We start from the raw sequence: 57671 nt of genomic DNA on the forward strand, positions 1-57671 counted from the left end.
GGCGCCACACTCGGCGGAAATCTGACGACTCGGCGTCTAATTTTGTCCTTTACGATTAGGGAACGATAGTCAGCTTTCCGCATTCATTCTAAGCTGCGCAGGAGATCAATCGGCGTCGGCTGGAATTTCGAGAGGAGACGCAGAATGCGGTTGCTTGGTCGCTGTGGATATTGGGCGCGCTCGAAGACAGCGGGCGCAGCGGTCGTCGTCCTGGCGCTCGGAGCCTCGCCGGCTCCGGCCTCCGCCGAGGGGCTCTTCTCCTGGTTGTTTGGCGGAGGACAGCAGCGTTTCCAGCCATCCCCGAGCGCGCCGGCGCGCTCGCTACGCTATCGAGCCGCGCATAAGTCCTGGACGCGCAACCCGGCAACATCCCCTGACGTCGAGGCGCCCCAGAAGTCCGCCGCGGCTAAGTCGTCGTCCGCCTCGGCGAGGTCCGAGGCTATCGATCCCGCTCACCCCTTGTTCGTCGTCGTCTCGCTCAACGACGAACATATCAGGATCTACGACGATCACGGACTCGTCACCAGCTCCGTCGTCTCCACTGGCGTGCCTGGCCATCCCACGCCGAAGGGCGTCTTTACGATCCTGGGTCGCGAGCGATTTCACGCCTCCAATCTCTATTCCGGCGCGCCGATGCCTTACATGCAGCGCGTGACTTGGTCGGGAGTCGCCATGCATGTCGGCGTCGTGACGGGTCACCCGGCGTCGCACGGCTGCATCCGGCTGCCCGCCGCCTTCGCCGTGAAGCTCTGGGGCATGACCAAGATCGGTGAGCGCGTCGTCATTTCGCCTTATGACGTGGCCCCCGAGGGATTCTCCAGCCCGCTGCTTCCGGTCGCGAAAATGTATCAGCGCCCCGAGCCGGCGCCGGCTCCCGCCGTCTCGGTCCAGGCGTCGGCGTCCGGGACCGACGAAGCGAAGGCCAGCGCGGCTGCGCCGACCACGAGCGCTTCCGCCGCTGCGCCGACCACGAGCGCTTCCGGGGCTGCGCCGACCACGAGCGCTTCCGCCGCTGCGCCGACCACGAGCGCTTCCGCGGCGAACGAGGGGGCCGCGGCGAGCGACGGAGCCAAAGCCATTACGACGAGCGAAGCAGGCAAGCCTGCCGCCCCCGTTTCCGCCCCCGTCGTCCAAGCCTCTGCCGAGGCGAGCCGGCCTCTCAACCCGAAGGAATGGGCTGTTCGCATGAAGGCGCAGGCCGTGGCTGACCAAGCCGCGGCGGTGAAGGCCGCCAAGCAAGCCTCGGCCGCGCTTGCGGCGCAGGGCGGCGAGTCGCAGCGACTCGCCAATGCGGTCAGGGCTGCCGAATGGGGCTTGACTGCGGCGCAGTCCAAGTCCGACGAGGCGGCCAGGGTTTTGGAGGCCGCCGCCGCCGCAGTCGTCGCAAAACAGCGTGAGTCTGCGGTCGCGATGGACGAGCCGACGAAGTCCGAAGCCGATCCGCTCAGCAACGCGAAGACCGCCATGCTCGCCAAGGCCATGGAAACCGCGGTCGCGGCCAAGGCCGCCGCGGCGCAGGCGAAAGCCAAGGCCGACGCTGATCTTGAAACGGCTACCTCAACCCTGGAGCAGGCGCGCGCCGCTGTAGAGACGCACGCCGCATTGCACGACGAGACCTCCGAGCGTTTGAGGGCGGCGACCGAATCGCGCTCCGCCGCCGCACGCGCGGAAAAAGAGGCGATCCAGCGGCTCGCGCCCATCTCCGTGCTGATCAGCAAGCGGGACCACAAGATCTATGTCCGGCAGGGGCTCGCGCCGCTCTTTGACGCGCCGGCGAAGATCCGCGACCCCGAGAGGCCGCTGGGCACGCATCTCTTCATTGCGACTGGCGTCAAGGAAGCCGGCGGCGAATTGCATTGGACCGTGCTCACTGTGCCCGACGCAGGCGGCGTGGATCCGCAAGACCAACCGCGGCGCAAGAAAAACTGGGCGCAACAGGTGGAGCCGAGCGTGACGTCCCACCTCTCGCCGTCGACCCCGGCCGAGGCGCTGGAGCGCGTCGAGATCGCGCAGGACGTTCGCGACCGCATCGCCGAGCGCCTGTGGGCAGGGGGATCAATCATCGTTTCCGATCGCCCGGTCAGCAACGAGACGAGCGCCGTTGGCACGGACCTCACCGTGAAGGTCCGCTAGATCACGCTGCGTTTGAGCGCAGTCGCCCAAACGCAGATGAGGTGATTGCCAAAGCGCTAGAGTGCGCGTCCCGATCGCGTGCAATCACGCGATCGAAAGTGAGATGCTCCGAGTCAAAAACTTGGAGCATGTCCAGGTCGGAAGACCGCTTGACGCCTTTCCGTGACATGCTCTTTCCGCGCGACGCGCGCCTTCTCCGAAGGCGCGCGTTCTGTCGGCAAAAATGCTTACGAAAGCGGCGTCGAGGGCCTTTTCGTCAAAACGAGAGGCGGGGCTTCAACTCAGTCATTTTCTACGAAGTTCACATCGACCACATCAACGAAATTGGTGATGATTTTCATCGCCGTCGCACATTCTGCTTCGCTCAGATCGCGAGCCGGATAGACGGCGTCGCAGATGACTGTAAACGGTATGTTGAACCAGTAGGCGTCTATCGCGGAAGCGAGGATTGTCGATTCGAGGCTCCCTCCCATCATGAGAATCGGCGGCGCCCCGATGTCGTCGTAGAAATTGCGAAATTTTTGATTGCGCAGGATGGAGGATCGAACACTATCGAAAACAAGCTCTCCCGCAGAAAAAGCATCAGAACTCGCTAGACACTCAAAATCATTGCTTTCTAAATCGGAGCGCACCGCCGTGAAGGGGGCCTCCCTTGCTTCCCAAAGAGCAATGAGTTTGCGTACATTCGTCTCAGCCCGCGTCGGAAAGGCGGATGCTGCGCCGCCTTCAGATGCAGGTCGTGACACGCAGACTAACAAGGGTTGCTGTCTCAATCCGCGGACAGCTCGAAAACTTATTGTCATGCCGAACTCTTCGCTCTGATTGTGGCCCTGGTATGATGCATGTTTCTCTGGCCTCCTGGAGACTTCAACTGGTTGAATCCTTGCAATTCAAGGCCGGCTCCTCAGACGTCTTGCGGATAGGGCTCGGCGAGGGCAACTGAGCAGGAAGCCCTAAAGCCAAGGGACTCGAGATGGTTTGCAGCCTGGATCGTCAGATCGGATTCGGCAGCGTCCCTGTGACCGTAATAAAATTCAATTGCTGTTTGCAATGTGCTCTTCGGGAGATCACTGAAGTAGGAAATCGTTCTCTGCAGTCCATTCTCAAGGTGTGTTGTATAAGCTGCGTGACGTGTGTTGATGCCGAGGATGTATGTGCTGTCATCCTCGCCGCGTCGCATGGGCAAGTTTCTCAACTTTGATTTTGAATTCGTCAGTCTCATGATTGTATGCGCTAGCTCTCTAACAGAGACGTGGCATGCTGCGTTGACATCAGAATATCTCTGTTGTCCCGAGCTCGCCAGCGTAATGATAGACCGCATCCACGCCTTCCATGGCCTCACTCAGTGAAAATAGATCGTTTATATCCCCGGCGATATGCCGGGAGCCCCCAATTTTATTCTCGATTAACTTGTCAAATACAATTACGTCATAACCCCTCTTCAAGAGTTCGCGCGCGACGTCGCCTCCGAGGAAACCGCACCCGCCAATAACAATCGCGCGCATCAAACATGCCTTACGCTATCTCTATTTGTGCAGTCACAAGAAGCATTGATTATCGGGAAAAGCCGGTGACGAACATCGGTAAATATACGTAGTAGATCGCAATCAATCGGACTCATGCGCAAGCCGCCAGGACGCGTCGGGAATGATCATTCTTTCGAAGAAATCTTGTTAGTCTTAGAGCATGTCACGTAAGTCAAGACATGCTCCAAGCTTTTTGAGTTGGAGCTTAGTCCCTTTCGATCGCGTGGTTCCACGCGAGCGGGAAACGCGCTAAGCCTCGGCTTTGCCTGGCCAGCGTGCGAAAACGACCTGCGTGTCGCCGTAGCGACGGGTGTCTTCCTCGCGAAAGCCCTGGGGAAGTTCGACCGTGGCGCTGGCCGCCTCCTCGACGACCGCGAGGGCGCCCGGCAGCAGCCAATCGCCCCGCGACAGCTCCATTAGGGCTCCCCCCGCGAGTCCTTGGTTGTAGGGAGGATCGAGGAAGGCTAAGCCGAAGCGCTCGCCCTTCGGCGCGAGGCCGAGACGAGTCGCGTCACGACGAAAGACGCGCGTGACGCCGCCGAGGCCGAGCGCATCGATATTTTGGCGCAGGAGCGCCCGCGCTTCGGCGCCGTGATCGACAAACAACGCGCGCGCCGCCCCACGCGAGAGCGCCTCGAGTCCCAGCGCGCCGGCGCCGGCGAAGACGTCGATCACCGCTACATCCTCGATCGTTCCCGGATAAGCGTGCTCGAGTATGTCGAAGATCGTCTCGCGCAGGCGGTCCGAGGTCGGGCGGATCGAGAAAGACTTCGGTCCGGCGAGCCTCCGGCCGCGCAGCGCGCCTGCGACGATGCGCATGGATCAGCGCGGCTTTTTGGGGCCGCGAGGCGAAGGCTTCCGCGACCCGCTCTTCGTTCCCGGCGAATTTGTCTTCGTTTCGCCTTTCGTTTCGTTTCGCTGTGCGGCGAAGCGCCGGGCGTTGCGCGACGAAGCGACAGGCTGTTTCTCGCCCTTGACGACGACGCGCTCGACCGCGACGGCGCGGCCCTTGCGGTCGGCTGTCACCGCGCGTTCGATGCGCGTTCGCGGCTCGTCGACCTCGCGCGCCGCGCGCTCGCTGCGCAGCACCGAGACGTGCTTGCGCGGCCGCGCGGCCGCGGCAGCGCGCGCTTCTTCCTGCTTTGCGGGCGACTTCGGCTCGCGCAAGGGCGAGGCGAAATCGACCCCGGCGAATTCTGCGATCGACTTGCCGAGCTGCTCGCGCAGCACTTTGAGGCGCACCTCCTCGATCGCGCCTTCGTCCAGTTCGCCGAGCTGGAAGGGTCCGAAGGAAACCCGGATGAGCCGCGTCACCTCGAGCCCGAGATGCCCCAGAACCCGCTTGACCTCGCGATTCTTGCCTTCGACCAGAGTCATGGAGATCCAGGTGTTCGATCCCTGCTGGCGATCGAGCTTCGCTTCGATCGGCGCATAGGCGACCCCCTCGATCTCGACGCCCTGGGCGAGTTGATCGAGCGCGGCCTGGCTCGTCTCGCCATGCGCGCGCACGCGGTATCGCCGTCGCCATCCCGTCGCCGGCAATTCGAGCGCGCGCGCGAGTCCCCCGTCGTTGCTGAGCAGCAGCAGGCCCTGCGTGTTGATGTCGAGTCTGCCGACGCTGATAAGACGCGGCAGATCCGGGTTTTGCTCCTTGATGTGCTCGAAGACTGTCCTGCGTCCTTCCGGATCCCTGGCGCTCGTGACGAGGCCCGGCGGCTTGTGAAAAAGAAAGAGCCGCGTGCGCTCGCGCTCCGCAAGCGGCCGGCCGTCGACCTCGATCGAATCGCTTTCCGTGACGTTGAACGCCGGGTTCGCGAGCCGGCGCCCATTCACCGAGACGCGGCCCTCAGAGATCCATAGCTCGGCGTCGCGCCGCGAGCAGGCGCCGGCGCGCGCCATCGCCTTGGCAATGCGCTCGCCTTCGAAGGCGCTCTCTTTCGCAGGCGCGTCGTATTTTCTCGCGCCGCCGACGCCGGGCTTGCGTGCGCTCCTCTCGGCCCCGCGCGTTTCTCCCTGCGCCCTCGGCCTTTTGAAAGCCGGACGCTCGGAGGAGCCGGCGACAAAGTCTCGCTTGCGCTCGAAGCCGTCGCGCCCCGCTTCCCCCCGCGACTCGGCGCGCCGCGGCGGTCTCTCCTCGCTTCGAGGCGCGGAGGCGAACCGCTCCCGCCGCTCGGGGCTCTCGGCGCTGGCGTGCGGCGCCCGCGCGCGCCCCGCGCCCGGCGCCCTCGATCCTGCAAAAGTCGAGCGTTTTTCTGAGGCTGTGAAGTCTCGCTTGCGCTCAAGGCCGTCACGCTCGCCGCGCCCGCCGCCACGGACGGCGCGCTCCTCGCCAGAAGCTCTTGGCTTTCTGAAGGGGGGGCGCTCGCCCGCACCGCGGCCGGAGAAGCCGCCCTCGCGCGAGCCGGCGCCTCTTCGCGTCTCGCCTCGCGGCTCGTTACGACTCGGTCTTTCGTCGCGGCGCGGTCTTTCGTCGCGGCGCGGCAGTTCCTCACGACGCGGTCTTTCCTCACGACGCGGTCTTTCCTCACGACGCGGTCTTTCCTCGCGGCGCGGCCGTTCCTCGCGGCGCGGCGCCGAAGCCTCTCGCTCGCGTCGATGTCCGGCGCTCTCGAAGCCCTCGCGCGGCGCGCGAGGGCTTCTGGGGGCGCGCTCGTCGCCGGGGGCTCTCGGCTTTCTGGGGGAGGGACGTTCTCCCGATCTGTCGACGGCAGAGGCGCGTGCGCGTTTTGCAGCGCCGGCCCGCGCTTCGCGCGGGTCTTTCGCCTGCCATTCCTCGCGGCGCGGCGGTTTTCCGGCGCGCTTGGGCGGAGCCTTGCCGTCCTCGCGTCCACGACGACCGCCGCCGTCGCGTGGACCGCGCGGCCCGCGTGGGGGTTTGCCTTTTTTCTCGCTCATGCGGACTGATAGCAGGCATGATGGCGCGAATGAAAGGGCGCGGCGCGGCATTTTGCGCCGGCGTGACCAACCCCATGCACGGCGAGGGGTCCAAATCGCCGCGCTTCGCGCGGGAAACGCTCTAGGCGCTCTTGAGCCAGTTGAGAGCGCCGGCGCGGTCGCCGCTGGCGAAAACGCGGAATTCGGGGTGCGCGAAATGCGCGGCAATCTCCGGCGCGATTTTCAATAGCGAATTATCGGTGAGCACGGCGACGCGCGCGACGCGCTCATGATGGTTGCTCACGAACGTCACGTGCTGAATGAGCGCCGCGAAACTCTCCCATCCCGGAACATGCTCGATCTTGAGCACAAGACCGGCCAGGGTGAGATGGCTGGCGAGGTAGCCGTCGACGTCCGCCGTGAGCGCTTTGAAATCGTCCACCGTCAGTGGCCCCTTGGGCTCGAGGGTGAGAACGCCTGACGTTTTGTCGAGATGATAGTCGAGCATCGCTTTCTCCTCGGAGCGCTTCGTCTCACGGGCCGCGCGGACTGATAGCAGGCATGATGGCGCGAATGAAAGGGCGTAGCCGCGCCTTCGATCTGAAAGCATCGCTTGGAGCGCGGGCAGGACTGCGAAGGCGCAAGCGGCCAACAGGCCGAGTCAGGAAGCCGAAGCGCGCGCCTGGCGGCGCAGGCTCTGCGGAGGCGCGCCGAAGCTTTGGATGAAGGCGCGGCGCATGCGGTGGGTATCTCCGAATCCCGCCTTGACGGCGACGATCTCGATTGGCTCGACGCCCGCCTCGATCCGCTCGCGCGCGCTCTCGAGCCGCAGCCGCTCCACCGCCTTGGCCGGGCTCATGCCGGTGGCGGCGGCGAAGGCGCGGCTCAAATGGCGCGGGGTCATATGCGCCTCCTCCGCGAGCGCTTCGACGGTCCAGCGATGATCGAGGCGTCCCCGAACCTTGTCGAGGAGATCGGAAAAGCGATTGTCGGGAGAGGAAAGCTCGAGCAGCGCCGAAAATTGCGACTGTCCGCCCGGCCGCCGATGGTAGACGACCATTCCACGCGCCGTGCGCTTGGCGATCTCCTCGCCGAGATCTTCCGCGATCAGCGCCAAGGCCAGATCGATTCCGGCGCTCACGCCCGCCGCGGTCCAAATCCTTTCTTGGCGAACGTAAATTCGATCCGCCTGCATCCGCACTTTCGGAAACCTTCGGACGAACTCCGAGGCGGCCTCCCAATGGGTCGTGGCGGCAAGGCCGTCAAGCAAACCCGCAGCAGCAAGAATGAACGAGCCGGTGCAAACGCTGCAAAGCCTGTGGGCGCGCTTGTTCGCCTCCCGAATGGATTGAAGGGTCTCCTCGCAGGCCATCGCGCGACTCGTCCCCACGCCGCCCGCCACGATCAATGTATCGATGGTTTCGACGCTGGAAAGCGCTTCTATGTCGAGCGTCACTCCCACGGACGCGCGTGCGCGGCCCGAAGCCTTTCCTGCGAGAACGATGCGATAGGCTCCGTCGCCCGCGCTCTGGGACGCAATCTCAAAGGCGGCGATGGGGCCGGTCGCGTCGAGTAGCTGGAAGTCGTCGAAGAGGAAGAAGGCGATCGTTCGGGTCATGTCCCAAAATGAACGAACTATGTCATTTTGGCAAGAACGCGGAATTGCGACAATGAGCGCGATGGGACGAGCCCCATGTGTTGTCAGCGCACGCCTGCATAGCGGCGAATATTGTTTCGCGCGGTGGCTGAGGGAGACCAAATATGATCGACATCGACCGACGCACCGCCGCAATGTTCGCGCTTCTCGCCCCTTTCGCCGTTGGTTCCGCTGGCGCGCAGACGCCGAAGCCGCAGGCCCCAACGCCCGATGTCGGTCATGACATGAGCATGACGGAAGACGAGTCGGGCAAGGTGCATTGGATGGGGAACGAGCAGATCGCGATGCTGATGTACCCCGGGATGACTGTGCTCGACCTGATTGGGCCGCAATTCATGTTCGCGGGCCTCATGGGGGCGAAAGTGTTGCTCGTCGCCAAATCGCTCGATCCGGTGACGAGCGACGCGGGGATCACATTACTACCGACCGCGACCTTCGAAACCTGCCCGCGCGACCTCACGGTGTTGTTCACGCCCGGCGGCGTCGACGGCACGCTCGCCGCGGCTGCGGACCCTGAGACGCGCGCCTTCATGGCGGATCGGGGAGCGAGGGCGAAATATGTCACGAGCGTCTGCTCGGGCTCGCTCATCCTTGGGGCTGCGGGATTGTTGAAGGGCTACAAGGCGACCTCGCATTGGTCGGTGCGCGACGCGTTGGCCGGGTTCGGCGCGATCCCCACCGATGCTCGCGTCGTGCGCGACCGCAATCGCATCACCGGCGCGGGAGTGACCGCCGGGCTCGACTTCGGCCTGACCATGGTCGCGGAGCTGCGAGACCGCACCTATGCCGAATGTATCCAACTCATGAGCGAATACGACCCCGCCCCGCCTTTCAATGCAGGCTCGATGAAGACCGCTTCGGCAGAGGTCAAGGACCCCATGATCAAGATGCTTGCCGGATTCAAGAGGGACGCCGAAGAGCTGGCGAGAGCGACGAGGATTTAGCGAGCAAGCCCGATTACGTGGCGCGACGATCGCTGACGTCGTGCGAGGCAGCCTCAGACGCGACAATGAACCAGGCCGCAGGCTGCAACTCGTCGAAGGGGAAAGCGGCGATAATTCGCCGGATGTCCTGAAATGAACGAACTTTGTCGTTTCGGCGATTTCGCTTTATTGCAATAATGCATCCCTGTAGAAATTCTCCAGGATGATTCGGTATGTTTTGTGAACTTTTATAGTATGCAGCAGCATATTGCTTGTATACATGTGAATGTATAACTAGTATACACGATGTGCTGGAGGCATATTACGGTGCAATGTGGCGATATAAACTGTTATATTCAAGAAACGTTGTGACATATATGCAACACAGTGATTATTTTGTTATATACATATATCGCTGATTGAAATTATACTTTACCATGCCCTCCATGGGCGCTGAAGCTCGATAAGGAAAGTGCAAAGCGGAACGGAGCTGACTCCCTGGCGGGGGAGTCGGTGAGATGCGACTCAAGGAGGCCAAGATGTCGATGAAAAAGCTCAGGAGCGGCGCTGTCGCGCGCCTGCTTGTCATTCTCTCGCCGATCTCGGCGGCGCAGGCTCAACAAAATCTTCCGACGCTCGACATCGGCAAGCAGAAGCCGGTGGCGCATAGCGCCGCGAAAGCCAAGCCCGGCCCCCGGACGGGCGCGAGCCGTCTTGCGCAAAGCGGGCGCGGCAATGGCGTGCCGGTTCCTGGCGTGGGCTTCGACGCGGGCCAAGCTGCAGCGGCGGGGCAGGGCGGAGTGGGGCAAGGCGCAGGCGGCTATGGCGGCGCCGGCGCAGGGCAGGACCCTTACAACAAGAGCTACGTGCTCGAGAAATCCTCGACCGGAACCAAGACCAACACGCCGGTCATGGACACGCCGCTGAACGTGCAGACGGTCACCCAGAAGGTGCTTCAGGATCAGCAAGCCACCAATCTCGCGACGGCCTTGCAAAATTTCAGCGGCGTCACCGTCACGGACGGCACGTTCAATTTGGGCTGCTGCGGGAGCAGCGGCATCCTCTTGCGCGGCTTTCTGACGAACACCTATTATCGCGACGGCTTTCGCGTCGACTCCACCTATAACCAATTGGATTATGTCAGCACCCGCCAGCTCGCCAATGTCCAAAGCGTGGACGTGCTGAAGGGTCCGGGCGCCATTCTCTATGGGATCGTCGATCCGGGCGGCGTTATCAACATCACCACCAAGGAGCCGCTGGACGCGCCCTTCTACGCCGCGCAGCAGCAAATGAGCTCGCTCGCCTTGTACCGAACGACCGTCGACGCCACGGGCCCGCTCAATACGGACAAGTCGCTGCTCTATCGGGCGAACGTGTCCTATGAGAACAATGGCGCGCCGCTCGGCTCCTTCGTCGACCTCACCCACGCTCAGAGCCTCTTCGTGGCGCCGGTCGTCAAATGGAAGCCGGATGACGCGACCTGGGTGAAGCTCGAGGCCGAGTATAATCACTGGCGACAGGACAGCGCCTTCTGGTATGACCCGGTTGTCAATGGAGTCTTCGTAAACGCCCCGCGCAACACCAACTTCGGCGCGAGCTCACCTTTTTTGCAGACGAGTCTCTTCGCCGCGCTCACTTGGTCGCACCAATTCGACAAGGACTGGTCGATCAAGCAGCAGATCGCCTACAACTATTTAGATTTCAATGCGAACTTCTCCACGCCCACATCCATCGTAGCTTCACCTAGCAACCTCCCGCTAGCTCAGGGCTTTCAGTATCAATGGCAGAGCCCGCAGACGGTCTATTCTACTAATGTTGACATTACCGGTCACGTCAACACGTTGGGAATAGAGCACACCGTCCTTCTCGGCGGAGATGTTTATTGGAGCACAGGTAGCCAATATGGGAATTACTTTTCTCAATCTTTCTTCCCAAGTCCGTGGAGCAATCTCCTTCTCAGCCCGCTCCCGCTCGGCGTCCAACCGCCGCAGTGCCCTTGCTTCCCATACGAATGGGCTTTCACCCAGGATACCGCCGGCCTCTACCTGCAGGACCAGATCAAGCTGCCGTTCAACTTCTTCCTGCTGGCGGGCGCGCGGTACCAGTACATCCACCAGAATGTTTCAACGGGGCAAGGGCCGGTCGAGTTGCAGCCCTCCGCGCCGCTGACCGGACAGGCGCTGACGCCGCGCTTTGGCCTGCTGTGGCGGCCGCAGGAATGGCTGAGCCTCTATGGCAATTACACGGAGGGTTTTGGTCCCAACCAAGCCTTCGTTTACCCAAACGAGCTTGCGCCGCCTACGAGCGCGAAAAGCTGGGAAGCCGGCGCAAAGGTTGAGCTTTTCGGCGGGAAGATCCGCATCACCGCGGATTACTTCGATCTCATAAAGACGAATGTGCCCTATCCTGACGCCAACCCGGCTCACTTCTGCGCCGGCGGCGCCGGGGTGCCCGGAGGATGCTCTCTCCTCGCCGGCGCGGCGCGGAGCACGGGTCCGGAACTCGATATTCAGGGCGAGATCCTTCCCGGCTGGAGTGTGATCGCGGCCTACACCAATGACGACGTCCGCCTCACGAAGGGAACGACGACCCCGAATTTCACGGGAACGGCCATAGGGCAATCGGGGGCGCTCGTCGTTGGCCAACGCTTCCCTGGCGTGCCGCGCAATCAGGCGAGCCTCTGGACAACGTACGAATTCCAGAACGACTCGGCTCTGAAAGGCTTCAAGATCGGGGCAGGCTACCACTACTTGGGCTCACGGCCGGTCAACGACACCTTGAATTACGCCCCTTACGTCTGGCGGCTCAATCCATCCTATGGAACGGTCGATTTGATGGCCGCCTATAGCTTCCTCTACACCGGCTCGAAAGTGACGGCGCAGGTGAACGTCACCAACCTCTTCGACAGGACCTACTATCCGAGCGAGACCAACTACTCTCCGCTCGGCGCCGCCGGGCTAGGCGCGAACTACGGTTCTCGCTCCTATGGCGCGCCCTTCGCAGTCATGGGCTCGCTGCGCGCCGAGCTGGCGGAGGGGTCGACGCCGCCGCCCTGGCTACTGCCGGTCCCGACAGTCGCGCCATCGCTGCCCTCCTTCACCTGGACCGGACTCTATATCGGCGGTCAGATGGGCTACGGGGTCGGCGCCAACAACGGTTCGTTGAGCTGGAGCACGGCTCAGAAGCAGTCCGGCCAAAGCAATCTCGGCAGAGGCGCGCAAGGCGTGATCGGCGGCGCCCATATCGGCTACAATCAGCAATTCGACCGCTGGGTCTTGGGTCTCGAGGGCTCCGTCGACGCGGCGAGCTTGAATCGAAACTCGCTCATCCTCGAGCCGAGCATTGTGGGGCAGGCGCTTAACTACGGGCTTCCCTGGATTGGCGGCACGGTGAACAGCAACGTGCAGTCCGACATACAGGGCTCTGTTCGCGCCCGAGCAGGCTACGCCTTCGGGCGCTTCCTGCCCTACGCCACGGCCGGCGTCGCCCTCGGATCCTTCTTCTCCGACGCGCAGCTCTTCGGGACCGATCTCGACGCCGTGAAAAACTTCGCTGCGAGCGGCGCCAAATCCGCGACGCGCGTCGGGTGGACCGCCGGCGCCGGCCTCGACTATGCGATCAACAATCGTTGGTCGGCGCGCGCGGAATATCGCTATTCGGATTTTGGCCGGCTCGCGATAGCGACCGATCCTTCGGCGGTCGGCGCGGTCTTTGCGGTCGATCGCCAGCTCGATCAGCATCAGCTGCAGGTCGGCTTCAGCTACAAATTATTCGCCGGCCCTGAGCCCGAGGCCCCGCCGGCCTCGATGATCGTCAAGGGTCCGGCGCTCGCGACCAACGACCTGCCACATGGGACTGGAGCAGCCACGCCCGCAGCGTCGTCCCTCCCGATTGATTGGACCGGATTCTATCTCGGCGCGCAGATCGGCTACGGCTATGGCCTCAACGACGGCTCGATCACCTATGCGACGCCCGGCGGTCTCCTGGGCCAAAGCGCTCTCGGCAGCAGCGCGATCGTCTTTGGCGGCGGCAACAGCGTCAACGGCGACGCCATAGGCGTGATCGGCGGCGCCCATGTCGGCTACAACAAGCAGGTCGACCGTTGGGTGGTCGGCGTCGAGGGCTCCGTCGATCCGACGCTCATGAGCCGGGGCCTGTCGATCTCTGCTCCCGTTCCGGTCGCCGGCGTCGCCGTTACCGGCTCTGGCGCGATCTGGTCGCCTCTCCAGGCCTCGCTTCGCGCCCGCGCTGGCTTCACGCTTGACCGCATGCTGCTCTTCGCCTCGGCTGGCGTCGCTTTCGGCGAATTCGGCTCCAACCTCCAGCTCTTCGGCACAGACCAGACGCTCGCGCTGTTCTACGCCGCTGACCAGCGCACATCGACACGCGCGGGCTGGACCGTCGGCGGCGGCGTCGAATACGCCGTCAATCCGCATTGGTCGGTCAGAGGCGAATATCGCTACGCTGACTTCGGGCGCCTGAGCGAATCCCCCGCCGCGACGTCGCTGGGCGCCTTCTACGCCGCCGATCGCCATCTCGATCAGAACCAGGTGCAGGTGGGCTTGAGCTACAAATTCGGGGAGCCCATCGCAGCTGCCGAGGCCGCGAAATATTGATCTGCGCCTTTTCCCGCGGAGAACACGCGCAGATCAAGTCTCTCGCAAAAGGCGTTCAAAGGGGGGCGAAGGCCGCCGGTCCGGGAGGAGACTTCAACGCTCGCTTGCCTTCCCGTGGATCATAGCGAAAGAGAGGGGCGCATGAAGGTCGATCCTCTCTCCGCCGCTTTTGAAGCCGCGCGCGACGCCGCGGCGGCCGGCGAGTCGCCGATCGGTGCGGCGATCGTCTGTGGCGCGGAGATCCTCGCGGTCGCCGGCAATCGCGTGGTGCGCGACCACGATCCGACGGCGCACGCCGAAATGCTGGCGCTGCGCGCCGCCGCGCGCATCCTGCGCAACGAGCGGCTCGTGGGCTGCGATCTCTATGTCACGCTCGAGCCCTGCGCGATGTGCGCTGGGGCGATCTCGCTCGCGCGCATCCGCAGGCTCTATTTCGCGGCGGCCGATGAGAAGGGCGGGGCGGTCGAGCACGGGCCGCGCTTCTTCTCGCAGCCGACCTGCCACCACCGGCCGGAGGTCTATGGAGGATTGCGCGAGGCGGAAGCCGCGGGCTTGCTGCGGGAGTTTTTCGCCGCGCGGCGGTGATCGGGGATCCCGCGAGTTCCCTCACCCTGGAGCAGGAGAGGGGGCGCGCGCCGCGCTCCCGAAAGAAACCGGCAAGGGCCGGGCGGAAGTTTCAGCCTCTTGGGAAGACGCGATTGAGCACGTCCTGCAGCTCCGCGTGCTGGGGGCCGGCGGGGGAGCCGCCGCGCGCCGCGTCCGGCGCCGGGGCGCCCTGCGCCAAAGTCTTTTTGATCATTTCGATCGCCGATTGAATCGCGGCCGGGTCGAGGCCGCCGGGGAGGCCGCTTGGCGCGCCGGGGGAGGGCGGGGCGCCCGCGGGGCCTTTAGCGCCGCCGCCGAGCAGCGCCCCTAGCAGCGCGCCGAGCAGTCCGCCGAACCCGCCGCCAGGCTGAGCTTGCGGAGCCTGGGGTCGCGGCGTCGGCGCGCCGCCGCCCGCGAGCTGGCCGAGGATCGCCTCCAGGCCGCCGCTGCCGGCGATCTGTCCGAGAACCGGTCCGAGGCCCTTGTCACCGAGCGACTTCGACAAGCCGCCGAGCACGACCGAGGCCAGCACGGGCAGCAATTGGGTGAGTATGTCGGGGCGCAGGCCCGAGTCGCGAGCGGCGATCTGAGCCACCTGGCCGGCGGCGGAGTTCGATCCGAAGAGCTGATTGATCGCGCCTTGCCCGAGCGTCGCCGTCTCCTCGCAGCAGGCCACCGAGTGATCCATGAAGGCCGCCGCGTGGGTGGGATGGGAGAGCCCGTCGACAATCTTGTTCAGCGCCTCGGGGTTCGACGCCGCATTGCGCAGGCCGAGCGCGAGCGCGGGGGAGAGCTCCGTGATCGCCGAGCGAATCTGCTCCGACGTCAAGCCGAAGGACTGCGCGAGGTTGTCGACGAGCTTGCCGCCCTGGGCGGAAACCAGAATATCCTCGATCATGGACATTGATTTTCTCTCCCTGAAGCCTCTGCGGGCGCGGCGCCATCTTGCTGATCGCCTTGTTCACCTTAACTGATAGCGTGAGACTCTGCGAGAGCCTATGTCGCTTAGATCACGCTGCGTTCAGGAGGAGTCGCCTGAACGCAGAAAACCTGATCGATTCTAGAAGTTTAGAGCGCGATTTGTGCGAAAAGCCGGTCTGTGCTTTTTCGCGTCGCGCTCTAGCCTCGCCTGGACGCGAGAGGGGATTTACGCAGAACTTGAAGGACGTTTGCGATCGGAATTCGCTCCCGTTTTTGATTCTGGCGCGATTTCTCATCGCTCGCGCGGTGGCGCTCGGGTGGAGAACGCGCTGGGTTTGACAAGAAGGAGCGCGAGTTGCGAAGATGAAGGTTCTTATTCCCGCTTGCGCTTTCGACAGGCGGCGAGCAGGCGACGGATACCGGACGGAGCCGGCGGAAGCCTACAGGGCTTGGAGTTGAGAGGGATGGAGCGTTACGCCTACCAGATGTACGAGATGCTGCATCTCGCCTTCGCGCCGGCCCGCGCGATGTCGGAGGTGACCGTTCACATGCTGAACAGCTCGCTGCACCCCTTCGGCGAGAACTCGATCACGCGCAGCATCACCGCGACTGCCGAATTGTTCGAGCGCATGACGCGCCGATACGGCAAGCCGGCCTTCGGTTTTCACAAGACCGTCGTGGACGGCGTCGAGGTCCCGATCGTCGAGGAGGAGGTCTGGCGCAAGCCCTTTTGCCGTCTGCTTCGCTTCCGACGCGAGTTCGACGGGCACAAGCCTCGGCAATCGAAGCTGCTGCTGGTCGCGCCCATGTCGGGCCATTACGCGACGCTGCTGCGCGGCACTGTCGAGGCTTTTTTGCCGTCGCATGACGTCTATATCACCGACTGGGCGGACGCCCGCGCGATGGCGGTCGGCGAGGGCCGTTTCGATCTCGACGAGTATATCGATTATCTGATTGAGATCTCCGCTTTCCTGTCGCAGTTCGACGACGATGCGCCCGTGCACACGCTGGGCGTCTGTCAGGCGAGCGTTCCGCTCATCTGTGCGGTCGCCGCGATGGAGGCGGCGGAGGATCCGCACATCCCGGCCTCCATGGTGCTGATGGGCGGCCCCATCGACCCGAGGGTCAACCCGACGGCCGTGAATCGGCTCGCGCAGAAGCGCGGCATTCGCTGGTTCAAGCAGCACTGCATCCATACGGTGCCTTTTCCTCACGCGGGCTGGGGGCGCTCCGTCTATCCGGGCTTCCTTCAGCTCTCCGGGTTCATGGCCATGAACATCGAGCGCCACGTCTCGGCCCATCTCGAAATGTTCGAGCATCTCGTCGAGGGCGACGGCGACAGCGCGGAGAAGCATCGCGATTTCTATGATGAATATCTCGCGGTGATGGATCTGACGGCCGAGTTTTACCTCCAGACCGTGGAGCAGGTGTTCATTCGGCACGCCATTCCGCTCGGGCTCTTCCACCACCGCGCCGCCCGGATCAACCTCGCCGGCATCCGCCGGACCGCCCTTCTCACCGTCGAGGGCGAGAAGGACGATATTTCCGGCGTGGGGCAGACCTACGCGGCGCAGGAGCTGTGCGCGAATATCCCGCAACAGCGTCGTGAGCACTATCTACAGGAGGGCGTCGGCCATTACGGCGTCTTCAACGGCTCGCGCTTTCGCCGGGAGATCGCGCCGCGCATCCAGGCGTTCACCGCCCGCATCGAAAAGGTCAAAGCGGCGGCGGCTTAAAGGGCGCGCGCGACAACCGGAGTTCTCGCGCCTCTTCCGCGTCGAGGCGATCGCGCTCTAGATTTTTAGAATCGATCACGTTTTCTGCGCTCGGGCGACAGCGCCTGAACGCAGTATGATCTTGCGCGACTCAAAGCGTCGGCGTCGCGCCTTTGGCGAGATTTTCTTTGGCGAGCTCGACGAGCCGGCCGGTCAGCGCCTGATCCGAGAGCCAGGCGTCAATGCGCTGATGCGCAATCTGCTCGGGGCGCGCGCGCTTGTAGACGGCGTAGCTCGCCGCGAGGAACTGCGGCAGCGTCATGAACTCGCCGACGCCATGGGATATGTGGAAATTCCCGCGCTTGAAGAGATAACCGCCGCGCACGCCGAGCCGGGCCGCGATCTCCGGGTAAACGGGGAAAATCTCCGAGCGCGCCAGATCGTCGATCGCGTAGTCGTCGAAATTCTCGTTCTCGATGGGGATTTGCGTCGCCTCGAGCAGCCGGCGCGCGACGGTCGCGAGCACGAAGGGCTTGGGGTGCACAATCGAATACATGAAAATCCCACGCCGCGACCAGTTCATGAGATCGCTCGAGAAATCGAAGCCGAAATAGCTTTTGTTCTCCTCGACGAACTCTCGCGCCGAGGCGTTCCAAATGTCGTAGTAGCCGACGGTCGCGAAGACGTTGTCATTGAAAAGCGCATTGGCTTCGCGCACCGATAGGCCGACGCGAAAGGCGAAGGTCGCGAGCGCCGAGTGATAGGCCCGTAAGGGGCCGTTCAGCGGCTTGTCTCCGCGCGTCGCGTCCAGGAGATAGACGAGATCCGGCTGAAAGGCCGCGAACACCATCGACGGCATGCGCGTCACTTTTGTCAGGCGCGCGAGAAGATGCTCATAGTCGCCGCCTTTCACGATGCCTGCCGGGAAATTCTGCATGAAGACGCGGTCATAGCCCTGAAGCGTCTTGCCGAGCAGGTCTATGTTCGCGATCGTCTTGCCGATCGCGGAATAATGGTCGACCTCCGCGGAGGGCGCGAGCACCTTCATCGCATAGGCGATTCCATAGCTCTGGCAGTTTCCGACCACCGCGAGCCGGGCGCCCGGGAGGGGCGCACGTCCGAGGACCTTATTGATCTTGGGGAGCAGATGCGCGCGGAGGATTTGCTTGTCGATTTGAGAGAGCATGATGCAACACGTCGATGCGCGCCTCGCGGACGCTGCGGGGCCGGACCGAACCTCAAGTCGGTTCTAAGCAGGCGCGCGGTTTCGCCGCCAGTTTAGAGGTGACGAGCGGCCGGGTGGGGAGCTATGGTTCTCCGGGAAAAGCGCCGTTACGTCTGATCAACTTGTTCGCCAATCTAGAGGAGAGCGACGCGTGGCAGAGAACCCATATTCAAGCCTACCCGACCATCGGTTCTGGCGCAAGGCGGTGACCGGCCTGCCGCCTTTTGCGCTCGATCCGCTGCTGCGCACGCCGTTCAAGATCTCGCGCGAGGACAAGGTCGCGACCGGAGGCAGCTGCTTCGCGCAGGAGATCGCGCAGCGCCTGCAACACAGCGGGTTTCATTATTATTTAGCGGAACAGCCGCCGGAGGGCCTGTCGGCGCAGGAGGCCGAGCGACGCAATTATTCGATGTACTCGTGCCGCTACGGCAATGTCTACACCACCGCGCAATTCCTGCAGCTGCTCGACCGCGCCTATGGCCGATTCACGCCCGATCTCGATGTTTGGACGCGGCCCGAAGACGGCCGATTCGTCGATCCTTTCCGCCCGCGCATCGAGCCCGACGGCTTCGCCACCCCGGAGGCGCTGCGCGCCGACCGTGAACGGCACTTGGCCGCCGTGCGTCACATGGTCGAGACGATGGACGTGTTCGTCTTCACCTTCGGGCACACGGAGACCTGGCGTCATAAGAAGGATGGGGCGATCCTGCAGCTCGCGCCGGGTGTCGCTGGCGGCGAGTGGGATCCGAACGTCTATGAATTTTACAATATGACCGTGAGCGAGGTGATCCGTGACTTTCTCGCCGCCCTGGATCGCATAAGAGAAGTCAATCCGCAGGCGCGGGTGGTGTTGAGCGTGTCGCCGGTTGGCATTATCGCCACCTATGAAGACCGCCACGTGATCGAATCGAACTCCGCCGTCAAGGCGATCCTGCGCGCGGCTGCGGATGAAATCAGGCGGGCGCGACCGGGCGTCGCCTACTTCCCGTCCTACGATCTCGCAACCGTCTCCCCGAACGTCTCACGCTTCTATCGCGAGGACACAAGACGCATCACGAGCACGGGCATCGATCAGACCATGCGGGTCTTCTTCGAGCATTTCACGGCGCGCGAGGAGAGCGGGGCGCCGCTCGCCAAGACGGTTCGCCTCGATGTGGCCGCAGAGGCGCAAGCCAATTGCAAGGTGATTTGCGACGAGGAGGCGATCGAGGGGGTGTAAGACCGAGAAAAACCGGCTCTCGCGGCCGGAGACGCACGACTCCGGCAACTCCGCAGACAAAGCTTGGACACGACAAAAGTCAAGCCCGAGGTTATGGTCCGGGCGGAAAGATGACATTTGGTCCCTGCCCAGGAGCTTATCTGTGGCCGAAAGCCCGTACGCGTCTTTGCCCGATCATCGCTTCTGGCGCAAAGCGGTGGCGTCCATGCCGCCCTTCGCGCTCGACCCGATCGTTGCGACGCCCTTCAAGATCGCTAAGGAGGACAAGGTCGCGACGGCCGGCAGCTGCTTCGCGCAGGAGATCGCGCATCAACTGCAAAAAAGCGGCTACAACTACTATCTTTGCGAAGAACCGCCGGCGGGACTGTCTCCCGCTGAGGCGCGGGCGCGCAACTACGCCATGTATTCCTGCCGCTACGGCAATCTCTACACGACGACCCAGCTGCTGCAGCTCTTGCGCCGCGCCTATGGAGAGTATCAGCCGCAGCTCGACATATGGCGAGACGACGACGGCCGCTACGTCGATCCATTCCGGCCGCGCATCGAGCCTCAGGGCTATGAGACCGTGGAGGAGATGCGAGCCGATCGCGAGCGTCACCTCGCCGCCGTCCGCAAGATGGTGGAGACGATGGACGTGTTCGTCTTCACCTTCGGGCTGACGGAATGCTGGCGCCACCGGCCGGACGGCGCCGTGCTGCAGCTCGCGCCGGGCGTCGCCGGCGGCGTGTTCGATCCCGAGCTCTACGAGTTTTGGAACATGGGCGTCGCCGAGGTCGTGCGCGACTTCCTCGCTTCGGTCGACATTATCCAGTCGCGCAATCCCGGCGTGCGAATCATCTTGAGCGTGTCCCCGGTCTCGATCATCGCGACCGGCGAGGACCGGCATGTGCTCGTCTCGAATTCGGCCTCGAAGGCCATTCTGCGCGCCGCCGCGGACGAGGTGGTGCGCGCCCGCGCCAATATCGCCTATTTTCCCTCCTACGACCTCGTCACCGCCGCTCCCAACGCGGCGCGCTTCTATGGGGACGACACCCGTCGCATCAATCATCTCGGGGTCGAGCGCACGATGCAGATCTTCTTCCAGCACTTCATGGAGCCCTCCGAGGCGCCCTCTCGGGCGGTCGCGGTGGCGAAGCTTGATCTCGCTGCGGAAGCCCGAAGCGCTTCCCGCATCATCTGCGACGAGGAGGCGATTGACGCGGCCTAGCGCGGCGGCGCATAGCTCGATGCTGACGGTCGCGCATGTGAAGGGAAGCAAGCCATGATTACCGGCTCACTCGCGCTCGCCGCCGCCGGCGGTCTCGTTGGCGCGGCTTTTTATGTCAATTACGTCGAGCAGCCGGCGCGCCTTGCGCTCGACGACGAGGCGCTGGCCAAGGAATGGGAGCCTTCCGACCATCGGGGCTTCGTGGTCCTGGCGGGGCTCGCGCTGCTCTCGGCGCTTTTCGGATTCGCCACCTATCGCGAGCTCGACGACATACGCTGGCTGTTCGGCGCCCTCGTCGTTATCGCGAGCTGGCCTTACACTTATGTCGCGATCGTGCCGCTCAACAATCGGATACTCGCGCTTATCGAGAGCGGCGCCGTGCATGAAGCGCGCGCCGTCATCAAGCTTTGGGGCCTGTTGGAGCTTGGATTGATCGGCATCGGGCTCGTGGGGGTGCTGATCTACGCCTGGGCTGCCGGCTAAAGAGAAGGGCCTGCGCGATGACTTATGATCTCGTCGTCATTGGCTCTGGCCCCGGCGGCTATGTTTGCGCGATTCGCGCCGCGCAGCTCGGTCTCAAGACCGCGGTCGTCGAGAAGCGGCCGACCTTTGGCGGCACCTGTCTCAATATTGGATGCATCCCTTCCAAGGCGCTGCTGCACGCCTCGCAGATGTTCGCCGAGGCCGGAAAGCTCGCCCCGTTCGGCGTCCTGGTCGAAAAGCCGCGGCTCGATCTCGCGGCGATGATGAAGCACAAGGACGACACCGTCGCGGCGAATGTGAACGGCGTCGCCTTCCTGTTCAAAAAGAACAAGGTCGCAAGCTTCATCGGCTCGGGACGGCTCATCGTCTCCAGGGAGGGCGCGCTCGCGGTCGAGGTTCAGGCCGCGGACGGAGCGAGGCAGACGCTCGAGACGAAAAACGTCGCGCTTGCGACGGGCTCGACGATTGCGCCGCTGCGCGACGCCTCCGGCGCTGAAATCAAGATTGACGAAGAGCGCGTGCTCTCCTCCACTGGCGCGCTCTCGATTCCCGAGGTTCCGCAAAGTCTCGTCATCGTCGGCGCGGGTGTGATCGGGCTGGAGATGGGATCGGTCTGGCGCAGGCTCGGCGCGCAAGTGACGGTCATCGAATATCTCGAACGGATCTTGCCGGGCTTCGACGCGGAGATCGCTCAGCGCTTCCAGAAAATCCTCGAGAAGCAAGGCTTCGTCTTCCGTCTCAAAACCAAGGTGACGAATGTGGCGCGGCAGGAGAAGGGTGTCGCCGTCTCCTATGCGGCGCTCGACGGCTCGGGCGAAGGAGGCATAACAGCCGACGCCGTGCTGATCGCGACCGGCCGGATTCCTTATTCGGAGGGACTGGGTCTCGAGGAGGCGGGCGTCGCGCTGGAGCGCGGGCGCGTCAAGATTGACGAAGGCTTCGCGACCAATGTCGCCGGGGTCTATGCGATCGGCGATCTCGTGCGGGGACCGATGCTCGCGCACAAGGCGGAAGAGGAGGGCGTGGCGCTCGCCGAAATCCTCGCGGGCCAGCATGGGCACGTCGATTATGGCGTGATCCCGAGCGTCGTCTACACGCATCCCGAGGTCGCCAGCGTCGGCATGACCGAGGAAGAGGCGCATGCCGCGGGGCGCGCCGTCAAGATCGGCAAGTTCCCCTTCAGCGCGAATGGGCGCGCGCGCGCCATGCGCGAGACGGACGGCTTCGTGAAGATCATCGCCGACGCGGCGACCGACCGCGTGCTCGGCGTTCATATGCTCGGCGCCATTACCGGCGAGCTCATCGCGGAGGCCGCCGTGCTGATGGGCTTCGGTGGATCGTCCGAGGACCTGGCGCGCATCTGCCACGCCCATCCGACGCTCTCGGAAGCGGTCAAGGAGGCGGCGCTCGCCGTCGACGGACGGGCGATCCATATCTGACGTGGCGGCGGCTTGGAGTTGCGCCGTTTGGCGCTCAAGCCGGCATATCCTGGTAATTCCCGTCCTTATCGATCAGCAAGGTGGGCGTTGTTCCAGGGCGCGCGATTTTCGCTAAATCCGGGATCTCGGTGAACGCGGCAACGATGTCGGCCAGTCGTTGGGGATCTTCGGGGTGTCCTTCCCGTATCCGAGGGTCGAGCGTGATGAACATTCCCTTCTCATTTTCGATGATCGAGTAGCTGACGTCCCATCCGCCGAGACCTCCGGCATAAACGGCCCGACCGGCGATCTCCCAGAATTGAGCGGGATGGAGACATTTTCCTCTGAGGAGTTCCCCATAGTTTTGATCGTACCACCATTCCAGGAAGCCGAAATCCTCGAACCCGACGATCAGCCCGACCGAGCCCATTTGCAAGGCGAGCGTCGTGGGCCACGAGATCGAGTCCCTATAGCCGTAATTTGGCGACGTTCGTCGTGAGTTTTTCAAATGGAATTTCAGTATCGAAAACGGTCTCTTTTCACTTGATACGACAACCCTTTTTCTAAATCCTTTCATGAGGAGCGATGTTAGTTTCAGATGCTCGAGCGCTTCGGATTTTAACCAGCCAGATGAAGCTTCCTTAGTAGAAAAATCCCATGTGTTGACGCCAATATAAATCAAACCATAAATTATTTTAGATGACCATAGGAAAATATCGGAATCGCTTATCTTCATAAAGCGCGCATACCCGCCTTTCACGCCGCATGATATCCTGTTCTCGACCTGTGACATAAGAACGTTGTTGCAATTCCGGCAGCAAGGCACGAGATCTTCTGTGGAGTCTATGTTTTTGGAAAGGAGTATGAATTCTCCGTTTGATTTTTCAATCTTGTCTCCCGGCCCCATGAAGTTTTTCTTGAGCCATTTCGGAAAGAGATCCTCTCTTGTAATCCTTGTTGTGTCAGAGTTGTCGCTCGTCAGAGGCTTTTCGCAGACGAAGCAATGCGTTCCTACTAGTGAAAGTACTGCATTTGAGCTTAATTGCCCGACTGTGCCGCCCACTTCAAGATCAACCTGACCATCGAAATCTTGGATCATGAAGACGCCAAGTTCCGGTTTCTCTGCAACTCTGGCCACTGCAGTGTCCTATCGACCGAATGCGTTACAAAAAGCGCCTGGCGCCCTGGCGGGCTAGATTTGAACTGTCGCCTCAACGCCCGGATGAGGTCAATGGTTCCCATCGGGTCTGGGGACGCTCCTGCTTCGCGAGCCCGAGGCGACATGAGGCGCCGTTTTTCTAGGCGCTTTTTCGTGAATTACAGGGGTAGGATGATCGTGCGCGGGCCGACGACGTGGGGGTATTCAGCGTCGGCTGCCTCAACCGGGCCGACATCGGGGCTGCGTTCCCAGGAAAGGAGCACTTGCCGAGCGTTGAAGCCTTCTTGCACCACCTCGACCAGCTTTTTTGTGTGAACGGCCGCGCCGCGGTCGCCATTGAGCAGGGAGACGATCGTTTGGTAGCGGGCGGCGGCGCCGTTCGCATCCCCTTGTTGCAAGCGCACGCGCTGGATGAGCCAGCGCCGGCCGGCGGCGGCCCCGCCAAACGGCAATACGAGCATGAGTTGGGCGGCGGCGTCGTCCCCGTTCGGATCTCGCTGAACGGCCGTCAACCAGAAATCGGCGCCGTGACGTTTCAGCTTGCACAGGACATCGATCGGCTTGTCGGCGGGATCGGGGCTGGCCTTCCACCACTGGATGAATTTCAACAGAGCGCCGGCGATCATCCCGCCGCCTCCGCCGACCGCGACGGAGCCCACCCAAACATTGATGACGTCCTGCAGTTGATAAGCTTTAAGATAATCATGCCGATCCCCGCGCCATTGTGTCACCACGGGGTAGATCTCGGCTGCCACGAAGGACAGTATCACCGAGACGACGAGTAGGAACGGATTTTTCCAATCGACAGGAGCGCGTCCAGAATACCAGGAAAATGACGCGATAAACGTTAGAATTATCAGTGCTCCTGGCAGAAGCAAGAGCGAGCCGACGTTGAGGAATTGCAACGCATCCGAGACGCCGCGAACTTCAACGTTGATTTTGGCTTGCGCCGTTGCCGGAGCCCACTGCGGCGATTGGTTCGAGAAACCAGCGTTGAAGCCGATCACCAAGGTATACGTCCCAGGGACGACGCCCTCCTTTTTGGTCGTAATATGCAGCGGCGTCGCAAGTCTGCCGCCGGGCGGAATTTCGCTCATCGAGGGAGGCGGTTGCTTGGGATCGAACTCGACATAATTGGCAGGCGCGAGCAGCGCGATGTTCTTGATGTGGGCTGTCTGCCGAGTCGGGTTGTCGATCTCCAGCACCACATCGAGCGGGGTTTTTTCTTCCACCGATCCGTCCGGCGGCGCCACGGCTGCCTTCAACGCGGTCACGGAGGCGGGTGAAGGCGCCGAAATCGTGGTGGTCGTTGCGGTCACGATCGGCGTATTCGTGGCGCCTGCAGTGGCGTATGTGAGCTGTATCACCAATTTTGCCGGAACCGGCGCGGTCTCGCCGCCGGTCACCTCGAGAATCCAAAACAGGTCTCCGGCAGAAGGCAGCGGTGGATTCTGGATGATTTTCGCGGTTAAGCCCGTCACCGGAATGAAGCTGAGAGAGGCCGAGGCGATGGTTGACCTCTTGGAGTTCTTGGCGAGCACGAGCAATCGTCCATGCGCCGGCTGTCCAGCATCCAGCGCAAGCTCGCTCGGCTGAACCTCGAGCTCGAGCGGCGACCCATCCGCGGCCGATGCGCCCTGCGGTCGTTTTCCTTCGGCGATTGAAACGCCGATTGTGATCAGTAATGTGAAACCTATGAGGAGCACGACCGCGCGCAGACGGAGGACAACCGCGCTGGCGCGGCGCATCATTGAATTCCCCCAACTCCGATGGCCGCCGCCAGGCGGTTGACCGTTCCCTTCGCAGGCTCGATCTGCCTGTGTAAGCAAAGTTGGTCGTAGGTGTCCCTGCCCATCGCATGGATTTGCTTGATTTTTTCGACCAACCGCCTCGCATAGGGTTCGACGCGCGGCGCCATCGCGCCCTTGGCCTCTTCCAGCGCGGCGAGCGTAGCGTCGACGCCGCTCAACAGACTGGCGACCTGCATCGTCGCCAGCGTGATATTGCGGTGCAGGCAACCCAATGTATGCGTGGTTCCGCGATCCGCTCGCGCCTTGTCCGGGCGCCAAATGAGTCGCCCTTTCGGAAGCGAGATCACGGCGCTGTCTTTCGCGGGGCCGCTAGCCGCGGCGTTTCCGCCGACAGCGGAGATCGCGGCTTCCAGCATCAGACGGTCCGAGGCGGCTGCATTCCGGGGCTGCTCTGGTCGCGCGCTGACGACGGTCAAAACGCAAAACGGATCGGGCTGGAAGCCCGACTCGATGTCGCCGAATGCTTCGTTGCGAAGGAGATCCAGGCAAGCCCGTGACATCCCGGCAAGCTTGATATGCTGCGAGTGTCCGTCCGACCAAACGACGTCGGAGGCCTGGGCCAGAAAATCGCTCGCCGCAGCCTTCAGCCCGGTTGGGTCGTAATCACCGCGAAACCACACCGTAGCGGTCAGAGCGACCCCATGCGGAAAGTACCAGGCTTCGACGAAACTACGTTCGGGCCGTTCGAAGCTTAGAAGCGATTCCCTCCGTCGCAGCGGTACAATCGCTCTCCAGGCCTTTTGCCCTCTCTGGTCGCGCGGCGTGTTGATGAGTTCGGCGACCACGTATTTGGTCCAGTAACTGTTCTTGTCCGGAAACAATTTCCCTCGGCGCCTTGGCCAGGGCACAACAAACCCGGAGTGGCTGTCGGACTCGAGCAGCTGATCGAAAAGCGTCGCGTAGGGACCGGCCTGGATACAGGAACCCATCGTCCCTTGATCTTGCCTCCCCAGCGCCTGCCGAGCGCCCTCAACCCAAATGCAGCTCAAACGAAAGTCTGACACTCTCATTGGCGGTTCCAATGCCCGTGGATATCGACTATAATGTAAGCTTCTGGGTATGTGTAGCTCGATAGAGCTCCCGCAAGGGGATGCCGTACCTTGGGGATGGATCGGGTCCTTCCCCGCTCAAATCGTGAAGTTGCTTGCGGTCCGCGCCGGTTGGGAAATGGGATTCTTACCGGAAAGCGACGTCGATTGGGCTGAAGGCGCATCGCGCAGCGCAAGACCCGGCGCCTCTGTAGAAGCGCCGGCGCCGTTAGGCGGCGGGCCAATCCCGTCGACGGGGTTGGCCTAAACCTTCCCGCGCTCCGTCTTGTTGAAATTGGAGAGATCGCCTTCGCGCGCCGCCCTTTGCCGCCAGGAGCGGGCGATCGCCGGATATTTGATCTCGTTGCAGATCTTGGCGATCTGCTGCGTCAGCCGCGCGCTCCCGCAGGAAGGACATTGCGGCGTTTCGCTGGCGCGGACCAAGAGCTCGCTCTCGGCCTGGCAGTCTTCGCAGACGTAAGAATAAAGCGGCATTGCAGTCCTGATCTCTGGTTGTGACGCTGGCTGCGCGCTCGACCGCTCGCAAAATTTGCGCCACCGCGCCCATTTTAAGTCACCATCTTCGGGCAGGGATAGGGGAAATGCTGCAGCCTCGAGGCGCCGGAACCGGCTTCTCGCCCGCAGCGCGTTCCAACCTTGTGGAATCGATCATCTTGTCCGCGTTTGAGCGAAATCGCTTCAAGCGCGGCGTGATCTAAAGGAGATCCCGTGACCGACATGGCGAGCCTACAACCCGGCCTGCGCGAAGGCCAGCCAGACGCGGCCGCGCCTGCGCGAACGAGCGTCGTCGCCGCCGTGGCCACGACCATTCGCCGCGCGGCCGGCATTTTCGAGCCGCTGCGCATCGTGGTCGTCAACGCGCTGGTGATCCTCGCCGTCTTTGTTGGCGGCTATACGATCTACAAGCTCGCCGCGAAGACAAGCTTCGTCGTGAAAGATATCTCCGTTCCCGCCGCCTTGCAGGAGCAGGGCATCACCGGAAACGTGATCGCGCAGCAGATTCTCGATCACATCTCTGAGATCGATGCGGCCGCGGGCTCGCGCAAGCAGAAGGCTCAGATCTCGGGACTCGACTTCCAGAGCACGATGCCGACCATCAATCTGCCTGTGGGCGGCTTCAACATGGGCACGATCGTATCCGAGGTGCGTCGTCTTCTTGGCTACACCGAGACCGTTATCACGGGCGAAGTCTTCATCGAGGAGCCGAAGGACAAGGACCAGCCCGCCAAATACGGGCTGCGGCTGCGCATCGCCGGCGAGGGGCCGATCTACAAATCCGAGACGCCGGAGCCGGACGTCCAGCGTCTCATCGCGGCGGCGGCCGAACGGATCATGCACAAGTTCGATCCGATCAACCTCGGCTATTTCTATTATCGCCAGAAGGACTACGACAAGGCCGGAGAGACCGCCGATTTCGCGCTCGCGAGCGCGAACGCCGACAATTATCCCTGGGCCTACACAATGCGTGGTCTCATCGCCCGCGACCGCGGCAAAGTGAGCGAAGCGGCGCGCGACTTCCACCAGGTGGTCTCGCTCGACCCCAATTTCGGGATGGGTCACGTCAATCTTTCCGGGATCCTGCGTCTCGATGGCCAGTTGGACGCGGCCGAAACCGCCGCGCGCAGGGCAATCGATCTCATGCCCAAGCAGCACGAAGGCTATGCGGCTCTCGCGCTCGTTCTGCTCGATCGCGGGGATCGCGACAAGGCGCTCGCCGAGATGGACAAGGGCGTCGAGGTCGATTCCCAGGAGGCGCAGAGCCATCTGGCGCAAGGCGCGCTGCGCCAGAGCGTGGAGCATTACGAGGAGGCCATCGCCTCCTATCAAACTTCCGCCAAGCTTCGACCTGCGGCCGCACCGCTCATCGGCGCGGCGAACGCCTCCACGCATCTCAACCGACAGGAGGAAGCGCTGAGTTTCCTGCAGCGCGCGACCCAGGCCGAGCCCAAGAGCGTCGACGCCTGGCTCGCGCTTGGCGCTGCGACGCGACAACTCCACGACTGGAAGACCGCCGAAGCCGCGTTTGAAAAAGCGCAGGCGTTGGCGCCGGCGTCACCCACTCCGGTCGTGGAGCTCGCGGGTCTCTACGCCGCACAGAAGCGCTACGCCGCCGCCGAGGCGCTTTATACGAAACGCGAACGGTTCTTCCGCCACAACGCGGAGTTCCTCATCGGCTGGTCGCGTCTTTATTTTGAGCAAGGCAAAAAAGACGAGGCGAAGGACAAATTGCTGGACGCCGAGATCGAGGCGATGTTCGACGCAAAGGCGCTAGAGGGCGTGGCGCGCGAGCTCGAGGCGCGCGGAGAAATCGCTGAGGCCGTCGCCACATATCAGAAGATCGTCGGCCTTGATCTGCGCATGGGACCGATATTGGCGCCTCAGATCGAGAAGCTCACGGCGCGGCTCGAGCCCAAGACGCCCGAGCCCGTCGCCGCGCCGGCGTCGCCCGCCAAGGCCGAGCGCGCGCCGCCCGGCGCGGCAGCTCCGTCGAAGACTCGGCAGGCGCAGCACGCGCCGCAAGGCGACGCCCTCAAACGAGGCAATCCCTGAGCAGAAAGTGCGTCGCAAGCCGCCGCCGCTTTCGAGCGGGCCTGCGTTTGGGTATATGCGAGCTTGAGACCACGATAATTCACACAGGAGAATGCTCCGATGACCGCTGCCGCCTCTACGACCTCCTCAAAGCTCATCCGGGGCGCGACCGGCGACTGGGAGGTCGTTATCGGCATGGAGATCCACGCTCAGGTGACGAGCCGCGCCAAGCTCTTCTCGGGGGCGAGCGCGGAATATGGCGGCGAGCCCAATGATCATGTCTCGCTCGTCGATGCGGCGATGCCGGGCATGCTGCCGGTCATTAACGAGGAGTGCGTCGCGCAGGCGGTTCGCACCGGGCTCGGGCTGAAAGCCAAGATCAACCTGCGCTCGGTCTTCGACCGCAAGAATTACTTCTATCCAGACCTGCCGCAGGGCTATCAGATCTCGCAGTACAAGAATCCGGTCGTGGGCGAGGGCGAGGTCGTCGTCGACGTGTCTCCGAGCGAGCGCATCACCGTGGGCGTCGAGCGTCTTCACCTCGAGCAGGACGCGGGGAAGTCTTTGCACGAGCTCTCTGCGAGCGAGAGCCACGTCGACCTGAACCGCGCCGGGGTCGCCCTGATGGAGATCGTCTCCAAGCCGGACATGCGCTCCGCGGAGGAGGCGAGGGCCTATGTCTCGAAGCTCAGGACGATCCTGCGCTACATCGGCTCTTGCGACGGCAACATGGAAGAGGGCTCGCTCAGGGCGGATGTGAACGTCTCGGTGCGGCGGCCGGGCGAGCCGCTCGGCACGCGGTGCGAGATCAAGAACGTCAATTCGATCCGTTTCATCGGGCAGGCGATCGACGTCGAGGCGCGCCGGCAGATCGGCGTTCTCGAGGATGGGGGCTCGATCCGCCAGGAGACGCGGCTGTTCGATCCTGGCAAGGGCGAGACTCGCGCCATGCGCTCGAAAGAGGAAGCGCACGACTACCGCTATTTCCCCGATCCCGACTTGCTGCCGCTCGAGTTCGATCAGGCCTATGTCGACGCCTTGGCCGAGGGATTGCCCGAGCTCCCCGATGCGAAGCGCGCGCGCTTCATCTCGGATTACGGTCTCACGCCTTATGACGCCGGCGTGCTGGTCATGGAGCGCGCCAGCGCCGATTTTTTCGAGGCGGCGGCGAAGGGTCGCGACGCCAAGCTCGTCGCCAATTGGGTCATCAACGAGCTCTTCGGGCGCCTCAACAAGGAGGGGCTCGACGTCCAGCAGTCGCCCGTCTCCGCGCCGGCGCTCGGCAAGATCGTCGATCTCATCTCCAACGAGACGATCTCCGGCAAGATCGCCAAGGATCTCTTCGAGATCGTCTGGACGGAAGGCGGCGATCCGGAAGCGATCGTCGAGGCGCGCGGCTTGCGCCAGGTCACGGATACGGGCGCGATCGAAGCAGCGATCGACGCGGTGATCGCCGCGCATCCCGACAAGGTGGCGCAGGCGCTGGCCAAGCCGACGATGCTCGGATGGTTCGTCGGCCAGGTGATGAAAGCCACTGGCGGCAAGGCCAATCCTCAGTCCGTGAACGAGCTGCTAAAAGCCAAGCTCGGCCTCTGAGCCGAGCGTTTCTCCCGCCGAAACGAATCAGTTTTCGACGCGCGTTGCGCGATTCCAACCGCGCACGCGAACGTCGCGTCCAGTTTTTTTTACGTCTCGATGCGTCGTCGACAGATTTTTTTTGCGTTCTACGCGCGTCTCGGACGCCCGCTTGCCGACAGCGTCGCTGCGCGCTTCATCGAGACGATCGAGGCCGTCGTTGAAAGGCTCGAACGACACTGACATCGTGGTGAGGCGGCGTGCAGGATGCGTCGACGAGTCTAGCCCGCGCGTCGGCGATGCGCGCGCCGTGCGATTTCATAGACGAGAAGAATCAAAGCATTGAGTTGCGTCGCGATCGGTCGCGCGCGCTGCGGAAGCTCCGGCTCGTCGCAACGTCGACGCTCTCTTCGATGCGTCGCGATGCGCGCGCTCAGCGATTTCATCGGTCTGCGTGACGCCTTCGTCGGCCCGCTTGCTGCGCCTTTCGCGCCTCCTTTGATCGCGTCATTGAGAGCGTCGCGAGCGCTCTCAATGCGCATTGCGATGATGAATCGCGTGGTTCGCCTCTTGCACGCGTGCTTAAGCACGCTACGCTAGCAACACCAGTTGTCGGTCGATTGTGTTCCGGCAATTTGGATGAAGGGGACCCATTATGGCGAGAGCAACCACCAAGCGTAGGCCGGCCAAGAAAGCGGCCGCCAAGAAGGGTGCGCGGAAGGGTGCGCGTAAGTCGGCGACCAAGAAGGCCGGCGCGAAGAAGGCTGGCGCGAAGAAGGCTGGCGCGAAGAAGGCCGGCGCAAAGAAGGGCGCACGCAAAGGCGTTCGCAAGGCCGGCGCGCGCAAGGTCGCTCGCAAGACGACGACTCGCAAGACCGCCACCAAGAAGCGCGGCGTCCGCAAGGCCGTGGCAAAGAAGGGGACGCGGAAGGCCAGCGTCAAAAAGGTCGCTCGCAAGACGGCGACTCGCAAGGTCGCGACCAAGAAGCGCGTCGCCCGCAAGCCGAAGGAAGTCCCGTCGGTTCCTCCGATTTCGACGCCGGAGTCCATTTGAACGGAACGCGCCGACGCTTCGTGCAGGCTTTGCCTCGCGACCTATGCGAAGCGACGGCGGGCCGGCTTTGCCCGAGCCTGCGCTGGCGCGCGCTCGGGCGAGAGCTCTGCTAAAGGCGCTTTCAGCGCTTGAGACCCAGTGGCGCTTTTAGCGTTTGAGACATTGAGCGCCGAAGTCTCGCCATAGCGGCATGGGATCGCGCGCCTCGAGCTTCAACTTCGACCATTCGATCGCGCAGGCGCGCATTTTCTCCCGCGACGCCTCGGGCAGACGCGGCGGCGGCGTCGCCGTGTCCGGCGGCGGCAGCGAGGCGAGCGGCGCTTTCTCTACCTTCTCCTCGCGCTTGGATCCGGCTCCAGCCTGCGCACCGCTATCTGTGGCTTTGGCGGGCGAAGTCGCTGACCTATTGAAGGGAGCAGGCGTCGCGTTCTGCGCCTTCTCCTGAACTTCTTTCTTGCGAGATTTTTTCGCCGTCGGGACTTTCGGCGAGGAAGGCGTAGAGTCCGCCTCGTTAGCGAAGACCCGCGCGTTCGGCGTCAAAAGACAGATCGCGACCGCTGCGCAGAGCGCCAGCGTCCCGGGAAGGAGTCGGAGCGAGCGACGCGTCCAGCATCCCGGTCGCGCCGCGGAGGAGAAGCGCGTCGCTGTCAGTGGCCGCGTTGCGAGCATGACGGGATCATAGCCGTCCGCGCGCCGTCGCGGCAACCCAAGCTTTCTTCGTGGCGTCAGAACATGGTAAATCGCGTTGCGTCCGGGCGATTCCGCCTGAACGCAGCGCGGTCTGGAGCCGCGGCGGAGATGAGCCCATGAGTTCCCGGGAGAATGCGCGTCGAGCGCCGAGCCTCGATCTCGTTTCCCGTCCTCGGCGCAATCGACGGGCCGAATGGGTGCGTCGTCTGGTGCGCGAGACGACGCTCGAAGTGTCCGATCTGATCCTGCCGCTCTTCGTCGTCGAGGGCCGAGAGCAGGAAGAGGCGATCTCCTCCATGCCGGGAACGCGCCGGCTGTCGATCGATCTCGCGGTGCGGACAGCTGAACGCGCCGCCGCGCTCGGCATTCCCGCCATTGCGCTGTTTCCCAATATCGATGCGGCTTTGCGCGACGACGGCGGCTCCAACGCCTTCGATCCCGAAAATCTCGTTTGCCGCGCCTGTCGCGCCATCAAATCCGAAGTCCCTGCGATCGGCGTCATCACCGACGTGGCGCTCGATCCCTATACGAGCCACGGCCATGACGGCCTCTTGCAGGATGACGAGATCGTCAATGACGCGAGCGTCGCGGCTCTGGTTCGCCAGGCGCTCAATCAGGCGCGGGCCGGCGCCGACGTGATCGCGCCCTCCGACATGATGGACGGGCGCATCGGAGCCATTCGCTCGGCGCTTGACGCCGAAGGCTTCACGGACGTCCTGATCCTGACCTATGCCGCGAAATACGCCTCGGCTTTCTATGGTCCGTTTCGCGACGCCGTCGGCACGACTAAGACACTGATTGGCGACAAGCGCACATATCAAATGGATCCGGCCAACGCGAAGGAGGCGCTGCGCGAGGTCGCTCTCGATCTCGAGCAGGGCGCCGACATGGTGATGGTGAAGCCGGGCCTTCCCTATCTCGACGTGATCGCCAAGGTCGCCGAGACCTTCGAGGTCCCCACCTTCGCCTACCAGGTGTCGGGGGAATATGCGATGCTCGCCGCCGCCAGCGCCAACGGCTGGATCGACGGCGACCGCGCGATGCTGGAGAGCCTCTTGGCTTTCAAGCGCGCGGGCGCCTGCGGCGTCTTCACCTATTTCGCGCTGCGCGCGGCTGAACTCCTAAGAGCAAGCGCCTGATTTGCTGGCGCGATGACGAACCAGGTCGTCGGGAATTGGCTTTCTGGCGACGCTAACCTTGTAGAATGGACCGCATTTTCCGCCTTCAGGCGACCCTGCCTGAGCGCTGCGCGATCTCGACCGGCTCCATCCGACTCACGGGCGCGCCAGCAAAGGCGCGCGGCAGCGTCACTCTGGCGATGAGCCCGCGCGGCTGGCGGTCGATGAGCTCCAAGCGGCCGCCGAGCTCCCGGACGAGCGAGCGCACGATCGAGAGGCCGAGCCCGAAGCCGCTGCGGTCCGTCACGGTGCGGGCGGGCTCGCCGCGCACGAAGGGCTCGAGCACGCGCGCTTTCTCCGCGTCTGGGATGCCGGGACCGTCGTCGGTGACATCCACTTGCACGAGCTTCACCGAGGGCTGGCTCAGCGTGACCACGACCTCTTGGGCGTGGGAGACGGCGTTCTCGACGAGATTGGTGAAAACGCGCTGCAATTCGGTGAGCGAGCCCAGGATGATCTGGTGATGGCCGCCGTTGTAGCTCACCTTGTGGCCGAGATCGGCGAACTGGTCGCACACCGTCTGCAGCACGCTGTCGAGGTCAATGGGGCCTCGATCGGGGCTCGGGCCGCCGTCGCGCAGCGCCTGAAGATTCTTCAGGAGCATCGAGTCCATCAGATCGGCGTCGGCGAGCATCTTCGACTTCAATCCTTCGTCGCCGATGAATTCCGAGCGGAGCTTGATCCTTGTCAGGATCGTGCGCAGATCATGGCTGATCGCCGCCAGCGCCTGGCTGCGCGCCGCAATCATCGCCTCGATGCGCCGCTGCATCCGATTGACCGCGCGCGTCAGATCGCGGACCTCGCGCGGGCCCGCCTCCGCGAGGGGCGGCATGGCGCCGCTCTCGTCGGGAAAGCGCTCAGCCTCGCGCGCGAGCCGCACCAAAGGCGCGACGACCGCCGATGAGATCCATACCGTCAGCAGCGTGACGCTCAGCAGGAAGAACAGCGCCATCCGTTGCACGCGCAGGGGCCAGGGCCCTCCGGCGCCTGGCGGTCGACGCCGCAATTCGGCGGCGGCGATGAGATAGTCGCCCTGGCGCAGCGCGACAACGACGTCGTGCTCACCCCTGGCGTTGGTCTCCTGTGCGAGATAAACGCGGGCGCCCGGCCAGAGCCGCGTCGCGAATTCGGAGAGATCGTCCCGGAAATTCGCGTCACGCCATTCGGCCGGCGGCGCCATGACGATCCGTAGACTCGACCAGTGCGCGGTTTTCGCGAGGGTTTGGAGGGCTTCCTCGCGGCGCTCGGGCGGCGCAAGATCGACGGCGAGGATCGCGCTGGAGAGCACCTCATAGACAGTAGGAAAGGGCAGTCGCCCGTTCCGCGTCTCCAGAGTCTGCAGGCCCGTAAGCACAAATTGGAAGAGCACCAGCGCCACGAGGATGAGCATTGCGATCTGCCCCGCGAGCCGGTCGGGGCAGAGACGTCGCAGGTAGCAGATCATGCCCTGGTCACTTGCGTCGAGAACAGGTACCCCTCTGACCGCACCGTCTGGATGAGCCGGGGATTCTTGGCCTCGGTCTCGATCTTCTGGCGCAGCCGGCTGATGAGCGTGTCGATGCTGCGTTCAAAGGGACCTTCGCTCGGGCCATGGGTTAGGCCGATGAGCTGGTCGCGCGACAGCACGCGGTTGGGATGCTCGCACAAGGCGTGCAGCAGATCGAACTCCGCCCCGGTCAGAGCGACCTTCGCGCCGTCGGGAGCGCTCAGGTCGCGCGCGGCAAGATCGAGAGTCCAGCCGGAGAAGCGATAGATCTGACGCAAGGAGGGGACCGGCTCGGCTGACGAGGTCCGTCGCAGGATCGAGCGGACGCGAGCCAATAGCTCGCGCGGATTGAAGGGCTTGGTCAGATAATCGTCCGCGCCCATTTCGAGTCCGAGGATCTTGTCCACGTCCTCGGCCCGCGCGGTCACCATAATGATCGGGACGTTGCGGTCGACGCGCAGCCTACGGCAGATGGAAAGGCCGTCCTCGCCGGGGAGGTTCAGATCGAGGATGATCAGATCGAAGCTGCGCGAGGAGAGGGCCGCGTCCATTTGCGCGCCGTCGCAGACATGGGAGACGTCGATGTCGTTGGAGGAAAAATAGCGCGAGATCAACGCGCCGATTTCCTTGTCGTCTTCGACGAGCAGGACGCCCGGACCGGTGTTCATAGTCAGCTCGCTCGGCGGTTGGCTGGCGCTTGCTTCTCGAACGGAATCGTTCGAACGGGTCGAACCCGCGTGAGCGCCCTCGGCGGTCCACTCAATCATCTCATGGACCATATAAAGTAGAGCAGGGCTGCATAGACCGACATTGCGGCCAAAATATCCCAGGCATAGCTCATGGGCTTTCCTCGAGTGGCAAGATCAAAGAAAAGGAGCGCGCCCCCGCGCGGAGAGTGAAGGGCGCGCTCCTTCCGATTCAGCCTTCGCCGCCGTGCCGCCAGTGGTGGGGGGGATGGCCGGCGTGGATCAGCATGCCGAAGCGCTGCTTCTGCGCCTCATCGAGGCTTTCGTAGAGCGGCTTTGCGGCGGCCGCGAGCGCCGTCAGTCGCGCTGCGTGCTCCTGCATCGACTTGGCCGCGAGTTGCATCGCCTCGATAGCGTTGCGATGGCCCTCGCCTCCCTCATGGCGCAATTCTCGCCATTCCTCATGGTCCTCGGCGCGCGCTTTGGCGCCTTCGCGAATCGCCGCCTCGACGGCGGGCCAGTTCTTCTCCTGCGCGGGGGTGAGCTTCAGCCCCGCCTTCAGCGCGGCGACGCGCGCGTCGGCCAGAGCGGCGAAATCCTCGGGGGACAGCTTCGGACGCTCGCTCTGTTCGGCGCGCATGTCCTGCGGAGCCGCGATCGTCGAAACCGCCGGGGCCACGAGACCTGCCGCGAGGAGGGCGGCGAGCGCGAGTGACTTTTTCATGGAAAGGCCTCCAGTAGGGAGTGATTGCGCTTCAAGCCGGACGCGGGACCCGCGCCCTCTGAAGCGCCACCGACTATGGCGAGGCGATATTTCCTGGCTTTGTCCTGAGTGGAGGCTTTGTCTCCAGACTATTTCGTCATTTTGAAATCGATGTTTCCGAGAATTTCGCCGCTTTTGTCAGCGTCGCGAAGCAAGACGGGCAAGATCGAATAGGTCGGCCTCACGGATAAGCTCGACGAAAGCTCGCGCCCACTGGGCCGCGATCTCCTCGCCTTTCTCTGCGCTTGCAGCCGTCGCGTCGCCCATGGCGCCGGCAGGCGAGAGATCTTGCGCCATCCAGCCGAAGCCCGCCGGGCGGTCGGCGGAGAGCCATTTGAAGTCTCGCGCGAGGTCCCGCGTCGCAACGGGAAAGTTTTCGGCGCGGTCCATGTCGACGAGATCGGGGCGAAAATGCAGCATCAACGAGGTCTCAACCGCCCCGCCGTGAATTCCGTGGCGCAACTCGTCCACCGGAAAGAGCCCGGGCGGACAGCCGAAACGCGCGAAGGAGCAAGTCACGGCCAGCACGCCGTGGCGCGCGCGCAGCTCTAGCGCCGCCTGCGTGACGAGCGGTGAATTGCCGCCGTGCGAGTTCAGGATCAGGAGCTTCCTGGCGCCACTCGCGATCGGACCTTCGAGAAGCTCGATGAGCATGGCGAGCGCGATCTCGGGCGTGAGGCTCAGGGAGCCAGCAAAGTCGCGATGCTCCGTCGAGACGCCGACGCTCTGGAGCGGTAGAAAGAGCACGCGGGGCGCAGCCGGCAGCAGCGGCGCGATGCGCGCGATCATGCCTTCCATGATCATCGCGTCGACGCCGAGAGGAAGGTGTGGACCGTGCTGCTCGATCGCCGCGAACGGCAGAACGACGATCGTGCGCGTCCAGTCGAGCGCGGCAAAATCGGTCGTCTTGAGCTCGGACCAGAAGGGCGAGGGCATGACGGGGTTGTAGCCGGTTTGGGCGACGCGGGACAGGGCAGGAATCTCGCGTGACGCTCGACCCGCGTTTCTGTTCCTGCGGAAGCTTGGCTTATACTATCCTCGTCGCATGCAGGGAGGCGACGCGCCATGTCCGGCCTCGCATTGCATTCGCTCTTCGACATTCTCGCCTGGCTCGCCGCCGGGCTCGCGGCCTATTGGGTCGCGCAGCGGACGCCCGTTGTTCGGCCCTTGCCGCAGGCGAACCGGCTGCCCTATCTCGCGGCCCTCGTCTGCGGCGCAGCGTTCGGCGCCTATGGCTTGGGGAGTCTCAACCTTTATCTCAGCGGCGCGCCGGCGATTGCGCGCTCGATCGAGGGCGGGCTCTTTGGCGGCATCGTCTTTGTCGAAATCTACAAGCGGGCTGCCGGCCTAGAAGAGCGAACCGGCGCGCGTTACGCGCTGCCGCTCGCGGTCGGCGTCGCGGTCGGGCGAATCGGCTGCTTTCTCGCTGGCCTCGACGACTTCACCCATGGCGTTCCGACCGATCTCGCCATCGGCTATGATTTCGGCGACGGGGTGAAACGCCACGCCGTGCAGCTCTATGAAAGCGCCGCGATGGCGCTCTTTGCGCTGTTCTACATCCTGGCGCTCGCCGCAAAGAACGCCTATGTCGCTCGAAACGGCTTCTACCTCGCGGTTCTCTATTACGGCGCGCAGCGCTTTCTCTGGGAGTTCCTGAAGCCCTATGGCCGGATTTTGGGACCGTTCACGCTGTTTCAGCTTCTGTCTATGATCCTGATCCTCTATGCGGCGGCGATGCTCGCGACCGCGAAGGAGCCGCAGCATGAACGCCCCCTTCGCGCGTAAAGCGCGTCCTTATATCTTTTATGGTCAGACGACCTCGCTTTGCGACGAATGCCTAGCCCTCGTTCCGGCCAAGATCTGCATCGAGGGCGAAAATGTCTTTTACGAAAAGCGGTGCCGGACGCATGGCGTCAAGAAGGCGTTGGTCTCGACGGACGCCAAATTCTTCAAGTGGCAGCGGGATTTCCTGAAGCCCGGCGATCGGCCGCTGAAGACGCAAAGCCACACCCATTTCGGCTGCCCTTATGATTGCGGCCTCTGTCCCGATCACGAGCAGCATAGCTGTCTGGCGATCGTCGAGATCAACGACCACTGCAATCTCTCCTGCCCGGTCTGCTTCGCCGGCTCCTCGCCGGCGAATCCCTTCCACCGGCCGCTCGCGGAGATCGAACGCATGTTCGATGCGCTGGTCGAGAGCGAAGGCGAGCCCGATGTGGTGCAGCTCTCGGGCGGCGAGCCGACGCTGCATCCCCAATTCTTCGAAATCCTCGACCTCGCCAGAAGCAAGCCCATCCGTCATGTGATGATCAACACCAATGGCGTCAGGATCGCCGAGGACGAGAGTTTCGTCGCGGCTTTGGCCGAGCGCCGGCGCGGGCTCGAGGTCTATCTGCAGTTCGACTCGCTCGAGCGCGAGGCGCTCATGCGGCTGCGCGGCGCGGATTTGCGCCGCATCCGTCAGCAAGCGCTGGAGAACTTGGAAAAGCACAAGATCTCGACGACGCTCGTCTGCGTGGTCAAGAAGGGCGTCAATGACGCCGAGATGGGGCCGATCGTTCAGCACGCGCTCGACTGGCGCTGCGTGCGCGGCGTGAGCTTCCAGCCCGTGCAGGACGCCGGGCGCAACGAAGATTTCGACCCCGCCCGCGATCGCGTGACGCTTGCCGACATCCGCCGACGCATCGTCGAGGACTCGGGCGTCTTCGGCGAAGAGGACATGATCCCGCTGCCCTGCAATCCCTCGGCGATCACGATCGGCTATGGCCTGCGCGAGGGCCGCGCGGTCGCGCCGGTCACGGCGGCGATCGACGCGGCCGAGCTCCTGTCCGAGATGCCCAATGCGATCACTTTCGAGAAATATCCCGAGCTCCAGCGGCGAATTCTCGAGCTCTTCTCGCTGTCGACGGGGCCGGATTGCGCGATCGAGCGCATATCGGCGCTGCTTTGCTGCCTGCCGAAGGTACCCGTTCCGGAAGGCCTCACTTATGAGAATGTGTTTCGCGTCTCGGTGATCGAATTCCTCGACGCGCATAATTTCTGTCTTGCCGGCGTCAAACGCTCCTGCGTCCATTTCGTAACGCCGCAGGGCGCGATCATCCCTTTCGACACTTACAATCTCTTCTACCGGGACCGCCGAATCGACGCGATGCGACGGAATCTCGCCAAGGAGGCGCAATCGTGAAGACGTTCTTGCATGTCTTGTTGATTATCGTCGGCGGGTCGCTGATCCTGCTGCCGGGCGCGTGCGCGATCCTCTTTCTTGCAGGGGGCGGCCTCGAGCCCGGCACGGTCGGGATCGTCATGGCCTTTTCGTTGCCGCCGATCCTTGCCGGAATTTTCCTTCTCCGCGGCGCGTGGCGGTCGAAAGAGAGCGGCCAGGAGAAGGGTTGAGGGCCCTCCGAGAGCGCGATTTGGGCGAAAGAGGGGTTTGCGCTTTCTCGTTTCGCGCCCTGGGGCGGCGGACGTTTTATAATTCAACGACTTTCTAATGATCCTGGCTGCCTCCAAAAGGTCAAGAACTCGGGGCAAGCATAGGGGACAGGGTCATCGCTTTGGCCAGGGAATTAGGAGTCGTCGCCTCATGTCTTCTTTGCGCATCAACGCTCGATCGATCGGCGCGCCGACTGCGCTCGGCGCGGTTCTCTTGCTCATGGGCGTCCTCGACGCTCGGGCGGGGAGCGACGACACCGGAACCTTCGCGGCGATCGGAACCGCGATCGGCGTCATCTCCAATGACGACAGCCAGAAGATCGACTATCGCGAGCGCCCCAAGCTCGTCGTGCCGCCCGATCGCAAGGCTCTGCCGGAGCCGCGCGCCGAGGGCGACTCGCGTCCTCCGTCTTTCCCCGTCGATCAGACCTCTGCGAGCCGGCGGCAAAGCGCTCGCGTCGTCAGCGGGCAACCGACCTCGGCCGACGAGCCCTCGCGCGATAATCTGACCCAGCCGCCCTATGGCTTCCGGCAGCCCAACAAGCCCTTTTCCCGGCTGAAGACCAAGGAGGAGGCGAAGAGCTGGTGGAACCCGATGGGCTATTTCGGGTCTTCTTCGAAGGAAAATTCGCCGCAGCCGTCCTCCGTCGCCTCGGCGCAGACGGCCTCCGGCGCCTCGGCGACCGCTGGCCGCTCCGCCCCAGAAAAGCAAGAGACGACGAGCTGGTGGAATCCGGCGAGCTATTTGCCCACCTTCGGTTCGAGGTGACGCCGTCGTAATTTCACGCGGCGCGTCGCGAGCCTTCGGGGGCCGCTTCCTTCGCCAATTTGCTTCTCGGGCCTCCCACGTTGGGCGAGGACGGCCATAGGAGGTCTCTGCGCTGCTCGGCGTCGTGCTAGCGCGCGCGGCGAATGACTCCGTTCAAAGCAGCCCGATCTAGGGGACCGGCCGCGGGGAAAGATCATGACCGATGAGCTTCCGACCGAGCATTTCGAACACGCCGAACACGCCGAGCATGCGGCGCATTCGGGGACGCCGTTTCTCCTGACCGTTTCCGTCACCATCGCTATTCTGGCCGTCGCCGCCGCGACGGTCGGCAGCCTCGAATCGCTCGAGACCGCGGCGGCGCTCTCCGAGCAGAACCGCGCGGCGCTGCTGCAAAACAAGACGACCGACCAATGGTCGTTCTTCCAGGCGAAGAGCGTCAAGAAGAACGCTTATGAGATCGCCGCCAGGCAGAGCCAGGGCGCGCTCGCGCAAAATTTTTCAGAGCAGGCGGCGCGCAACGAGGCCGAGTCGAAGGCGATCAGGGAGAAGGCCGACAGTCTGGAAAGCGAGGTCGAGACTCGCCTGCATGAAGCGGAGCGCCATGAGCATCGGCATCACGTGCTGACCGTGGGCGTGACCTTGCTGCACGTGGCCATCGCCATTACCACCGTCGCGATCATCACCGGCGGTCGCCGCTGGCCCTGGGGGCTCGGCATCGCGCTCGGCGTGGCGGGCGTCGCGCTGGCCGGCTACGCCTATTTGTGAGGCGGGCCGGGATTTCATCACGTCAACATCGCATGCGACGCTCGCGGCAGCCAGGTTTCATGGTAAGATATGGGTCATGCTTCAGAGAGCGCGCTGCCTCGCGCTAAGATCAGGCGGATGCCTGATCTTAGAAAATGTCCTTGATTATAAATAGTTAGAGCGCGTTCTAGAGCGTTTCGCGCTCGAACGGAATCGTTCGAGCGATAAGGAACCGCGCCAATCAAAAGTTTGGAGCGATTTCTGGTCGCAAAAGTAAAACCAGCTTCCACTTTCTTGCATCGGGCTCTCGCGGATAGTCACCCGCCAAGTCGCGATGCTGAACCTTATTGGAGACGACAACATGGACACGCTAGCGTCAGCGAAGCAGACTCCGAGTCATGATCACGCGTTGCCGCCTACGCTGGACAACCAGCGTCGGACGGGCGTAGCCTTTTCTTGCGTGCTAGGGGCGTTCTGCGGCTTGTATCTCGACCATGTCGTAAAGAACGGCGCTACGATGGGACCGACTCCAGCCATTTTTTATTGGCTTCTGTTCGTCATCGCTTCTGGATTTTTCATTGAACGCGGCGCTTTCAACGGCGGATGGCTATCAAAGGAGCGCCTGATGCTTCTTTGGCCGCCAATCGCCATCATTGCTACGTTCATCGCTCCGCCTTTGCTGATGACGATCGCGAGCGGAAAATTCAGTGTGATGTGGACGCTGGCTCTTGCCGGGTTTTCATTGGTGATTTTGCTGGCTACGCCTGTTGCGATTTTGGTCGCCAGCGACGCCAAACCGGTGCTTCAACAGATCGCGACAACGATCATAACGACTGACGAGAGTAAGATTAGCGACCTAGGGAAGCGCGTGGCCGCCGCATGGCAAGTTTTGGGAATAGTCATGGGCGTCGTGCAGGGAGGCATCTTATTCTTTTCTAAATGATGCGAGAGCGCGATGCGAAAAAGTCGAAGCGGTTTTTCGCACAAATCGCACTCTAAACCTTTGGAATCGATCACGTTATCTGCGTTCAGGCGATTCCGCGTGAACGCAGCGTGAGGTCTCTCATCCCCTCTGCTCGACTCGCGAGGCGCCGGCTCGCTGCGGCTTCGCGAGCAATGCGACCGCACAGGCTGGGGCAAAGTCGGCGGACGCGGCGGTCGCCGCCGGCGCGACGGGCAGGAACTCGCTGAAATCGCGATAGCCGCGTCCCTCGCGCTTGGCGAAATCGGCGATCACGCCGCGGCCAATCCCCGCGCCGACAATAGGCGCCGAGAGCGCCGCCGGCTCGCGCGAGGCTGCGAGCGCGATCGCATCCTCAATCCGCCGCAGCTGCGCGCGAGCGAAGAAGCGCGCGAGCGCGTCCCATTGCTGCGGCGTCCCGCTCTCAACATCGCGGCCGACGAGCCGCGCCAGTCGCGCCCGCGTGTCGTCAGGACTCTTGGAGCGGCCGTCGACGGCGGGAAGCGCATCCGTCTCGGGCGAGAGATCGCCGGTCAGGCGACGCACGTCGGCCATTGTCGCAAAGCGCTCGTCCATGAGCGCGGCCCAACGCCCGTCGATCGGCGCGAGACTGAGTCCTGCGGCAGGATCGCCGCGCAGCAGACCGGCGTAAACGAGCTCGCCCAGCGCGAGCCGGCTCGCGTCATCTTCGCCCTGGCCCATGACGCGGCCGTCGCGGACGAGCGTCAGATCGGTCGTCGTCGAGCCCATGTCGATGAGAAGCGCCGTCTCCATTTCCCGCGCCAAAAGCTCGGCGGGCGCCCGCCAATTGGCCGAGGCGATCGACCCCGCCGCGATCGCGACGTCTTGCTTTTCGACAAAGCCTCTCGCGCCCGCATAGAAGAGCGCGTCCGGCGACAGCTCATGCGAAAAAATGGCGGCGATGGAAATCACGCCGCGCCGGCGGTCGGCGAAGGCGTCGGATAGCTCGGCCGTCATGGTGACGGCGTGGCGATCGGCGGCGCCCATCCGATCGCGCATCGCGCGCAGGGCGGCTTCGAGCTCGGCCAGGCCCAAGTGGGGCGCGCAGGGGATCTGCGCCGCCGCCACGACCACGCCGCCCTCGGCGCGCGCGGCCTTCACATGGGCGCCGCCGATGTCCCAGCCGATAATTGCGCTCACGACATTGTCCCAGATCACGCTGCGCTCAGGCGGAATCGCCTGAACGCAGAAAACGTGATCGCTTCTAAAAGTCTAGAGCAGAGCCCCGCGCCAAGCCAAAAAGGGGAGCCGGCGAGGGCTCCCCTTCGTGAACTCGCACGAAAACTTTCGCCTTACACCAAGGTCCGGGCCAGCGCGAAGGCGTGCCGGAAATCGAGGCAGAGCGGCTGCGTCGCATCGGTCATCTGCTTGAAGAGGCCCGACTGCGTGCCGTATTTGACGTTGCCGATCGCCAGCGCGCCGATGCCCAGCGCCCCATTCGGCGAGATGACGGCGCCGTTGTCGTGCAGGCCGCAGCCTTCGACGCCGAGCGGCGGCACGGCGTTGACGTCAGCGGCGATCAGCAGCGACTTGGCCGCGGCGAGATCCTCCTTCGAGAGGACCTGGACGCCCGCGCGCGCGGCGCAAAGAGCGATCTCATTGTCGAGGAGCAATGCGCGAACCGCCTCGCCCGTGCTGCCGTCGGCCGGCGTGCATTTGACGTTGAAACGATGCTCGATCTCATCGGTGAGCTTTCGGACGCGATCGAGACCGCTATAGCCGGCCATCGTGACCTGTGCGCCTTCAAGCGCGGCGATGACGCCGGCAGAATAGCCGACGACGCCTGTGGCGCCGTAGATGATGATCTTTACGCCCTTGAGCTCGCGCTGCTTCTTCTCGCGCAGGAGCTTCTCGACACAGGCGACCATCGCGCCGGCCGTCGTGAAGGAGCCGTAGGGGTCGGCGAAGAGCGAAACCTCAAAGGGTTTCAAAAGCGACTTCTTGGCGACGTCGAGCATGTCGAGAGCGAGCACGGCGTCGCGGCCCGCGAAGAAGATGCCGGTGCGCAGCGCCGCCGAAGGCGCGCGCGAGAACATCGCGTCCTGCACGAGGGCCGGCACTTCCTCGATCGTGACGTTGGCATATGGGATCGTCACGTCGTAACCGGCGTCGACCGCCATGTTCACGTCGAAGGGGCTCATATGCTTCAACGTGCTCAACATATGGAGAATGGCTTTGGCGGTCATGGAGCTCCAGATCCTTTCGTTTGAATTGGCGGCGGGGGAGGGCGCGGCCTTCGGGCTCAGGGGCCTCTCGCCCGCTTAAGTCGGCCGCCCACTGAGGCGCTAGGGCGAATTCCGCAAAAATTGACAGATTTTTGCGATCAGAATTCGCTCCAACTCTTTGATTTGGCGTGGCTCCCTATCGCTCGAACGACTCCGTTCGAGCGGGAGACGCGCTAGAGCGAATTCCGCAAAAGTTGACAGACTTTTGCGATCAGAATTCCCTCCAACCGTTTGATTTGGCGTTGTTTCTCATCGCTCGAACGATTTCGTTCAAACGGGAGACGCGCTAAGCTCCGGCCCGGGCCGGCGGCACGGGATAGACCAAAGTCTCGCGGCAATGTCTAGAGGTTTCTCGCCTAGAGCATGTCACGGAAAAGTGCGAAGCGGTTTTCCGGTCAGGACATGCTCCAACTTTTTGACTTGGCGCGATTCCTTATCGCTCGAACGATTCCGTTCGAGCGGGAGACGCGCTAGCGCGCGGCGGAGCGGGGCTGGAGCGGCTCAGCGGGAGGCGGTCTTGCGACCTCGCTTCTTGGAAGCGGAAGCGGGCGTCTCCTGTGAGACGCGTTCCAGATATTCGTTATCGAGGTGGTTTTCCGCATTGGCGGGATTGTGTTCGAGCGCGGCTTGATCCAGGGCTTCCGAAGCCTGCTCCGCAGCGGCGGATTGCGGGGCCGCCTGCGTATCATTGGCCGGCGCTTCGGCGCTCTGGGCCTCTGCCGAGCTGGGGTCGGCGGAGGGGTCTGAGAGTGCGGGATGCAGCAGGGTCAATCGGCCGCTGCGCTTCGCGTCGAAATAGAAGCCGCGCATGTAAAGCCGTTGCGCGCGCTTCTCGTCGCCGCCGGCCACACGATAGGCGTTGGCGAGATAGGCGACCGCGTAGCGCAGATTGGTTTCCGGGTCGAGCAGTCCGATCGGCGGACCAGAATAGCCCATGCTCTTCGCCGTGCTGTGGCTGATCTGCATCAGGCCCCAATAGGCGCCGTGGCGCGACGTGGGATCATATTTGCTCTCGCGCTGCACGACTCTGTGAATCAGCGACTCCGGAATATGATTGAGCTTTGCATGATGCGTGATCCGCTCGCAAATCTCCTCGCGGCTCTTGGCCCTCGCCGCTTGAACCTCGGAGTCCGGGGCGCGTGCGAGAAAGTCGTGTGGATCATGGCCCGAGCAGCCCGCCTGCGCGAGGGAGGCTACGAGAACCGCGGCGAGAGTTGCTTTGGCGCACGACTGTTTCATGGCGCAAAAGTCACCGCCGAAAAGAGGCGAAATTCTGGCGCCGCGGTCTTGGCCGACGGCGCTTTTGCCGGGAAAACGCCGGATCGGCGCCGCCTCTAGCTCTGCAGCCTGGGACGAACCTCAGTCAAAGCCTGATCTTCGGCAGGGGCTGTGTCTTTTTCGCAACAGTAAAAATATATCTAACGGCCTCGACGCAGAACCGGTTTACAACAGCGGACGTCGTCGATCATTTTCCCATCGCGCGCGGCCGTGGCTCGCCCGCGGGGAGAGAAAACATTGACACCACGTCTGGCCAAAATCGCGCTGACGGCAAGCGTCGGCCTCTTCGCGCTGCTCGTCGGCCTCGACAACATCTTCGACTATCAGACGAATTTCGCGGCCGTGCAGCACGTCCTCTCAATGGACGCGCTGCCGCAGGGCGCCGCCTTCCGCTGGCGCGCGATCACGCTGGGGACGCTGCATCATCTCGCCTATGGGTTCATCATCCTGACGGAGCTGGCCGCCGGCCTGTTCTGTGTAGCGGGCGCTGGGCAGATGACGCGCTCGGTCAGGCTCGACGGCGCCGTCTTCAACGAGAGCAAGCGGCTCGCCGTCGCCGGTCTCGTCGCGATGTTTCTCCTCTATTTTTTCGGATTCCTCGTCGTCGGCGGCGAATGGTTTGAAATGTGGCGCGCCAACGGCTGGAATTATCAGGAGTCGGCTTTCCGCTTCGCGGCGGTCATCGGCGTGGTCCTGATCTTCGTCGTCCAGCGCGACTTCTGATTGCTTGAAATGGCGGCCTTGCTCTCAGGCCTTCGCGGCTTCGACCGAGCGCCAGTAATCGAGGAGCGCGCCCAGCATGTCCTGCGTCGAATGAGCAGGGCGCCAGCCGACCGCTTCGCGTAGCTTGCCCGCATCGAGCGCGACGCTCGGCAGGTCCACGGCGGACGGCCGCAGCAAGGTGGTCTCGACCTCGATCTCGAAAGGCCGCCGCGACAGGGCGCGAAGACCCTCGAGCAACGCGCCGATCGCGATCGGAGCGCCAGAGGCGACGTTAAAGCAACTCACCCGTCCGGGGAGAGAATCAGCGTGGGCGATAAGCGCGCGATAGGCGGCGACGACGTCGCGCACGTCGAGAAAATCGCGCGCCTTGGCGAGATCGCCGACCTTGAGGCGCGGGGCCTGGCGGCCCGCTTCGATCGCCGCGATCTGGGCGGCGAAAGAGGAGAGCACGAAATTCTGCGGGCTCTGCCGCGGCCCGGTGTGGTTGACTGGACGCAGAACGATCAGACGCGCCTGCGGTCCCAGAACGTCGCCGAGCATGGCCTCCGCCGCGGCTTTCGAGCGGCCGTAGGCGTCGAGAGGCCGGAGCGGAGTCTCCTCCTGCGCGGGCCCGTCCTTGAGGCTCGCGCCATAGACGGAGGCGCTCGAGGAAAAGAGCGTGACGGCCTGCGGCGCATGGCGCGCGAGAGCGGAGGCGAGATTCAGGCTTCCGCAGAAATTGGCCCGCCACGTCGCCTCGCCCGCGCGCAAGGCGTGGCCGATCGACGCCTGGCCGGCGAGATGCGCCACGAGATCGGGTTGGAACTCGCGAATCGTCCTCTCGAGCGTCTCGACGTCGAGGAGATCGCCTTCGAGCGCTTCCCAGGCGGGATCGACGGCACCGCCGCCCGGCAGGGTCAGGATCGCGCGCCGCGCCTCCTGATAATCCGCCGCGAGGAGGGGCGCGAGATGCGAGCCGACGAAGCCCGCGCCGCCAGTCATGAGAATGCGTTCGTATCGGGCCATGGCGGGCTGGACCTTCGTCGATTAGCGCGCTTCTCGCTCGAACGGATTCGTTCGAGCGATTAGGAATCGCGCCAGGTCAAAAACTTAGAGCATGTCCTGGCCGGAAAACTGCTTGGCGCTTTTCCGTGACATGCTCTAGGCGCCTGACGGAATGGAGCGCCCTTCGCCGCGCTTGAGACGCGCGAGGTCCGCCTCGACCATCTCGCGAATGAGCTCGCCGAGCGCGATCTTCGGCGACCATCCGAGCTTGGCTCTCGCCTTTGTTGAATCCCCCAGCAGCACCTCGACCTCGGCCGGCCGATAGAAGGCCGGATCGATGACGAGATGCGTCTCCATGTCGAGCCCGACGTGGTCGAAGGCGATGCGGCACATGTCGCGGACCGTCGTGGTGACTCCGGTCGCGACGACATAGTCGTCCGGCTTCTCCTGCTGCAGCATGAGCCACATGGCGCGCACATAGTCGCGCGCGTGGCCCCAGTCGCGCTTGGCGTCGATGTTGCCGAGCCGCAGCTCCCTGGCGAGCCCGAGCTTGATCCGCGCCACGCCGGTCGTGACCTTGCGCGTGACGAATTCTTCGCCGCGCAGCGGGCTCTCATGATTGAAGAGGATCCCGGAGGACGCGTGCATGCCGAAGCTCTCGCGATAGTTCACGGTGATCCAGTGTCCGTAGAGCTTGGCGACGGCATAGGGAGAGCGCGGGTAGAAGGGCGTCTTCTCGTTCTGCATCGGCTGCTGGATCAGCCCATACATCTCCGACGACGAGGCCTGATAGAAGCGCGCCTGCGGCGCGGCGATGCGCATCGCCTCGAGCATATTGGCGACGCCGACAGCCGTGATGTTCGCCGTCAGGATCGGCTGGCGCCAGGAGGAGGCGACGAAGGACTGCGCCGCGAGATTGTAGATCTCGTCGGGCTTCGTCTCCTGCACGATGCGCACGAGGCTCGAGAGGTCGCCCATATCCCCGTCATGCAGGCGCACGGAGTCGGCTACCCCGAGCCAGCGCAGCCGGTGATCGTCGACGCCGCTATGCGAGGAGCGCCGCACGACGCCATGCACCTCGTAGCCTTCCCCGAGCAGAAGCTGCGCGAGATAGGCGCCGTCTTGTCCCGTGACGCCCGTGATGAGCGCGCGCTTCGTCATTCCTTGTCCTACATCCTAAAAAAGGGCGCTTTTCTTGCCGCAAAGGCTCGAAAAACAGGCTATTCGATCAATTGGGATATAGAACGGGCTTCGAGCTGGCAAGTGCGGAACAGGCGCCTGACTGCCGGCTCTCTGTCCGCGGGGCGTCTGTCTGTCGGGCCGTGCAGTGCGTGAATTTTCGACGCTGAGCTAAGCGGGAGCGGTTCGGAGGCCGTGCACCGCCTATTTTGATGGCGGGCGCGCTTACAGCTTAGACGGAATCGTTTGCGCGATAAGAAATCTCGCCAGAGCGCAATGTTTGAGAGCTCTTGTCGCAAAGCTCCGTCTAGCTTTGCGGAGTTCGCTCATGCTCAGAGCCTAATGCTGAACTGGAGTCACGCGGCGTGACTAAAGAGGTCTGTTCACGTGACTGAGAAAGTCACCTCGCGTGACGAATTACATCACTTGATGTGACTGAAAATACAAGGCCAAATGTTTGCAATATTCGAGAATCTGGGGCAACTTCGCATCCGATGCGAGGAGGCCAAACATGTTCGTGAAAAATGGGAGTTTGCGCGCGCGCGCCAGGACGGTCTGCATGGCGGCGTGGGGTTGTTTCGTTGTCGCCGCGCTCGCGGCGCCGGTCCGAGCGGAGGATGCTAAGGCGCCGAGCGCGGAGGTCGTCTCCATCGTTCCGATGTCGCCCGAGCCCTACAGCACGAATGTCGGCATCGACGACGTGCAGGTCAACGCCAAAACCGGCCGCGTCTATGTGTCGAACACTTCCGCAATAACTGTGCTCGACGGCGATACCGACACGATTATCAAGGTCATTCCCATTCCCGCGGGCACGGCTCCAAATGTGAACGGCTACTACGGGATCTATCAATCCTGCGTCGATGATCGCACCAACACCGTCTACTCATTGTCAGAAAACGGCGTCGTGACCGTCATCGACGGCGCGACAAACTCGGTGACGGGGACTTTCGCGCCGTGGCCCACCAATACGATCACCAATGTCGACGGCATGGTCTGCAATCCGGAGACCGGCAAGCTCTACATGATCCTGTACAACAATCAGGGCAATCGCATCGTCGTCTGGGACACGCGCAAGCAGGCGATCGCCGCGACGATCTTCGTCACGAGCAACCCCCATGAATGGATGGCGGTCAATCGCAAGACCAACCGCATTTATGCGCAGACGATCTACGACGGGCTCGTCGTCATCGACGGCGCGACCGACACCGTGATCGACCGCATCGTCGCGGGTCAGGGGCCGCAGCCGCCCGGCTGTCTCGCGACCAACAATTGCGTCAGTCAGGGCTCTTGGCTCGACCAGGTTGCGGTCGACGAAAACACCAACCGGGTCTACGTCGTTGGCATCAATGACGGCAGCCTCACGACCATCGACGGCGCGACGGACAAGGTGATCGGGCTCGATTTCTTCAACTGGTTCACCTATGTCCTCGCCCTCGATCCCGTCCGCAAGCGAATTTATCAGTTCGACGTCAGCTTCGATACGATGGCCGTGATCGATAGCGTAAGCGGCAAGCGCACGGCGAATGTGGGCGTAGGCCCCGGTCCTTTCCCCTTGGGCTGCAACGCCGGCTGGGTCGTGCTCAATCCCAACGCGTCCTGCCTCGTGACGGTCAGCGCCTCGCTCGGCTCGATCGGCGCCGCCGCGGTCAATCCTGTGAACGGCAAGATCTATGTCGGTTACGGCGGCCAGTATGTCGGCCCGGGAAGCTCTCCGTTCCTGTCCAACGTCCCCAATGCTTACAGCTATCTCTATGTGTTGAAGCCCACGGAGACAAAGCTCCCGGGCGACGCGGACGACGCAAGACCGCCCCGGGCGGCGCTGGCGGGGACGGCCACACTGGCGGCAGGCGCCGGCGCGATCGACGCCGCCTTCGATGCGCGCGCGAACAAGCTCTATATCGCCAATTCCGGCGCGAACAGCGTCTCGGCCTTGGACCCGCTCACCGGCGCTGTGACGGCGACGATACCTGTGGGCGCCTCGCCGAGAGCGATTGCCATCAATGAGAGCGCGAACACGCTCTATACGTACAACGGCGACGGATCGGTGTCCGTGCTCGACGGCGCGCATGGCTCACGCTTGGCCAATTTTACGGCGGACGCGGTTGCGACAGGCGTGTTGGGGCTCAATCCGCAGGGTCTCGTCCACAGCCGCCGGACAGGCAAGCTCTATGCGGTGAACGGTTTCTCGCAGATCGACGTCATTGATCCGGTTTCCCAGCGGGTCTTGAAGTCGATCCCCGATCCGGACGCGGGCGGCGTCGCGATCAACCAGCGGACGAACATGATCTACGTCAGCCAGTTCTCCGAAGGGACGGTCTGGGTGATCGATGGCGCGACCGACCGCAAGATCGGCGTCATCGGCGGCGTCGGGCAGCCGGCTTTGCCCGCGGGTTGCTACCAATCGGCCGGCGGCCCCAACAGCTGCTTGCAGATGTCCTCGGGGCTGACCAAGGTCGCGATCGACGAAGAATTGAACCGCGTCTACGTGCTTGGCCAGAACGACGGGCGCGTCGTCACGATCGACGGCGAGAGGAACGTGGTGCTGGGCATGGATTACGTGCAGCCGGATGATTACGGTCTCGCGGTCGATCCAAGGAGGCACAATGTGTTCGTGAGCAATTTCGTGACGCCCGCGCTTTGGCTTTTCGACGGGCGCACGGGCAGGCTGGGCTCTACCGTGAACTTCAACTCGCGACTTTGCGACACCGCGCAAACCCCGTGCTTCGATCAAGTCGACTTGAAAAGCGTGACGGTCAACCCGGCGACGGGCCAGGTGTTCGTGCTCGACCAGGGCGACCTCAACCCGCAGACCACGAGCCGAGTCTTTGTCGTCGACGCCAAGGGCGGATTGTAGAGCTTGTCACGGAAAACTGCGAAGCGGTTTTCCGATCAGGAGATGCTCTCAGTTTTTGATTTGGAGCTTAGTCCCTTCCGATCGCGTGATTCCACGCGATCGGGACCGCTCTAGCCCTCATCCTGAGGAGCGCCGTAAGGCGCGTCTCGAAGGATGCAGGCTTCAGGCTACGCTTGGCCCCACCCTTCGAGACGCCCGCTTCGCGGGCTCCTCACGGTGAGGGGTTGGCGATGCTAAGAAGGGCGGGGCGCGACCCGCCAGTGCAGCGGAAAAGGCTGAGGAACCCCGAGCCGTTGAAATCCGCTTTAAAGGACGAAAGTCCCAGCGAATAGGCGGCGACCGCAGAGATCCGGCTCATCGCGTTCTTCCCACCCTCGCTCGTGCGCATTGCCGGGATGACTCACAAAATCCTCGCGATCTCCTCAAACGCAAATCTGGGCCCGCGCGGATAGACCTTCGTCGCATCGCCATAGCCGATGTTGATCAAAAAATTCGACTTCACCGTCCCCTCGGGGAAGAACTCCGCGTCGACCATCGCCTTGTCAAAACCGCTCATGGGCCCGCAGTCGAGGCCCATAGCGCGCAGCGCCAGCAGCAGATAGGCCCCTTGCAGCGTGCCATTGCGGAACGCAGTCTCGGCGATCAGCGCCTCATTGCCGACGAACCAGGCGCGCGCGTCGGTCGCGGGATAGAGCCGCGGCAAATGCTCATAGAAGTTGAGATCATAGGCGACGATCGCCACCGCGGGCGCCGCCATCGTCTTCTCGAGATTGCCCGGCATGAGCGCCGGCGCGAGGCGCTGCTTGGCTTGCCGGGAGCGCAGGAACAGGACGCGCATCGGCGAGCTATTGGCGCTCGTCGGCGCCCATTTGGCGATGTCGACGGCCTCGCGCAGCAGCGCGTCAGGGACTTCCTCCTCGCGCCAGCCGTTGTGCGTGCGCGCCTTGGTGAAGAGCTGCTCCAGCGCTTCCTTCGCAAGTTTCTCGCTCATCGGGTGTCTGCCTCGCTCACGCCTGCGGCAACCTCAGAAGGCCGGCCATTCCGTTTTCCGCGCCGAAGGCGAGGCGCTGGCCCTGCGTGTCCCAAATGAGCGCCGAAATCCGCGCGTGCTCGCCGCCCGCGGGCCGGCGGACTAGAATCTCCGAGGCGTCGGTGATTCTGGTCAGCAGGATCATGCCGTCCTCATAGCCGATCGCGACGACGAGCGCTTGCGGATGGAAGGCGACGCGCGTGACGCCGACGCCGGCGCGCACGCCACATTCGCGCGGCTGCGCGCCCATGGGGCCGTCCTTGCCTTCGAAAGGCCAGAGTATGCAGGCGTCGGCGCCCGAAGTCGCGAGCCACTTGCCATCCGGCGACCAGGAGAAGGAGCGGGTCTTGGTCGGATAGCCGGACATGCGCATGTTCTTGCGGTCCGAGAGGCGCCAGCCGTGCAGCGCGTTCTCCTGCATCGAGGTGACGAGGAAGCGGCCGTCGGGCGAGACGGTGGCGTCGAGATGCGCGCCTTTCCACTCGAGTGTTTCCGGCTTTGCGCTCGCGCCGGGATACCAGAGCGTCGCGCCGTTGTAATGCGCGATGGCCAAGCGAAAGCCCTTGGGCAAGAAGGCGAGGCCGCGCGAGGTGGAGGGCAGGGGGAGCGTCTTGATCTCGCCTTCAGCCTGACGAGCTCGCGCGTTGCGGCCGGCCGTCCAGGCCAAGGCGCCGTCGCGGCGCAGCGCCACGGCGTCGATCCAATGGCCGGCCTCCTCGGCGACGAGGCGGGTCTCGCCCGTAGCCGAAATCTCGACGATGCGCCCGTCGTCGCCGCCCGAGATGAGCCGCACCCCGTCGCTCGCGGCGCAAAGCGCGGCGCCGTCGGCATGCGCCGCAACGCGCGCGTCCGTCTCGAAAGCGCCGTCAGGTCTCATGCGTAGCGTCACGCCGTGCGCCAGCACGAAAAAGGGAATGGACGAGAGGAAAGCCGCCGCGACCACGGCTTCTTCCGCCTTGATTTCCGCGACCTGGTCGGTGAGAGAGGGTGAGTTTTGCGTCACGCGCCGCATCTTCCTTTCCGTGCGCGGCGCTTCATGCGATCAGTCCTCGTCATCGACGATCGCCCAGCGCGGCAAATGTGGCCGCTTCTTTCCGAACTGCCCGCGCATGACCATGACGAAGGCCACCACGGCGAGCCCCTCCAGCGTGAAGGCCCAGAGCTGCTCGCCGGCAGGCCCGAGCAGGCAGACGACGAGACCGGCGGAGAGGCCCGCCAGAAGGAAAGGCGCGAGCGAAGGCCGCGCGAGGCCGACAAACGAAACGGCCTCATAGGCGGCGAGGGCAAAAGCCCCGGCGCCGACGATTCCGAGATCGAACCAGATCTGGAAGGCGAGGCTCCGCGGCGACTTCGGATCGAGATAGCCGCCGAAGAGGCCGTAGATCGCCGAGCCGAAGCCGTGGCCGAGCAGGGACCGGACGCCACCGCTCGCAAAGATGTGCCCCCATACGTCCAGGCTCTTCAGCAGCTCCGGCGCGTGGCCGTGATAAAGAAAGCGCACGCCGAGCGCGAGCAAGGGGGAGAATAGAATCGCCGCCGCCGCGATGGGCGCGAGCCACAGCCGCGCCTCGCGCGGGCGGCCGAAGGAGAGGCCGAAGATCGCAAACCCCGCGATGAGCGGCGGCGCGACGTTCTGCGCTCCCGACAAGAGAACCGCGAGGCCCGAAACCAGCATCAGAGCGGCGGCGAAGCGCCATTTTCCGCGCATCGCCAAGGCGCCGGCCGCCGGCCACATGATCAGCACGAGACCGACGCCCGAGCGCGCCAGCGCGTCGCCGTCGAGGATCTCCTCGAGCGTGAACGAGCGATGCGCAAAAAGCCCATAGGCCGCCGCCCCGATCATGCCGACAGCCGCCGCGGCGACGCCGATGGGGAGAAGGTTCAGATCGCAGATGCGCGTGCGCGTCGGCAGAAAGCCGCAGGCGATCGCGGCGAGGAAGAGCGTGCCGGCGTCCTTCCAATAGCGTTCCGCCGGGCCGCCCTGGAAAGGCGTCCAGCTCAGCGACAGGGCGGCCCACGCCGCCAGGAACAGCGCGGCGAGGAAAGGCGGCGCCGTCAGGAATTCGCGCAAGGGCGCCGTCTTTTCGCGTCGATTGGGCGCGACCGCCGCGCCCATGAGCAGGAGCACGGCCCCGATCGGCAGGAGAATATAGATGGTTAGTCCCGCGATAATGGGGGCGATGAGCGCCACGACGAAGAGCAAAAACACCCCGATCCGCGTCAGGAGCCTTCCGGCTTCCAGCGCGGGATTCTCTTTGGTGTGGGGCGGCGTGAAAGCGGTCATGCGACTTCGTACGGGGCGGCGAGAATGCGATCGCGTCGCCCGAAAAATAGGGCTTTAAAGGGCGGCGCGGCCAGGGACGGCTCGGCCCGCCGCGGCGGCGTCGACTCCCGAGGCTGCGGTGGACGGGAATTCAGGTCGAACGTGACGTGGCGGGCGCTTCCAATAGTCGCCCATTATTTGCTCAATGCAACAATCAAACCGGCTCCGGCTTCACTTTTTCCAGCAGTGTGACATCTTTGCAATCTCCGCGGCCACGCTCGGGTCGCGCTCCTCGCGAAGTCGCGCTTTCACGAGCTGCGAAAAGGCGTCGGCGTCGAGGAGCCGGCCCAGCGCCCATACCGCGGCGCCGCGAATGAGCGGTGAGACCGCGTCGAGCAGCGGAAGCAGCGTGGCGGCGAGCGCGCAATCGCCGCTGTTGCCGATTGCTATCGCCACATTGCGCAGGAAGCGCGCGTGGCCGATGCGCTTGACGGCCGAGCCGGCGAAGAGCCTGCGAAACGCGGCTTCGTCGAGCGCCGCCAAATCCGCAAGACGCGGCGCGCGCAAGCTCGCGTTGGCCGCAAGCTTCGCCTCCCGCGCGGCTTGCGCGAATTTGTTCCAGGGACAGACGGCCAGGCAGTCGTCGCAGCCGTAGACGCGATTGCCGATCGCCGCCCGAAACTCCTCGGGGATGGGGCCTTTGTGCTCGATCGTGAGATAGGAGATGCAGCGCCGCGCATCGAGGCGATAGGGGGCCGGGAAGGCCTGTGTCGGGCAGGCGTCGAGGCAGGCGCGGCAGGAGCCGCAATGATCCGACTCGCGTGCGTCTGGCGAAAGCTCGAGATCGGTGAAGATCGCGCCGAGGAAGAGCCAGGAGCCGAAACCGCGAGAGACGAGATTTGTGTGCTTGCCCTGCCAACCGAGCCCCGCGGCCTCGGCGAGCGGCTTCTCCATGACGGGCGCCGTGTCGACGAACACCTTCACAGCGCCGCCGCCCGCCCTGGACAGCATGAAGCCCGCGAGGAGCTTCAGGCGGCCTTTCAGCACGTCATGATAGTCGCGGCCCTGCGCATAGACGGAGATCGCGCCGCGATCGGCGGTCCCTGTCGCCGCGAGCGGGTCGAAGCCGGGGCCGTAATTCATGCCGAGCAGGACGACGCTGCGCGTCTCGCTCCACAAGCGCTGCGGCGAGCCGCGCGCATCGGCGCGATCGGCCATCCAGCCCATCTCGCCATGCGCGCCGGAAGCGAGCCAGGCGTTCAGGCGCTCGGCGGCGAGCGGGATCGCGTCGGGCCGCGCGAAGCCGCAGGCGTCGAAGCCGAGCTCCCGAGACTTTGCGCGGATTGCGTCGCGCAACGCCAGCGCGCTCTTGCCTCGAGCCAGGCCGCTTGGGTGGTCGGGAATCGCGAGCGATTCAGATGTCGGAGCGAATTCTGCCAAGCATTTAGCGGGTCTTTGGCAAGGGCTTCTCGCCTGCGCTGCAGCTGGAGCGGGTGAAGGGAATCGAACCCTCGTATTCAGCTTGGAAGGCTGCTGCTCTACCATTGAGCTACACCCGCGCAACTCACCTATGCCAAGCCTCGCCGCGCTTGGCAACAGCCAGGAAGCGCTCCGGCCGTCTCGCGCTGAAGGCCAAGCCTCGCTTGCGCCTTCGAGCGCCCCTTGCGATTTCTTATTTGACAGCGGCGCCTCGGCAAACTAACCCCAGCGCCCGACCCGGCCGCCTTACAGGGCGTTCGACACAGGCTAATTCTTGAAGGATCGCGACATCGTGGCCAAACCCGAACTCGGCGCCAAGCGGCAATGCCAGTCCTGCGCGACGAAATTTTACGACTTCAACCGAGACCCCATCATTTGCCCCAAATGCGGCGCGGCGTTCCATGTCGCATCCATGGCGCGGTCCGTGCGCCCCGCCGATGACGAGGCGGAGAGCGACAAGGACGAGGCCGAGACGGTCTCGCTGTCCGAGGTGGAGGAGGCCGAGAACAAGGCCGATGCGGTTCCGATCGACGACGATGTCGAGCTCGACGACGGCGACGAGGCGGACGACACCTTCCTCGAGGAGGAAGAGGGCGAGGAGGACGACGTTTCCGGCCTCATCGACGGCGACATCGAAACGGATGAAGAGGGCTGAGTCGAACGCGTCGGCTCGCTTCGGTTTGAACGACATCGTCGGGGCGACAGCCCCGACGCGCTTATCCGCCTCCTTGGCGAATTGAACCGGGACGCCCAGCATTTTTCATTGAGACTCCCGTTGCAGAACCTTTGATTTCTCGCTGATCCCGCGCGGCGCCGCCGCCGTGTCTCCGTCTTGTAGCAAATACGGAATATGGCCGTGCACGCGACTCGGGACCGCCGGGCCGAAGCCGCTCAGAGCATCCTACGCGCGACAATCCCAGCCACGCGATCGCGCGGAGCTTTTCTTCGACGCGCCCTCACCCCTTTTCCCTCTGGAGCCGAGCGATGGCAGTCAGCAGAACTTTGTCTGTCTTAGATCACGCTGTGTTCAGGCGGAATCGCCTGAACACAGAAAACGTGATCGATTCTAAAACTCTAGCGCGCGCTTTGCGCGAAAAACCGATTTCCACTTTTTCGCATCGCGCGCTAGCGTCAGTCTTGATTTTGGTGTCGGCGCCCTGTTCCTCCAGCGCGCAATTTCTCGAAGGCGTCACGGCTGCGCCGAACCTCGCCTATTCGACGCCGACGCCCCAAGGCGTCGCCATACC

General features: G+C 63.6%; 49 protein-coding genes and 1 tRNA gene (1 of these 50 cut by a window edge). 23 read left to right on the plus strand and 27 right to left on the minus strand.

Annotation, left to right across the window (positions count from 1 at the left end):
• Positions 1 to 144: 144 nt before the first annotated feature.
• Positions 145 to 2133, plus strand: coding sequence for a L,D-transpeptidase family protein (locus QMG80_RS10335; RefSeq protein WP_085772748.1), 1989 nt, complete (start codon positions 145 to 147; stop codon positions 2131 to 2133).
• A 281-nt stretch (positions 2134 to 2414) separates the two neighbouring features.
• Here QMG80_RS10335 and QMG80_RS10340 read toward each other — a convergent pair whose 3' ends face one another.
• The 6 genes from QMG80_RS10340 to QMG80_RS10365 form a co-directional block, all read right to left on the minus strand.
• Entirely contained in the window at positions 2415 to 2936 is a 522-nt protein-coding gene (locus tag QMG80_RS10340) for a hypothetical protein (RefSeq protein ID WP_158658837.1), read from the minus strand.
• A 468-nt stretch (positions 2937 to 3404) separates the two neighbouring features.
• Entirely contained in the window at positions 3405 to 3638 is a 234-nt protein-coding gene (locus tag QMG80_RS10345) for an NAD-dependent epimerase/dehydratase family protein (protein WP_085772751.1), read from the minus strand.
• A 270-nt stretch (positions 3639 to 3908) separates the two neighbouring features.
• Positions 3909 to 4478 carry a 16S rRNA (guanine(966)-N(2))-methyltransferase RsmD gene (gene rsmD, locus QMG80_RS10350; RefSeq protein ID WP_085772752.1) on the minus strand — a complete coding sequence of 190 codons (570 nt, stop codon included), beginning with the start codon at positions 4476 to 4478 and terminating at the stop codon, positions 3909 to 3911.
• Positions 4479 to 4481: 3 nt separating this feature from the next.
• Positions 4482 to 6605 carry a pseudouridine synthase gene (locus QMG80_RS21575; protein ID WP_349775648.1) on the minus strand — a complete coding sequence of 708 codons (2124 nt, stop codon included), beginning with the start codon at positions 6603 to 6605 and terminating at the stop codon, positions 4482 to 4484.
• A 70-nt stretch (positions 6606 to 6675) separates the two neighbouring features.
• Positions 6676 to 7041, minus strand: a complete 366-nt coding sequence (locus QMG80_RS10360; RefSeq protein WP_158658838.1) for a SpoIIAA family protein — start codon at positions 7039 to 7041, stop codon at positions 6676 to 6678.
• 153 nt (positions 7042 to 7194) lie between these two features.
• On the minus strand, positions 7195 to 8151 hold the full coding sequence (locus QMG80_RS10365; protein ID WP_085772755.1) for a GlxA family transcriptional regulator: 957 nt from the start codon (positions 8149 to 8151) through the stop codon (positions 7195 to 7197).
• Positions 8152 to 8294: 143 nt separating this feature from the next.
• Here QMG80_RS10365 and QMG80_RS10370 point away from each other — a divergent pair, with 143 nt between their 5' ends.
• From QMG80_RS10370 to QMG80_RS10380, 3 genes are all read left to right on the plus strand, one after another.
• Positions 8295 to 9134, plus strand: coding sequence for a DJ-1/PfpI family protein (locus QMG80_RS10370; protein ID WP_085772756.1), 840 nt, complete (start codon positions 8295 to 8297; stop codon positions 9132 to 9134).
• A gap of 518 nt (positions 9135 to 9652) precedes the next feature.
• Positions 9653 to 13729 (plus strand): TonB-dependent siderophore receptor, encoded by a 4077-nt coding sequence (locus tag QMG80_RS10375; RefSeq protein ID WP_158658839.1) that lies wholly within the window; start codon positions 9653 to 9655, stop codon positions 13727 to 13729.
• A gap of 141 nt (positions 13730 to 13870) precedes the next feature.
• A complete protein-coding gene (locus QMG80_RS10380; protein ID WP_085772758.1) occupies positions 13871 to 14314 on the plus strand; it encodes a nucleoside deaminase in 444 nt (147 codons plus the stop codon).
• A gap of 91 nt (positions 14315 to 14405) precedes the next feature.
• Here the strand turns inward: QMG80_RS10380 and QMG80_RS10385 are convergent, their stop codons facing one another.
• Positions 14406 to 15218 carry a DUF937 domain-containing protein gene (locus QMG80_RS10385; protein ID WP_085772759.1) on the minus strand — a complete coding sequence of 271 codons (813 nt, stop codon included), beginning with the start codon at positions 15216 to 15218 and terminating at the stop codon, positions 14406 to 14408.
• Between the two features lie 481 nt (positions 15219 to 15699).
• Between QMG80_RS10385 and QMG80_RS10390 the strand changes: the two genes are divergently transcribed.
• On the plus strand, positions 15700 to 16971 hold the full coding sequence (locus QMG80_RS10390; protein ID WP_085772760.1) for a polyhydroxyalkanoate depolymerase: 1272 nt from the start codon (positions 15700 to 15702) through the stop codon (positions 16969 to 16971).
• Positions 16972 to 17101: 130 nt separating this feature from the next.
• Here QMG80_RS10390 and QMG80_RS10395 read toward each other — a convergent pair whose 3' ends face one another.
• Positions 17102 to 18136: a WcbI family polysaccharide biosynthesis putative acetyltransferase gene (locus QMG80_RS10395; RefSeq protein ID WP_085772761.1), complete on the minus strand. Its 1035-nt coding sequence runs from the start codon at positions 18134 to 18136 to the stop codon at positions 17102 to 17104.
• A gap of 190 nt (positions 18137 to 18326) precedes the next feature.
• Here QMG80_RS10395 and QMG80_RS10400 point away from each other — a divergent pair, with 190 nt between their 5' ends.
• From QMG80_RS10400 to lpdA, 4 genes are all read left to right on the plus strand, one after another.
• Complete coding sequence (locus QMG80_RS10400; RefSeq protein ID WP_085772762.1) at positions 18327 to 19394, plus strand: GSCFA domain-containing protein; 1068 nt, start codon at positions 18327 to 18329, stop codon at positions 19392 to 19394.
• Between the two features lie 142 nt (positions 19395 to 19536).
• A complete protein-coding gene (locus tag QMG80_RS10405) occupies positions 19537 to 20601 on the plus strand; it encodes a GSCFA domain-containing protein (protein WP_085772763.1) in 1065 nt (354 codons plus the stop codon).
• Between the two features lie 54 nt (positions 20602 to 20655).
• The gene (locus tag QMG80_RS10410; RefSeq protein ID WP_085772764.1) at positions 20656 to 21084 is read left to right on the plus strand and encodes an anthrone oxygenase family protein; all 429 of its coding nucleotides are present in this window, start codon (positions 20656 to 20658) and stop codon (positions 21082 to 21084) included.
• A 17-nt stretch (positions 21085 to 21101) separates the two neighbouring features.
• A complete protein-coding gene (gene lpdA / locus QMG80_RS10415; protein ID WP_085772765.1) occupies positions 21102 to 22523 on the plus strand; it encodes a dihydrolipoyl dehydrogenase in 1422 nt (473 codons plus the stop codon).
• 34 nt (positions 22524 to 22557) lie between these two features.
• Here the strand turns inward: lpdA and QMG80_RS10420 are convergent, their stop codons facing one another.
• The 4 genes from QMG80_RS10420 to QMG80_RS10435 form a co-directional block, all read right to left on the minus strand.
• A complete protein-coding gene (locus QMG80_RS10420) occupies positions 22558 to 23640 on the minus strand; it encodes a hypothetical protein (RefSeq protein ID WP_158658840.1) in 1083 nt (360 codons plus the stop codon).
• Positions 23641 to 23819: 179 nt separating this feature from the next.
• Positions 23820 to 25202 (minus strand): hypothetical protein, encoded by a 1383-nt coding sequence (locus QMG80_RS10425; RefSeq protein ID WP_158658841.1) that lies wholly within the window; start codon positions 25200 to 25202, stop codon positions 23820 to 23822.
• A gap of 206 nt (positions 25203 to 25408) precedes the next feature.
• Positions 25409 to 26401, minus strand: a complete 993-nt coding sequence (locus QMG80_RS10430; RefSeq protein WP_085772768.1) for a hypothetical protein — start codon at positions 26399 to 26401, stop codon at positions 25409 to 25411.
• Positions 26402 to 26764: 363 nt separating this feature from the next.
• Positions 26765 to 26995 carry an FmdB family zinc ribbon protein gene (locus QMG80_RS10435; RefSeq protein WP_085772769.1) on the minus strand — a complete coding sequence of 77 codons (231 nt, stop codon included), beginning with the start codon at positions 26993 to 26995 and terminating at the stop codon, positions 26765 to 26767.
• A 243-nt stretch (positions 26996 to 27238) separates the two neighbouring features.
• On the opposite strand from QMG80_RS10435, the gene QMG80_RS10440 reads away from it, so the two are divergent.
• From QMG80_RS10440 to QMG80_RS10450, 3 genes are all read left to right on the plus strand, one after another.
• The gene (locus tag QMG80_RS10440) at positions 27239 to 29071 is read left to right on the plus strand and encodes a tetratricopeptide repeat protein (protein ID WP_085772770.1); all 1833 of its coding nucleotides are present in this window, start codon (positions 27239 to 27241) and stop codon (positions 29069 to 29071) included.
• Between the two features lie 99 nt (positions 29072 to 29170).
• Complete coding sequence (gene gatB / locus QMG80_RS10445; protein ID WP_085772771.1) at positions 29171 to 30646, plus strand: Asp-tRNA(Asn)/Glu-tRNA(Gln) amidotransferase subunit GatB; 1476 nt, start codon at positions 29171 to 29173, stop codon at positions 30644 to 30646.
• 634 nt (positions 30647 to 31280) lie between these two features.
• A complete protein-coding gene (locus tag QMG80_RS10450; RefSeq protein ID WP_085772774.1) occupies positions 31281 to 31679 on the plus strand; it encodes a hypothetical protein in 399 nt (132 codons plus the stop codon).
• Positions 31680 to 31826: 147 nt separating this feature from the next.
• On the opposite strand, the gene QMG80_RS10455 is transcribed toward QMG80_RS10450, so the two are convergent.
• Entirely contained in the window at positions 31827 to 32384 is a 558-nt protein-coding gene (locus QMG80_RS10455; RefSeq protein ID WP_085772775.1) for a hypothetical protein, read from the minus strand.
• Between the two features lie 101 nt (positions 32385 to 32485).
• Between QMG80_RS10455 and hemB the strand changes: the two genes are divergently transcribed.
• Positions 32486 to 33508 carry a porphobilinogen synthase gene (gene hemB, locus QMG80_RS10460; RefSeq protein WP_085772776.1) on the plus strand — a complete coding sequence of 341 codons (1023 nt, stop codon included), beginning with the start codon at positions 32486 to 32488 and terminating at the stop codon, positions 33506 to 33508.
• An 85-nt stretch (positions 33509 to 33593) separates the two neighbouring features.
• On the opposite strand, the gene QMG80_RS10465 is transcribed toward hemB, so the two are convergent.
• From QMG80_RS10465 to QMG80_RS10480, 4 genes are all read right to left on the minus strand, one after another.
• On the minus strand, positions 33594 to 34991 hold the full coding sequence (locus QMG80_RS10465) for an ATP-binding protein (protein WP_085772777.1): 1398 nt from the start codon (positions 34989 to 34991) through the stop codon (positions 33594 to 33596).
• The gene (locus QMG80_RS10470) at positions 34988 to 35701 is read right to left on the minus strand and encodes a response regulator (RefSeq protein WP_085772778.1); all 714 of its coding nucleotides are present in this window, start codon (positions 35699 to 35701) and stop codon (positions 34988 to 34990) included. Before QMG80_RS10470 ends, QMG80_RS10465 begins: the two co-directional genes overlap by 4 nt.
• Positions 35702 to 35951: 250 nt before the next feature.
• A complete protein-coding gene (locus QMG80_RS10475; RefSeq protein WP_085772779.1) occupies positions 35952 to 36443 on the minus strand; it encodes a Spy/CpxP family protein refolding chaperone in 492 nt (163 codons plus the stop codon).
• Between the two features lie 177 nt (positions 36444 to 36620).
• Entirely contained in the window at positions 36621 to 37418 is a 798-nt protein-coding gene (locus QMG80_RS10480; RefSeq protein WP_085772780.1) for a creatininase family protein, read from the minus strand.
• A gap of 129 nt (positions 37419 to 37547) precedes the next feature.
• Here QMG80_RS10480 and QMG80_RS10485 point away from each other — a divergent pair, with 129 nt between their 5' ends.
• From QMG80_RS10485 to QMG80_RS10510, 6 genes are all read left to right on the plus strand, one after another.
• Entirely contained in the window at positions 37548 to 38267 is a 720-nt protein-coding gene (locus QMG80_RS10485) for a prolipoprotein diacylglyceryl transferase family protein (RefSeq protein ID WP_085772781.1), read from the plus strand.
• Positions 38245 to 39666 (plus strand): radical SAM protein, encoded by a 1422-nt coding sequence (locus tag QMG80_RS10490; protein WP_085772782.1) that lies wholly within the window; start codon positions 38245 to 38247, stop codon positions 39664 to 39666. The genes QMG80_RS10485 and QMG80_RS10490 overlap by 23 nt, the downstream gene beginning before the upstream one ends.
• Positions 39663 to 39875, plus strand: coding sequence for a hypothetical protein (locus QMG80_RS10495; protein WP_085772783.1), 213 nt, complete (start codon positions 39663 to 39665; stop codon positions 39873 to 39875). The genes QMG80_RS10490 and QMG80_RS10495 overlap by 4 nt, the downstream gene beginning before the upstream one ends.
• 190 nt (positions 39876 to 40065) lie before the next feature.
• On the plus strand, positions 40066 to 40683 hold the full coding sequence (locus QMG80_RS10500) for a hypothetical protein (protein WP_085772784.1): 618 nt from the start codon (positions 40066 to 40068) through the stop codon (positions 40681 to 40683).
• A 195-nt stretch (positions 40684 to 40878) separates the two neighbouring features.
• Positions 40879 to 41448 (plus strand): DUF4337 domain-containing protein, encoded by a 570-nt coding sequence (locus QMG80_RS10505; protein ID WP_085772785.1) that lies wholly within the window; start codon positions 40879 to 40881, stop codon positions 41446 to 41448.
• A gap of 340 nt (positions 41449 to 41788) precedes the next feature.
• Positions 41789 to 42370: a hypothetical protein gene (locus QMG80_RS10510; protein ID WP_085772786.1), complete on the plus strand. Its 582-nt coding sequence runs from the start codon at positions 41789 to 41791 to the stop codon at positions 42368 to 42370.
• 120 nt (positions 42371 to 42490) lie between these two features.
• Here QMG80_RS10510 and QMG80_RS10515 read toward each other — a convergent pair whose 3' ends face one another.
• From QMG80_RS10515 to QMG80_RS10525, 3 genes are all read right to left on the minus strand, one after another.
• A complete protein-coding gene (locus QMG80_RS10515) occupies positions 42491 to 43549 on the minus strand; it encodes a hydantoinase/oxoprolinase family protein (protein WP_085773810.1) in 1059 nt (352 codons plus the stop codon).
• 152 nt (positions 43550 to 43701) lie between these two features.
• Positions 43702 to 44595, minus strand: coding sequence for an NAD(P)-dependent methylenetetrahydromethanopterin dehydrogenase (locus tag QMG80_RS10520; RefSeq protein ID WP_085772787.1), 894 nt, complete (start codon positions 44593 to 44595; stop codon positions 43702 to 43704).
• Between the two features lie 540 nt (positions 44596 to 45135).
• Positions 45136 to 45873, minus strand: a complete 738-nt coding sequence (locus tag QMG80_RS10525; RefSeq protein ID WP_085772788.1) for a transglycosylase SLT domain-containing protein — start codon at positions 45871 to 45873, stop codon at positions 45136 to 45138.
• Positions 45874 to 46149: 276 nt separating this feature from the next.
• Between QMG80_RS10525 and QMG80_RS10530 the strand changes: the two genes are divergently transcribed.
• A complete protein-coding gene (locus QMG80_RS10530) occupies positions 46150 to 46635 on the plus strand; it encodes a DUF2165 family protein (RefSeq protein WP_085772789.1) in 486 nt (161 codons plus the stop codon).
• Between the two features lie 24 nt (positions 46636 to 46659).
• Here QMG80_RS10530 and QMG80_RS10535 read toward each other — a convergent pair whose 3' ends face one another.
• Complete coding sequence (locus QMG80_RS10535; protein WP_085772790.1) at positions 46660 to 47640, minus strand: NAD-dependent epimerase/dehydratase family protein; 981 nt, start codon at positions 47638 to 47640, stop codon at positions 46660 to 46662.
• Positions 47641 to 47775: 135 nt separating this feature from the next.
• Complete coding sequence (gene gmd, locus QMG80_RS10540; protein WP_085772791.1) at positions 47776 to 48780, minus strand: GDP-mannose 4,6-dehydratase; 1005 nt, start codon at positions 48778 to 48780, stop codon at positions 47776 to 47778.
• Between the two features lie 529 nt (positions 48781 to 49309).
• On the opposite strand from gmd, the gene QMG80_RS10545 reads away from it, so the two are divergent.
• A complete protein-coding gene (locus QMG80_RS10545; protein ID WP_085772792.1) occupies positions 49310 to 51652 on the plus strand; it encodes a YncE family protein in 2343 nt (780 codons plus the stop codon).
• Between the two features lie 400 nt (positions 51653 to 52052).
• Here QMG80_RS10545 and QMG80_RS10550 read toward each other — a convergent pair whose 3' ends face one another.
• From QMG80_RS10550 to QMG80_RS10570, 5 genes are all read right to left on the minus strand, one after another.
• Positions 52053 to 52643 carry a malonic semialdehyde reductase gene (locus QMG80_RS10550; protein ID WP_085772793.1) on the minus strand — a complete coding sequence of 197 codons (591 nt, stop codon included), beginning with the start codon at positions 52641 to 52643 and terminating at the stop codon, positions 52053 to 52055.
• A gap of 16 nt (positions 52644 to 52659) precedes the next feature.
• Entirely contained in the window at positions 52660 to 53685 is a 1026-nt protein-coding gene (locus QMG80_RS10555; RefSeq protein ID WP_085773811.1) for a WD40 repeat domain-containing protein, read from the minus strand.
• 39 nt (positions 53686 to 53724) lie between these two features.
• A complete protein-coding gene (locus tag QMG80_RS10560; RefSeq protein WP_085772794.1) occupies positions 53725 to 54966 on the minus strand; it encodes a hypothetical protein in 1242 nt (413 codons plus the stop codon).
• 210 nt (positions 54967 to 55176) lie between these two features.
• The gene (queG, locus tag QMG80_RS10565; protein WP_158658843.1) at positions 55177 to 56301 is read right to left on the minus strand and encodes a tRNA epoxyqueuosine(34) reductase QueG; all 1125 of its coding nucleotides are present in this window, start codon (positions 56299 to 56301) and stop codon (positions 55177 to 55179) included.
• Positions 56302 to 56430: 129 nt separating this feature from the next.
• A tRNA-Gly gene (locus QMG80_RS10570) sits at positions 56431 to 56504 on the minus strand.
• Positions 56505 to 56716: 212 nt separating this feature from the next.
• Here QMG80_RS10570 and QMG80_RS10575 point away from each other — a divergent pair.
• Positions 56717 to 57079 carry a TIGR02300 family protein gene (locus QMG80_RS10575; protein ID WP_085773812.1) on the plus strand — a complete coding sequence of 121 codons (363 nt, stop codon included), beginning with the start codon at positions 56717 to 56719 and terminating at the stop codon, positions 57077 to 57079.
• Between the two features lie 491 nt (positions 57080 to 57570).
• On the plus strand, positions 57571 to 57671 hold the 5' portion of the coding sequence (locus QMG80_RS10580) for an HdeA/HdeB family chaperone (RefSeq protein WP_245300278.1). It continues 1729 nt past the right edge of the window; only the first 101 of its 1830 coding nucleotides appear in the window; the start codon lies at positions 57571 to 57573; its stop codon lies off the right edge, out of view.

Origin of the sequence: Methylocystis bryophila, assembly GCF_027925445.1 — a bacterium.
Classification (GTDB): Bacteria; Pseudomonadota; Alphaproteobacteria; order Rhizobiales; family Beijerinckiaceae; genus Methylocystis; species Methylocystis bryophila.

What these genes read in the sequence shown, in the direction of transcription:
- QMG80_RS10335 (WP_085772748.1), top strand. Translation starts at nt 145, where the DNA reads ATGCGGTTGCTTGGTCGCTGTGGATATTGGGCGCGCTCGAAGACAGCG.
- QMG80_RS10340 (WP_158658837.1), bottom strand. Translation starts at nt 2,936, where the DNA reads ATGACAATAAGTTTTCGAGCTGTCCGCGGATTGAGACAGCAACCCTTG.
- QMG80_RS10345 (WP_085772751.1), bottom strand. Translation starts at nt 3,638, where the DNA reads ATGCGCGCGATTGTTATTGGCGGGTGCGGTTTCCTCGGAGGCGACGTC.
- rsmD (WP_085772752.1), bottom strand. Translation starts at nt 4,478, where the DNA reads ATGCGCATCGTCGCAGGCGCGCTGCGCGGCCGGAGGCTCGCCGGACCG.
- QMG80_RS21575 (WP_349775648.1), bottom strand. Translation starts at nt 6,605, where the DNA reads ATGCCGCGCCGCGCCCTTTCATTCGCGCCATCATGCCTGCTATCAGTC.
- QMG80_RS10360 (WP_158658838.1), bottom strand. Translation starts at nt 7,041, where the DNA reads ATGCTCGACTATCATCTCGACAAAACGTCAGGCGTTCTCACCCTCGAG.
- QMG80_RS10365 (WP_085772755.1), bottom strand. Translation starts at nt 8,151, where the DNA reads ATGACCCGAACGATCGCCTTCTTCCTCTTCGACGACTTCCAGCTACTC.
- QMG80_RS10370 (WP_085772756.1), top strand. Translation starts at nt 8,295, where the DNA reads ATGATCGACATCGACCGACGCACCGCCGCAATGTTCGCGCTTCTCGCC.
- QMG80_RS10375 (WP_158658839.1), top strand. Translation starts at nt 9,653, where the DNA reads ATGTCGATGAAAAAGCTCAGGAGCGGCGCTGTCGCGCGCCTGCTTGTC.
- QMG80_RS10380 (WP_085772758.1), top strand. Translation starts at nt 13,871, where the DNA reads ATGAAGGTCGATCCTCTCTCCGCCGCTTTTGAAGCCGCGCGCGACGCC.
- QMG80_RS10385 (WP_085772759.1), bottom strand. Translation starts at nt 15,218, where the DNA reads ATGTCCATGATCGAGGATATTCTGGTTTCCGCCCAGGGCGGCAAGCTC.
- QMG80_RS10390 (WP_085772760.1), top strand. Translation starts at nt 15,700, where the DNA reads ATGGAGCGTTACGCCTACCAGATGTACGAGATGCTGCATCTCGCCTTC.
- QMG80_RS10395 (WP_085772761.1), bottom strand. Translation starts at nt 18,136, where the DNA reads ATGCTCTCTCAAATCGACAAGCAAATCCTCCGCGCGCATCTGCTCCCC.
- QMG80_RS10410 (WP_085772764.1), top strand. Translation starts at nt 20,656, where the DNA reads ATGATTACCGGCTCACTCGCGCTCGCCGCCGCCGGCGGTCTCGTTGGC.
- lpdA (WP_085772765.1), top strand. Translation starts at nt 21,102, where the DNA reads ATGACTTATGATCTCGTCGTCATTGGCTCTGGCCCCGGCGGCTATGTT.
- QMG80_RS10430 (WP_085772768.1), bottom strand. Translation starts at nt 26,401, where the DNA reads ATGGGTTCCTGTATCCAGGCCGGTCCCTACGCGACGCTTTTCGATCAG.
- QMG80_RS10435 (WP_085772769.1), bottom strand. Translation starts at nt 26,995, where the DNA reads ATGCCGCTTTATTCTTACGTCTGCGAAGACTGCCAGGCCGAGAGCGAG.
- QMG80_RS10440 (WP_085772770.1), top strand. Translation starts at nt 27,239, where the DNA reads ATGGCGAGCCTACAACCCGGCCTGCGCGAAGGCCAGCCAGACGCGGCC.
- gatB (WP_085772771.1), top strand. Translation starts at nt 29,171, where the DNA reads ATGACCGCTGCCGCCTCTACGACCTCCTCAAAGCTCATCCGGGGCGCG.
- QMG80_RS10450 (WP_085772774.1), top strand. Translation starts at nt 31,281, where the DNA reads ATGGCGAGAGCAACCACCAAGCGTAGGCCGGCCAAGAAAGCGGCCGCC.
- hemB (WP_085772776.1), top strand. Translation starts at nt 32,486, where the DNA reads ATGAGTTCCCGGGAGAATGCGCGTCGAGCGCCGAGCCTCGATCTCGTT.
- QMG80_RS10465 (WP_085772777.1), bottom strand. Translation starts at nt 34,991, where the DNA reads ATGATCTGCTACCTGCGACGTCTCTGCCCCGACCGGCTCGCGGGGCAG.
- QMG80_RS10470 (WP_085772778.1), bottom strand. Translation starts at nt 35,701, where the DNA reads ATGAACACCGGTCCGGGCGTCCTGCTCGTCGAAGACGACAAGGAAATC.
- QMG80_RS10475 (WP_085772779.1), bottom strand. Translation starts at nt 36,443, where the DNA reads ATGAAAAAGTCACTCGCGCTCGCCGCCCTCCTCGCGGCAGGTCTCGTG.
- QMG80_RS10480 (WP_085772780.1), bottom strand. Translation starts at nt 37,418, where the DNA reads ATGCCCTCGCCCTTCTGGTCCGAGCTCAAGACGACCGATTTTGCCGCG.
- QMG80_RS10485 (WP_085772781.1), top strand. Translation starts at nt 37,548, where the DNA reads ATGTCCGGCCTCGCATTGCATTCGCTCTTCGACATTCTCGCCTGGCTC.
- QMG80_RS10490 (WP_085772782.1), top strand. Translation starts at nt 38,245, where the DNA reads ATGAACGCCCCCTTCGCGCGTAAAGCGCGTCCTTATATCTTTTATGGT.
- QMG80_RS10500 (WP_085772784.1), top strand. Translation starts at nt 40,066, where the DNA reads ATGTCTTCTTTGCGCATCAACGCTCGATCGATCGGCGCGCCGACTGCG.
- QMG80_RS10505 (WP_085772785.1), top strand. Translation starts at nt 40,879, where the DNA reads ATGACCGATGAGCTTCCGACCGAGCATTTCGAACACGCCGAACACGCC.
- QMG80_RS10510 (WP_085772786.1), top strand. Translation starts at nt 41,789, where the DNA reads ATGGACACGCTAGCGTCAGCGAAGCAGACTCCGAGTCATGATCACGCG.
- QMG80_RS10520 (WP_085772787.1), bottom strand. Translation starts at nt 44,595, where the DNA reads ATGACCGCCAAAGCCATTCTCCATATGTTGAGCACGTTGAAGCATATG.
- QMG80_RS10525 (WP_085772788.1), bottom strand. Translation starts at nt 45,873, where the DNA reads ATGAAACAGTCGTGCGCCAAAGCAACTCTCGCCGCGGTTCTCGTAGCC.
- QMG80_RS10535 (WP_085772790.1), bottom strand. Translation starts at nt 47,640, where the DNA reads ATGGCCCGATACGAACGCATTCTCATGACTGGCGGCGCGGGCTTCGTC.
- gmd (WP_085772791.1), bottom strand. Translation starts at nt 48,780, where the DNA reads ATGACGAAGCGCGCGCTCATCACGGGCGTCACGGGACAAGACGGCGCC.
- QMG80_RS10545 (WP_085772792.1), top strand. Translation starts at nt 49,310, where the DNA reads ATGTTCGTGAAAAATGGGAGTTTGCGCGCGCGCGCCAGGACGGTCTGC.
- QMG80_RS10550 (WP_085772793.1), bottom strand. Translation starts at nt 52,643, where the DNA reads ATGAGCGAGAAACTTGCGAAGGAAGCGCTGGAGCAGCTCTTCACCAAG.
- QMG80_RS10560 (WP_085772794.1), bottom strand. Translation starts at nt 54,966, where the DNA reads ATGACCGCTTTCACGCCGCCCCACACCAAAGAGAATCCCGCGCTGGAA.